54 protein-coding genes (1 of these 54 only partly in view) are annotated in these 57,324 nt (G+C 57.1%); 34 read left to right on the top strand and 20 right to left on the bottom strand.

Translation table 11 applies throughout. From position 1 onward, the window contains the following. Positions 1-347 precede the first annotated feature (347 nt). Positions 348-1,301, top strand: coding sequence for a nickel/cobalt transporter (locus AC2T6E_RS21350; RefSeq protein ID WP_120159837.1), 954 nt, complete (start codon positions 348-350; stop codon positions 1,299-1,301). A 33-nt stretch (positions 1,302-1,334) separates the two neighbouring features. Here the strand turns inward: AC2T6E_RS21350 and proP are convergent, their stop codons facing one another. Continuing rightward, positions 1,335-2,837: a glycine betaine/L-proline transporter ProP gene (gene proP, locus AC2T6E_RS21355; protein WP_089598654.1), complete on the bottom strand. Its 1,503-nt coding sequence runs from the start codon at positions 2,835-2,837 to the stop codon at positions 1,335-1,337. A gap of 647 nt (positions 2,838-3,484) precedes the next feature. On the opposite strand from proP, the gene kdgT reads away from it, so the two are divergent. Then, positions 3,485-4,477 (top strand): 2-keto-3-deoxygluconate transporter, encoded by a 993-nt coding sequence (gene kdgT, locus AC2T6E_RS21360; protein ID WP_042719120.1) that lies wholly within the window; start codon positions 3,485-3,487, stop codon positions 4,475-4,477. A gap of 59 nt (positions 4,478-4,536) precedes the next feature. On the opposite strand, the gene AC2T6E_RS21365 is transcribed toward kdgT, so the two are convergent. Together AC2T6E_RS21365 and crfC are read right to left on the bottom strand one after the other, a co-directional pair. Further along, complete coding sequence (locus AC2T6E_RS21365) at positions 4,537-5,412, bottom strand: diguanylate cyclase regulator RdcB family protein (RefSeq protein WP_182401809.1); 876 nt, start codon at positions 5,410-5,412, stop codon at positions 4,537-4,539. Next, positions 5,409-7,763 carry a clamp-binding protein CrfC gene (crfC, locus tag AC2T6E_RS21370; RefSeq protein ID WP_212474683.1) on the bottom strand — a complete coding sequence of 785 codons (2,355 nt, stop codon included), beginning with the start codon at positions 7,761-7,763 and terminating at the stop codon, positions 5,409-5,411. The genes AC2T6E_RS21365 and crfC overlap by 4 nt, the downstream gene beginning before the upstream one ends. 595 nt (positions 7,764-8,358) lie before the next feature. Here crfC and AC2T6E_RS21375 point away from each other — a divergent pair. The 16 genes from AC2T6E_RS21375 to phnP all read left to right on the top strand — a co-directional run bounded on the left by AC2T6E_RS21375 (position 8,359) and on the right by phnP (position 20,168). Continuing rightward, complete coding sequence (locus tag AC2T6E_RS21375; protein WP_042719123.1) at positions 8,359-8,694, top strand: zinc ribbon domain-containing protein YjdM; 336 nt, start codon at positions 8,359-8,361, stop codon at positions 8,692-8,694. Between the two features lie 80 nt (positions 8,695-8,774). Then, positions 8,775-9,206, top strand: a complete 432-nt coding sequence (gene yjdN / locus AC2T6E_RS21380) for a VOC family metalloprotein YjdN (RefSeq protein WP_089598651.1) — start codon at positions 8,775-8,777, stop codon at positions 9,204-9,206. 173 nt (positions 9,207-9,379) lie between these two features. Further along, positions 9,380-10,168, top strand: coding sequence for a phosphonate ABC transporter ATP-binding protein (gene phnC, locus AC2T6E_RS21385; RefSeq protein WP_089598650.1), 789 nt, complete (start codon positions 9,380-9,382; stop codon positions 10,166-10,168). 23 nt (positions 10,169-10,191) lie between these two features. Continuing rightward, a complete protein-coding gene (gene phnD / locus AC2T6E_RS21390) occupies positions 10,192-11,208 on the top strand; it encodes a phosphonate ABC transporter substrate-binding protein (protein WP_278435236.1) in 1,017 nt (338 codons plus the stop codon). A gap of 102 nt (positions 11,209-11,310) precedes the next feature. After that, on the top strand, positions 11,311-12,090 hold the full coding sequence (phnE, locus tag AC2T6E_RS21395; RefSeq protein WP_120159832.1) for a phosphonate ABC transporter, permease protein PhnE: 780 nt from the start codon (positions 11,311-11,313) through the stop codon (positions 12,088-12,090). 20 nt (positions 12,091-12,110) lie between these two features. Beyond that, positions 12,111-12,836: a phosphonate metabolism transcriptional regulator PhnF gene (phnF, locus tag AC2T6E_RS21400; RefSeq protein WP_042719130.1), complete on the top strand. Its 726-nt coding sequence runs from the start codon at positions 12,111-12,113 to the stop codon at positions 12,834-12,836. After that, on the top strand, positions 12,837-13,289 hold the full coding sequence (gene phnG, locus AC2T6E_RS21405; RefSeq protein ID WP_278435238.1) for a phosphonate C-P lyase system protein PhnG: 453 nt from the start codon (positions 12,837-12,839) through the stop codon (positions 13,287-13,289). Next, positions 13,286-13,870 (top strand): phosphonate C-P lyase system protein PhnH, encoded by a 585-nt coding sequence (gene phnH / locus AC2T6E_RS21410; RefSeq protein ID WP_108418068.1) that lies wholly within the window; start codon positions 13,286-13,288, stop codon positions 13,868-13,870. The genes phnG and phnH overlap by 4 nt, the downstream gene beginning before the upstream one ends. Then, on the top strand, positions 13,870-14,934 hold the full coding sequence (locus AC2T6E_RS21415) for a carbon-phosphorus lyase complex subunit (RefSeq protein ID WP_278435239.1): 1,065 nt from the start codon (positions 13,870-13,872) through the stop codon (positions 14,932-14,934). The genes phnH and AC2T6E_RS21415 overlap by 1 nt, the downstream gene beginning before the upstream one ends. Beyond that, positions 14,927-15,772 carry an alpha-D-ribose 1-methylphosphonate 5-phosphate C-P-lyase PhnJ gene (gene phnJ, locus AC2T6E_RS21420; protein WP_023334208.1) on the top strand — a complete coding sequence of 282 codons (846 nt, stop codon included), beginning with the start codon at positions 14,927-14,929 and terminating at the stop codon, positions 15,770-15,772. Before AC2T6E_RS21415 ends, phnJ begins: the two co-directional genes overlap by 8 nt. After that, positions 15,769-16,524, top strand: a complete 756-nt coding sequence (gene phnK / locus AC2T6E_RS21425; protein ID WP_023334207.1) for a phosphonate C-P lyase system protein PhnK — start codon at positions 15,769-15,771, stop codon at positions 16,522-16,524. Before phnJ ends, phnK begins: the two co-directional genes overlap by 4 nt. Positions 16,525-16,611: 87 nt before the next feature. Beyond that, positions 16,612-17,292, top strand: a complete 681-nt coding sequence (gene phnL, locus AC2T6E_RS21430) for a phosphonate C-P lyase system protein PhnL (RefSeq protein WP_330754799.1) — start codon at positions 16,612-16,614, stop codon at positions 17,290-17,292. After that, positions 17,289-18,425: an alpha-D-ribose 1-methylphosphonate 5-triphosphate diphosphatase gene (gene phnM, locus AC2T6E_RS21435; RefSeq protein ID WP_486693191.1), complete on the top strand. Its 1,137-nt coding sequence runs from the start codon at positions 17,289-17,291 to the stop codon at positions 18,423-18,425. The genes phnL and phnM overlap by 4 nt, the downstream gene beginning before the upstream one ends. Then, entirely contained in the window at positions 18,422-18,973 is a 552-nt protein-coding gene (phnN, locus tag AC2T6E_RS21440) for a ribose 1,5-bisphosphokinase (RefSeq protein ID WP_174340423.1), read from the top strand. Before phnM ends, phnN begins: the two co-directional genes overlap by 4 nt. Then, a complete protein-coding gene (phnO, locus tag AC2T6E_RS21445) occupies positions 18,966-19,400 on the top strand; it encodes an aminoalkylphosphonate N-acetyltransferase (protein ID WP_100167231.1) in 435 nt (144 codons plus the stop codon). The genes phnN and phnO overlap by 8 nt, the downstream gene beginning before the upstream one ends. A 9-nt stretch (positions 19,401-19,409) precedes the next feature. After that, positions 19,410-20,168, top strand: coding sequence for a phosphonate metabolism protein PhnP (phnP, locus tag AC2T6E_RS21450; RefSeq protein ID WP_212474677.1), 759 nt, complete (start codon positions 19,410-19,412; stop codon positions 20,166-20,168). An 82-nt stretch (positions 20,169-20,250) separates the two neighbouring features. On the opposite strand, the gene yjdP is transcribed toward phnP, so the two are convergent. Further along, on the bottom strand, positions 20,251-20,577 hold the full coding sequence (yjdP, locus tag AC2T6E_RS21455; RefSeq protein WP_312961754.1) for a DDRRRQL repeat protein YjdP: 327 nt from the start codon (positions 20,575-20,577) through the stop codon (positions 20,251-20,253). Positions 20,578-20,646: 69 nt separating this feature from the next. Then, the gene (locus AC2T6E_RS21460; protein WP_262186951.1) at positions 20,647-22,926 is read right to left on the bottom strand and encodes an ATP-binding protein; all 2,280 of its coding nucleotides are present in this window, start codon (positions 22,924-22,926) and stop codon (positions 20,647-20,649) included. A 171-nt stretch (positions 22,927-23,097) separates the two neighbouring features. Between AC2T6E_RS21460 and AC2T6E_RS21465 the strand changes: the two genes are divergently transcribed. The 6 genes from AC2T6E_RS21465 (at position 23,098) to AC2T6E_RS21490 (ending at position 29,267) form a co-directional block, all read left to right on the top strand. Beyond that, positions 23,098-24,618, top strand: coding sequence for a sugar ABC transporter ATP-binding protein (locus tag AC2T6E_RS21465; RefSeq protein WP_486693195.1), 1,521 nt, complete (start codon positions 23,098-23,100; stop codon positions 24,616-24,618). Then, on the top strand, positions 24,615-25,610 hold the full coding sequence (locus tag AC2T6E_RS21470) for an ABC transporter permease subunit (protein ID WP_120159823.1): 996 nt from the start codon (positions 24,615-24,617) through the stop codon (positions 25,608-25,610). The genes AC2T6E_RS21465 and AC2T6E_RS21470 overlap by 4 nt, the downstream gene beginning before the upstream one ends. Before the next feature lie 32 nt (positions 25,611-25,642). Beyond that, the gene (locus tag AC2T6E_RS21475; protein WP_341494926.1) at positions 25,643-26,584 is read left to right on the top strand and encodes an ABC transporter substrate-binding protein; all 942 of its coding nucleotides are present in this window, start codon (positions 25,643-25,645) and stop codon (positions 26,582-26,584) included. Between the two features lie 121 nt (positions 26,585-26,705). Then, entirely contained in the window at positions 26,706-27,392 is a 687-nt protein-coding gene (locus AC2T6E_RS21480; protein ID WP_172701658.1) for a D-lyxose/D-mannose isomerase, read from the top strand. 10 nt (positions 27,393-27,402) lie between these two features. After that, entirely contained in the window at positions 27,403-28,263 is an 861-nt protein-coding gene (locus AC2T6E_RS21485; RefSeq protein ID WP_063624399.1) for a ketose 1,6-bisphosphate aldolase, read from the top strand. Then, on the top strand, positions 28,263-29,267 hold the full coding sequence (locus AC2T6E_RS21490; RefSeq protein WP_486693198.1) for a carbohydrate kinase family protein: 1,005 nt from the start codon (positions 28,263-28,265) through the stop codon (positions 29,265-29,267). Before AC2T6E_RS21485 ends, AC2T6E_RS21490 begins: the two co-directional genes overlap by 1 nt. Here AC2T6E_RS21490 and AC2T6E_RS21495 read toward each other — a convergent pair. Further along, the gene (locus AC2T6E_RS21495; protein WP_042719155.1) at positions 29,264-29,995 is read right to left on the bottom strand and encodes a response regulator; all 732 of its coding nucleotides are present in this window, start codon (positions 29,993-29,995) and stop codon (positions 29,264-29,266) included. The genes AC2T6E_RS21490 and AC2T6E_RS21495 overlap by 4 nt on opposite strands. Before the next feature lie 256 nt (positions 29,996-30,251). Between AC2T6E_RS21495 and fdhF the strand changes: the two genes are divergently transcribed. From fdhF to AC2T6E_RS21510, 3 genes are all read left to right on the top strand, one after another. Then, positions 30,252-32,399 (top strand): formate dehydrogenase subunit alpha, encoded by a 2,148-nt coding sequence (gene fdhF, locus AC2T6E_RS21500; protein WP_108418082.1) that lies wholly within the window; start codon positions 30,252-30,254, stop codon positions 32,397-32,399. A 322-nt stretch (positions 32,400-32,721) separates the two neighbouring features. Continuing rightward, positions 32,722-32,874: a Hok/Gef family protein gene (locus AC2T6E_RS21505; RefSeq protein WP_063429890.1), complete on the top strand. Its 153-nt coding sequence runs from the start codon at positions 32,722-32,724 to the stop codon at positions 32,872-32,874. A gap of 121 nt (positions 32,875-32,995) precedes the next feature. Further along, entirely contained in the window at positions 32,996-33,670 is a 675-nt protein-coding gene (locus tag AC2T6E_RS21510; protein WP_100167226.1) for a tetratricopeptide repeat protein, read from the top strand. Positions 33,671-33,750: 80 nt separating this feature from the next. On the opposite strand, the gene gltP is transcribed toward AC2T6E_RS21510, so the two are convergent. Further along, positions 33,751-35,064, bottom strand: a complete 1,314-nt coding sequence (gene gltP, locus AC2T6E_RS21515) for a glutamate/aspartate:proton symporter GltP (protein WP_089598629.1) — start codon at positions 35,062-35,064, stop codon at positions 33,751-33,753. Between the two features lie 423 nt (positions 35,065-35,487). On the opposite strand from gltP, the gene acs reads away from it, so the two are divergent. The 3 genes from acs to actP all read left to right on the top strand — a co-directional run bounded on the left by acs (position 35,488) and on the right by actP (position 39,598). Further along, a complete protein-coding gene (acs, locus tag AC2T6E_RS21520) occupies positions 35,488-37,446 on the top strand; it encodes an acetate--CoA ligase (RefSeq protein WP_214595069.1) in 1,959 nt (652 codons plus the stop codon). 191 nt (positions 37,447-37,637) lie between these two features. Beyond that, a complete protein-coding gene (locus tag AC2T6E_RS21525) occupies positions 37,638-37,952 on the top strand; it encodes a DUF485 domain-containing protein (protein ID WP_108418084.1) in 315 nt (104 codons plus the stop codon). Next, a complete protein-coding gene (actP, locus tag AC2T6E_RS21530) occupies positions 37,949-39,598 on the top strand; it encodes a cation/acetate symporter ActP (protein WP_063624406.1) in 1,650 nt (549 codons plus the stop codon). The genes AC2T6E_RS21525 and actP overlap by 4 nt, the downstream gene beginning before the upstream one ends. 32 nt (positions 39,599-39,630) lie before the next feature. On the opposite strand, the gene AC2T6E_RS21535 is transcribed toward actP, so the two are convergent. Then, positions 39,631-40,320 (bottom strand): LrgB family protein, encoded by a 690-nt coding sequence (locus AC2T6E_RS21535; protein ID WP_089598627.1) that lies wholly within the window; start codon positions 40,318-40,320, stop codon positions 39,631-39,633. Beyond that, entirely contained in the window at positions 40,313-40,723 is a 411-nt protein-coding gene (locus tag AC2T6E_RS21540; RefSeq protein WP_059312929.1) for a CidA/LrgA family protein, read from the bottom strand. Before AC2T6E_RS21540 ends, AC2T6E_RS21535 begins: the two co-directional genes overlap by 8 nt. A gap of 102 nt (positions 40,724-40,825) precedes the next feature. On the opposite strand from AC2T6E_RS21540, the gene AC2T6E_RS21545 reads away from it, so the two are divergent. Beyond that, positions 40,826-41,713 carry a LysR family transcriptional regulator gene (locus tag AC2T6E_RS21545; RefSeq protein WP_063624408.1) on the top strand — a complete coding sequence of 296 codons (888 nt, stop codon included), beginning with the start codon at positions 40,826-40,828 and terminating at the stop codon, positions 41,711-41,713. A gap of 75 nt (positions 41,714-41,788) precedes the next feature. Here AC2T6E_RS21545 and AC2T6E_RS21550 read toward each other — a convergent pair whose 3' ends face one another. From AC2T6E_RS21550 to soxR, 4 genes are all read right to left on the bottom strand, one after another. Further along, entirely contained in the window at positions 41,789-43,435 is a 1,647-nt protein-coding gene (locus tag AC2T6E_RS21550; protein WP_042719168.1) for a Na+/H+ antiporter, read from the bottom strand. A gap of 152 nt (positions 43,436-43,587) precedes the next feature. Continuing rightward, a complete protein-coding gene (gene ghxP, locus AC2T6E_RS21555) occupies positions 43,588-44,937 on the bottom strand; it encodes a guanine/hypoxanthine transporter GhxP (RefSeq protein ID WP_042719170.1) in 1,350 nt (449 codons plus the stop codon). 298 nt (positions 44,938-45,235) lie between these two features. Next, entirely contained in the window at positions 45,236-45,907 is a 672-nt protein-coding gene (locus AC2T6E_RS21560) for a glutathione S-transferase family protein (protein WP_109492559.1), read from the bottom strand. Between the two features lie 367 nt (positions 45,908-46,274). Beyond that, on the bottom strand, positions 46,275-46,733 hold the full coding sequence (soxR, locus tag AC2T6E_RS21565) for a redox-sensitive transcriptional activator SoxR (RefSeq protein WP_089598624.1): 459 nt from the start codon (positions 46,731-46,733) through the stop codon (positions 46,275-46,277). A 98-nt stretch (positions 46,734-46,831) separates the two neighbouring features. Between soxR and soxS the strand changes: the two genes are divergently transcribed. Further along, positions 46,832-47,158, top strand: a complete 327-nt coding sequence (soxS, locus tag AC2T6E_RS21570; protein WP_013095071.1) for a superoxide response transcriptional regulator SoxS — start codon at positions 46,832-46,834, stop codon at positions 47,156-47,158. Positions 47,159-47,164: 6 nt separating this feature from the next. On the opposite strand, the gene AC2T6E_RS21575 is transcribed toward soxS, so the two are convergent. Then, positions 47,165-48,730 carry an EAL domain-containing protein gene (locus tag AC2T6E_RS21575; RefSeq protein ID WP_100167220.1) on the bottom strand — a complete coding sequence of 522 codons (1,566 nt, stop codon included), beginning with the start codon at positions 48,728-48,730 and terminating at the stop codon, positions 47,165-47,167. Between the two features lie 648 nt (positions 48,731-49,378). Between AC2T6E_RS21575 and AC2T6E_RS21580 the strand changes: the two genes are divergently transcribed. Continuing rightward, a complete protein-coding gene (locus AC2T6E_RS21580; protein ID WP_003860282.1) occupies positions 49,379-49,660 on the top strand; it encodes a YjcB family protein in 282 nt (93 codons plus the stop codon). 60 nt (positions 49,661-49,720) lie between these two features. Here the strand turns inward: AC2T6E_RS21580 and ssb1 are convergent, their stop codons facing one another. Next, positions 49,721-50,251 carry a single-stranded DNA-binding protein SSB1 gene (ssb1, locus tag AC2T6E_RS21585; RefSeq protein ID WP_023310055.1) on the bottom strand — a complete coding sequence of 177 codons (531 nt, stop codon included), beginning with the start codon at positions 50,249-50,251 and terminating at the stop codon, positions 49,721-49,723. A 250-nt stretch (positions 50,252-50,501) separates the two neighbouring features. On the opposite strand from ssb1, the gene uvrA reads away from it, so the two are divergent. Beyond that, on the top strand, positions 50,502-53,324 hold the full coding sequence (uvrA, locus tag AC2T6E_RS21590) for an excinuclease ABC subunit UvrA (RefSeq protein ID WP_108418088.1): 2,823 nt from the start codon (positions 50,502-50,504) through the stop codon (positions 53,322-53,324). Between the two features lie 3 nt (positions 53,325-53,327). On the opposite strand, the gene AC2T6E_RS21595 is transcribed toward uvrA, so the two are convergent. The 5 genes from AC2T6E_RS21595 to dnaB form a co-directional block, all read right to left on the bottom strand. Next, on the bottom strand, positions 53,328-53,681 hold the full coding sequence (locus tag AC2T6E_RS21595) for an MmcQ/YjbR family DNA-binding protein (RefSeq protein WP_023310053.1): 354 nt from the start codon (positions 53,679-53,681) through the stop codon (positions 53,328-53,330). 116 nt (positions 53,682-53,797) lie between these two features. Then, on the bottom strand, positions 53,798-54,511 hold the full coding sequence (gene aphA / locus AC2T6E_RS21600) for an acid phosphatase AphA (protein WP_174340400.1): 714 nt from the start codon (positions 54,509-54,511) through the stop codon (positions 53,798-53,800). 307 nt (positions 54,512-54,818) lie between these two features. Next, positions 54,819-56,012 (bottom strand): aromatic amino acid transaminase, encoded by a 1,194-nt coding sequence (tyrB, locus tag AC2T6E_RS21605; protein WP_108418090.1) that lies wholly within the window; start codon positions 56,010-56,012, stop codon positions 54,819-54,821. A 119-nt stretch (positions 56,013-56,131) separates the two neighbouring features. Next, positions 56,132-57,211: an alanine racemase gene (gene alr, locus AC2T6E_RS21610; RefSeq protein ID WP_108418091.1), complete on the bottom strand. Its 1,080-nt coding sequence runs from the start codon at positions 57,209-57,211 to the stop codon at positions 56,132-56,134. Between the two features lie 9 nt (positions 57,212-57,220). After that, positions 57,221-57,324: the 3' end of a replicative DNA helicase gene (gene dnaB / locus AC2T6E_RS21615; protein ID WP_042718383.1), read on the bottom strand. 1,309 nt of this gene lie beyond the right edge of the window; the window shows 104 of its 1,413 coding nt (coding positions 1,310-1,413); the start codon falls outside the window, past its right edge — the gene reads right to left on this strand; its stop codon occupies positions 57,221-57,223.

Raw genomic sequence — 57,324 nt, forward strand, 5'->3', positions numbered from 1 at the left:
CACAGATTGTCTGATAAATTGTTAAAGAGCAGTGCAACGCGGCTTTCGCTCACCGTTGCGAGGTGGCGTATATTACGCTTTCCTCTTTCAGAGTCAACCCGTTATTTCAGGATTTTTTCTCTTCAACCGACCCGGTTGTTTGTGAAGTGATTCACATGTTCCGTGTCGATGGAGGCGCATTATAGGGAGTTCTCCGCAGGCCGCAACCGCTAAATGACAGAAAAATGACTGACTGCTGCATTACACAGCAAAACCCCGTCTTATACCTTTTTACACACAGACTTATCCACAGTCGTCCCTTAAATCCACTATACTAGCGACAAATATTCCCCCTGCAGGCTCCTCCCATGACCACACAACGTCTCACCCGTGACTGGCGCATCCCCACAGCAGGGCTGATGGTGCTGGTACTTCTTTTTGCAGGTTTTACGCTCCATACGCACTGGAATGCCTTTATTCAGTGGTGCCTCGCCACCCAGATCACCTTACATCGCTATCTGGTGATGTACTTGCTCCAGCTGAATAACCATCAGTACAGCGGCGGTCTGTGGCTACTCACCGGTGCCTTCCTTTATGGCGTACTTCACGCCATCGGACCGGGGCATGGCAAATTCATTGTCACCACCTATCTCAGTACAAATAAAGAAAGCGAATTGGCCGCCCGGGTTGTGCCGTTTCTCGGCAGCCTGATGCAGGGCGTCAGCGCCATACTCTTTGTCTTTATACTGGCGATAGGGTTTAACCTCGCCTCGGGGGATATCAGCACCAGCCGATGGTATGTAGAGAAGGTCAGCGCCGTCCTTATTGGCGCATTCGGCGCATATATGATTTATCAGGCACTGAAAAGCCTGCGTCCGCGTCGAATGACAATCTCCTCGATCAAGCCCTTCCACCAGCATGATGAGCATTGCGGTTGTGGTCATCATGGCGTAGGAAGCGATCTGACAAAAGGCGACTGGAAAACGCGTCTGGGCGTGGTGATGGCGATTGGCGCGCGACCGTGCAGCGGCGCGATCATGATCCTGATGTTCTCGAATGCGCTCGGCATTGTCACCTGGGGGATCGCCGCGGTGATGACCATGTCACTGGGTACAGCGCTTTCTATTATGGGTCTCTCGCTGGCGGTACGTTATGCCCGTGAACGCACGGTGGCGTATTTCGGCGGCGGGTCAACGCTGAGCTGGCTGGTCCCTATAGTGAAAATCGCGGGAGGGATCGTGCTGATTCTGTTCGCCACCGTCCTGTTCCTGACGGTGATCCCCATCAGCGCCAACGGCGACTACATTGCCGCAGGATGCTAATAAAAGAAAACCCGCCAGCGGCGGGTTTCATTATTACTCGTTAATCCGTGGATGTTGATCAACAAGGCGAGAGCGTTTCTTCTGCAGCTCTTCAATCTCTGCGTCAATATCCTCTATCTTCTGCTCTACGTTATCGTAGTGCTCACGCAGGATCTCTTTTGCTTCCTGAATATCGGATGCCGCAGGCGTCGCCCCTTTCAGAGGACGGTTCGCCGTCTCCTTCATGGTAAGACCGGTTGCCAGGCCAATGACTGCAATAACCATCAGATAATAAGCAGGCATCATCAGGTTCTGCGTGCTTTCCACCAGAGAGGCGGCAAGCGTCGGCGTCAGGCCCGCAATCAGAACCGAGATGTTGAACGCCGCCGCCAGCGCACTATAACGAATGTGCGTCGGGAACATCGCAGGCAATGTTGACGCCATCACCCCGATAAAGCAGTTCAGGATCACCGCCAGCATCAACAGGCCCGCGAAAATCAGACCCAGCACATTACTGTTAATCAGAATAAAGGCCGGGATCGCCAGCGCAAACAGCGCCACACTGCCGAGGATGATGAACGGTCGGCGGCCAAAGCGGTCGCTCAGCAGCCCCATAATCGGCTGCACAAACAGCATACCCACCATGATGGCGATAATAATCAGCACACCGTGATCTTCCGAGTAGTGCAGGTTATGCGACAAGTAGCTCGGCATGTAGGTCAGCAGCATGTAGTAGGTCACGTTGGTGGAAATCACCAGACCGATACAGGTCAGCAGGCTACGCCAGTGTTTGGTGGCAATCTCTTTGAACGAGACTTTCGGGCCTTCCTGCAGCCCTTCGCGGTCTCCCTGCTCCAGCTTTTCAACGTGCTGCTGGAACGCTGGCGTCTCTTCCAGCGCATGACGCAGGTAAAGACCGATGATGCCCAGCGGCAGCGCGATAAAGAACGGAATACGCCAGCCCCATTCGAGGAAGTTCTCTTCACCCACCACGGTTGAAATCAGCACCACGACGCCTGCGCCCATCACAAACCCGGCAATCGAACCGAAGTCCAGCCAGCTGCCCATAAAGCCACGCTTACGGTCAGGTGAATACTCCGCAACGAAGATCGACGCACCGGTATACTCGCCCCCGACGGAGAAGCCCTGCGCCATTTTACAGAGCAGCAGCAAAATCGGTGCCCAGATGCCTATGGTGGCGTAGGACGGTATCAGGCCGATACAGAATGTACTGATCGACATAATAACAATGGTGATAGCGAGTATTTTCTGGCGACCGTATTTGTCACCGAGCATACCGAAGAACAGACCACCCAGAGGGCGAATCAGGAAGGGAACGGAGAACGTACCCAGCGCGGCAATCATCTGCAGGCTTGGGTCGGCACCGGGGAAGAACACTTTACCTAATGCATAGGCAACAAAACCGTAGACACCAAAATCGAACCATTCCATCGCATTACCGAGCGAGGCGGCGGTGATCGCTTTACGCAGTTTTGCGTCATCGATAATCGTGACATCACGAAGCGTAATGGGTTTAACCTTTTTCCTTCTTAGCATAGCTTTCCTCGTAGACTCAGCCCTGTCCGTTCCACAGCTAACTCGCGTTCTGTGAACCTGGGATTCGCTCCATGCGAATCGCCTTATTCAAGCGTAGCAGGTTTACTTACATTGACGTTTCACGTCGATACAACCGAACCTGTTGACGCCTGCCTGGGCAGTTAATGACCTTTTTACCCTACCAGTGTTTATATATGTGATCAACTTCACATATCTTTTTCCTGTTCGTCAAATGACGTCAGACTTTGTCAATTCCTGCGAATGCGTACTTACTCAAGCGGCCGAAAAAATATGCTTACGTACGTTATTATTCGGGTCTCAGCAAAAGATTAAGCCACAATCCTTCACATCAGATTTACATAAATTTTAATAATAAAATGCCGCATCCTTTGTTTACATTCATTATGTGATCGAGATAACTAAAACACTGTTTTATTTTCATTGAATCGCAATTCCAAAGATCGCATCATAAATCCGCAAACATCATCTTCAGTGCTTTCGAACAAAAGAAACGGAAGACACTCATTTAATTTTATTGCATGGATACCGAGTTAGCCCCTCAAAAAGGCCGGTAATCCATTGAATTTGTTTATTTATTTTTTTGAAGCTTTCCGCCAGATACGCGGGGCGAGATGCGAGGGTTAAACATGAAGATTAAAGCCACAATAGAACGTATCCCCGGCGGAATGATGTTGGTTCCGCTGGTACTTGGTGCGATCTTAAATACACTGGCACCGAATACCGGTGCTTATTTTGGTGGATTCACAAAAGGCATGATTAGCGGAACGGTACCGATTCTGGCGGTATGGTTCTTTTGTATCGGCGCATCCATTAATTTACGTGCCACGGGGACGGTATTACGCAAATCAGGAACACTGGTTATCACAAAAATTGCCGTCGCCTGGGTTGTTGCAATGATCTGTGCGATGTTCATTCCGGAGAACGGCATTCAGACCGGATTCTTTGCCGGATTATCCGTGCTGGCCATCGTGTCAGCGATGGATATGACCAACGGTGGCCTGTATGCCAGCCTGATGAATCAGTACGGCACCAAGGAAGAATCCGGTGCGTTCGTGCTGATGTCGCTGGAGTCCGGCCCGCTGATGACCATGTTGATCCTGGGCTCTGCCGGTCTTGCCTCCTTTGAACCTCACCACTTTGTCGGTGCGATCCTGCCATTCCTGATCGGTTTTGCGCTGGGTAATCTGGATCACGATTTACGCGACTTCTTCAGCAAAGCTACGCCGGTGCTGATCCCGTTCTTTGGCTTCGCACTGGGTAACACGATCAACCTGAACGTGATCCTGGATACCGGCCTGCTGGGTATTGTGCTGGGTGTTGCCGTCATCATCATCACCGGTATTCCGCTGATTATTGCTGACCGCGTGATTGGGGGCGGAAATGGAACCGCGGGTGTCGCCGCGTCTTCGGCCGCCGGGGCTGCCGTCGCAAACCCGGTGATTATTGCCCAAATTAACCCAGCCTTCGAACCGGTCGCCGCGTCAGCCACAGCGCTGGTTGCCGCCAGCGTGATCGTCACCGCGATTCTGGTCCCCATCATCACGGCGCTGTATGCGAAACGCTACGGGAATGTGCAAGAGACTCAGCCTGAACCGAAACCAGTAGAAATGAATCATTAAACCGCACCAAACCATCCCCTCTCCCCTGCGGGGAGAGGATTAGGGTGAGGGGGAAGGGATCAGCCAAAAATCTCTTCCACCATCCCCTCCACCAGCCGTTTTGCCGAACAGAGCCTTGGCATGCCCAGCGCGACAGTCTGCCAGCTCTGCGTCACCGACCAGCACACCGGATGTTTATCCGCCAGGCACCAGTCCCCCAACCAGCCCAGCATATCCTTGTAATCCATCAGACCGGGGGAGGCGGATGTTGTCAGCCATTGAGGGTAAAAGTGTCGGGTGGTGGGAGAGGCATTAATACCCTGAGCAAGATAATTCGCCGCCATGCTGCGCAGGTTATCCTTGAGCATGGCCGCCACATCGTCATTTGCCAGGCGGCACGCATCACCAAACGGCCCCCAGCGCAACTCTTCCAGAACAACGTAACAGCGGCCAGCCAAAGACCAACTGTCGTATTGACCGGCACGCCAGCGGGTAAAAATCTGCTCGCTATGCTCACCCGCCTGAACCGTGAGCCCACGCTGCGTCAGCGCTTTCTCTTTATAAGCCGCACGCTGGCTAAAGTGAGCGGTGAGTTCTTCATACTGCTGTATCAGACCAGGAGGCTGAACGGTGCGCGGGTTCGTCTGCTGCCGAAGCGCCAGCAATTTATCGGACATACGGGTCAGTGCCAGATGGCCGGGATCGAGCATTCCGGCCAGCTTCTCCGCCAGCCCCAGCCGCAATGCCGTATTTTCGGTGAACATTCCCGACATCGCCCACGGCCGTAGCCGGGTGTGCGTCATGATTTCCTGCGTCAAACGTTCACGAAACTGCAGCTGCTGCGGCCCCAGATGGGGGTGACGCGCAGCGTCCACGCCCTGAACCAGATCGACCATAAATTTGGGATGAATACACTCCAGCGTCCGCCCGGGACCGTCCAGTAGCTGTGTTGTCATGGTTGCTCTGCCGCGAATAGGGTTTGAATATCATCGCGTAACAGTCGGGTATCTTCCTGAATCCACGTTGCAGTCGTAAGACTTTGCTTCAGCATCTGGCTGAGCGCTCGTGTCGAATGCTCATTTTGCTGACGCACTGCGAGGCTATCACGCAAGCTTTCCTGTAACCCGGTCAGGCATAATGAAAATTCCGCAAAGAATGTCGCCATGCCTGCCGTAACAGAAACATCGACCTGCGCGGCCAAAGCTTTACCTATTTGTTCACAAAACTGGTCGATATGTTGCTTAAATTTGTCATGAAGCTGCGCGATATCGATGACGTATCGTGTACGCGTCGCGACAGCGTCCTCCCAGCCCCAGCCCGGATTGTTCAACCAGCGCGAGACGGTTTCACGCATGCTGCCCGTCCCCGAGGTTCGCCCTGCCGGACGGCTATCCATCGCAATGGCATCGTTAAACAGCGCACGCGTGTTGAAGTTCAGCTGATTAGGCTGAAACGCAGGGAAACTGATCCGCGCCCGAAAACCCGCATGGCTCAGCTGCGCTTTAATCCGCGTCTCTATGGGGCGCATGGCCTCATTCAACGAGCGTGCCAGCGTGGATTCCAGCTGATCGAAGCGCAACGCCAGCTCTCGACAGATCTTATCCTGCGCATCCAGCATAATCAGTTCACAAGAGGAGCTGATCTTACTCAGTACAACCTGCGCCTGTCCTTCGTCGTCCAGCACCAGATGATGTGCCTCTTCCACTGCGTCGTTTCGCACATTCAGCGGATCGATACCGGCGACCCCCATGATATTGCCGTGACTAAAGACCTGCCCAATCGCCTGTTGCAGCGCGTGCTTTTGCCGCGCCATGAACTCATCTGTTGCGCTAAGCGCCTCTTCAACTTCGTGTTGCACTTCATCGCTGACCACGCTCTGACGCGTTTTTATTAGCGCCATGTCGTCCTCAAGCCGGGCAATATTCAACTCCAGCTCGTCGAAGGCCACGGTCAGCCCCTGATAGCGAAAATCGAGATACTCGCGGGCATTCTGCGCATAGTTGAGCAGCTTGTGGGACGCCGAACGCAGGGCAAACAGCGAGGCGTTGGCATACGCGGCGTAAATCAGCTTACGGATGGGTTGTTCAAACAACGAGTCTTCCCACAGCAGGTCCGCGGCGTGACGGATATGGTCGATATCGTCCAGATCGGCTGTTCGCCAGCGACGTCCCAGCGCCGCCTCGGCAAAATCCTGCACCCAGCGCTGCGCCTGATGGTCAGGGAGCCGTCCGTTAGCAGCCATCTCATAGCGGGCACGATTGGCCAGGTAGGCCCACATCGAGGAAACCGGGTAAATCTGCCCAGGCGAAATATTCCCCTTCATTAATGTGCCGGAAATCAACGCCCGGACCTGTTCCTCGTCATCGCTGTTACGGTCTTTCTGATCGAACTTATTGACCAGCGCATACAGGGGGACCGATTTACCCGCCACCGAGATCGCCTGACGGACCTCTTCATCGGAAATCGATTTGAGCTGGGTGTAGTCCATCACCGCCAGGACAGCCGAGGCGCGAGCCAACTGCTCGCTGAGCATTTTTTGCAGATGCGGCTGTCCGGCTTCATTTGGCCCCGGTGTGTCGAGTAACGTCAGTTGACCCAGATGGGCATCCAGCCCTGCGAGATGGACAAACTCCACCTCAATGACCGGAATATGTTCAATTGCCGTGTATTCGGAAAACGGAAAATCCACGCCCAGCGCCAGAGAAAGGCGTACCAGGTCGTTAAGGCTTTTCAGACAATGGAATATCGGCTCTGCGCCCAGATGATGCTTTTCAAATGGCTCACCTTTTTCGATACGCTCCAGCAGGGTATTCATGTCTTTATCTATTTCCAGACGCTGGGCCAGCTTACCGCGATCGTCATCGCAGAGCTTTTTCTGCAATTGCAGAATCAACGCATCAATAGGAGAGACATGCGAGAAATGAAGTACAGGCTCCTTTTGACCCGGCGTATGGCGGATCAGCGTCGGGAGCGCGGTCATTGGCCGGTTGCGGTTCGGCAATACCTCGGTACCCACAATCGCATTAATGGTGGTTGATTTACCCGCCTTCATGGTCCCGACAATGGCCAATACCATTTCGAGACGGGTTATTTTGCGCAATTCATTATTTAGCATCGCCTGCTGAGCATCGACGCCACGGGCGCTGAAATGTAAAGGCAATACATTATTATTACCGCCTCTCAATGCGGCCGTCGCGCTATCCAGCATCGTACCTGGCATTGATTTCAACGTCTCAAGATTCTGTAGCGCGAGCTGTAACAGACGCTCAGCTTCCTGGCTTAATTCAAAAATGGTCTGTGTGTGCATGATAAAAGCCTTTCCTTAACGCAAATTTATTACTTTTATTAAGCCACTTTGTTTTGATTATGCTGTTTCGGCTTATATGATCACGTATGGAAAACATGTTCGCAAAATATAACCAATTGATGGCAATAAGAAATAAATAACCATCCTTGCAAGGCGCGTAAAACGGCCCCCTTGGCGGAAAGCCAAAAGATAAAAAGCGTAGCTCATTTTCAGGAAACATCAGGATATATCATTGCTATTTACCCACCTAAAAAGAGAGGTAATTCCCCGCCACCATGGGATGAATGGCGTTGGTGAACGTGGATAAATAACAACTTGTTGCTTAACCTTATCCGAAATGGAAGAGCGTAGCAATTTGATGCAATAAAATATTCGATATATTTAGCATCATTTCTTTCCATCGTCTTAATGCGTCAAGCATCGCTTAACTGACTGACAGCAAGTGTCACTCGCCACACAATTTTTGCCTTTTTTTTATTATGCAATAGCACCGACAAAAGTGTGGATTTGCGTTATACTTGCCGCCTTTTTCGGCACTCTGCCGTCATTTAGCTGGCACTTTCCAGCGTGTTAACACTTTTTTGAGGATACCGACATGCAACTCCCACACTGCCCGAAATGCAATTCTGAATACACTTACGAAGATAATGGCATGTTCATCTGCCCGGAATGCGCACATGAATGGAATGACGCAGAGCCGTCGCAGGACAGCGATACCCTCATCGTAAAAGATGCGAACGGCAACCTTCTGGCCGACGGCGACAGCGTCACCGTGGTGAAAGATCTGAAGGTGAAAGGCAGCTCTTCCATGCTGAAGATCGGCACCAAAGTGAAGAATATCCGTCTGGTTGAAGGCGATCACAACATCGATTGCAAAATTGACGGTTTCGGTCCAATGAAACTGAAATCTGAGTTCGTTAAAAAGAACTGATTTATCCGCCCGGTGGCGCTTCGCTTACCGGGCCTACAATAACTAAACTTAATGGGCTTCTCTTACCTGAGGTAATGATTATGCCGTTAAGTCCCTACATCTCTTTCGCCGGTAACTGTGCTGAGGCCACCGCCTTCTATCAGCAGGCCGTCGGCGCAGAACTCCTCTATAAAATCACCTTCGGCGAAATGCCAAAAGACGAAAACAGCGAAGAAGGCTGTCCGTCCGGCATGCAGTTTCCGGATTCCGCCATCGCTCACTCCAACGTTCGCATTGCGGGCAGCGATATCATGATGAGCGACGGGTTGCCGCCCGGCAGCAGCGCGCAATACGCCGGGTTCACGCTGGTGCTCGACACCCAGGACGTGGCAGAAGGTAAGCGCTGGTTCGACAGTCTTGCCGCGGGCGGAAATGTCGAAATGGCCTGGCAGGAAACCTTCTGGGCGCACGGCTTCGGTAAGGTCACCGATAAATACGGTGTGCCGTGGATGATTAACGTCGTTAAATCGTAGGTCGGATAAGCGCAGCGCATCCGGCAACAGCGCCCGGTGGCGCTGCGCTGACCGGGCCTACGGTGATTGTCATCAAACTCCCCTCAACTCTTCAAATTCCCGCAACCCAGACTTAACCCAAATGTCATATTGATGCGCCAGCATGAGGCCACATTTATTGTGAGGCCCAGCCCATGCAAACCGTCATCCGCGTCGAGAAACTGAGCAAGACCTTCCATCACAACAAGGCGCTGCATGCCGTTGATCTGACCGTCCAGCAGGGCGACATGGTGGCGCTTCTCGGGCCTTCTGGCTCAGGCAAATCCACTCTTCTGCGCCATTTAAGCGGCCTCATTACCTGCGATAAAACCCCGGAAAGTCACGTCGAACTGCTGGGTAACACCGTGCAGCGTGCAGGCCGTCTGGCGAGCGATATTCGCAAAAGCCGCGCCCAGACGGGCTACATCTTCCAGCAGTTCAACCTGGTGAACCGCCTGACGGTGCTGGAGAACGTGCTGATTGGCGCGCTCGGCAGCACCCCGTTCTGGCGCACCTGCCTGCGCTGGTTCTCCCCTTCTCAGAAGCAGGAAGCGTTGCAGGCGCTGACCCGCGTCGGTATGGCGCATTTTGCCCACCAGCGCGTCTCCACCCTGTCCGGTGGACAACAACAGCGCGTCGCCATCGCCCGCGCGCTGATGCAGAAAGCAAAAATCATTCTTGCCGATGAACCCATCGCCTCGCTGGACCCGGAATCGGCGCGCATCGTGATGGAAACTCTGCGCGACATTAACCAGCACGACGGCATCACCGTGGTGGTGACGCTGCATCAGGTGGATTACGCACTGCGCTACTGCGAGCGCATCGTCGCCCTGCGTCAGGGGCACGTGTTCTTTGATGGCGCGAGCCATCAGTTTGATAACGAACGTTTTGACCATCTCTACCGCAGCATTAATCGCGTCGAAGAGAACGCGCAGGCTGCTTAACGTCCCCATAACGAGGAATGGAAATGAGCTATAAAACGGTTGCCGCGCTGGCCTTCACCAGCATGTTCAGCATCAGCACCCTGTTAAGCCCGGCCTACGCCGAGGAGCAGGAAAAAGCGTTGAACTTTGGCATCATTTCGACGGAATCACAGCAGAACCTGAAACCCCAGTGGGAACCGTTCCTGAAAGATATGGAAACCAAACTGGGGATCAAAGTGAACGCCTTCTTCGCCCCGGACTACGCGGGCATCATCCAGGGGATGCGCTTTAATAAAGTGGACATCGCCTGGTACGGCAACCTCTCCGCCATGGAGGCAGTAGACCGCGCGAACGGCCAGGTCTTTGCCCAGACCGTTGCGGCAGACGGTTCTCCGGGCTACTGGAGCGTGCTGATCGTGAACAAAGACAGCCCGATCAACAACCTCAACGACCTGCTCGCCAAACGCAAAGAGCTGACCTTCGGCAATGGCGATCCGAACTCCACCTCCGGCTTCCTCGTCCCGGGCTACTACGTCTTCGCCAAAAACAACGCCTCCGCCAGCGACTTCAAGCGCACCGTCAACGCCAGCCACGAAACAAACGCCCTGGCCGTGGCCAACAAGCAGGTGGACGTTGCCACTAACAACACCGAAAACCTCGACAAGCTGAAGACCTCCGCGCCGGACAAGCTGAAAGAGCTGAAGGTTATCTGGAAATCGCCGCTGATTCCGGGCGACCCGATCGTGTGGCGTAAAAACCTCACCGAAAGCACCAAGGAGAAGGTGTACGACTTCTTTATGAGCTACGGCAAAACGCCGGAAGAGAAAGCGGTTCTTGAACATCTGGGCTGGGCACCGTTCCGCGCGTCAAGCGACCTGCAGCTGGTTCCGATTCGCCAGCTGGCGCTGTTCAAACAGATGCAGGGCGTGAAGGACAACAAAGGCCTTAAGGAAGACGAGAAGACCAGCAAAGTCTCTGAAATTCAGGCCCAGCTGGACGATCTCGACCGCCTGACCGCCGCGCTCGGTGCAATGACCAGCGTGAATAAAGCGGTGCAGTAACGCTTTTCGCCCGGTGGCGCTGCGCTTACCGGGCCTACATTTTGGATCGTAGGCCGGATAAGCGTAGCGCCATCCGGCACACAAAGACCCGCGGGGTAACACATGCAAACCATCACCCTCCCACCGCCAAAGCGCAGCTGGTTCTCGCTCATCAGCTGGGCCATCCTGCTGGCGGTGCTGGTTATCTCCTGGAAGGGCGCGGAAATGGATCCGCTGCTGCTCTTCAAAGATTCCGGCAACATGGCCACCTTCGCCGCCGACTTCTTCCCACCGGACTTCAGCCAGTGGCAGGACTACCTTGGCGAAATGGCGACCACCCTGCAAATCGCCGTCTGGGGCACCGCCCTTGCCGTCGTTATCTCCATTCCGTTTGGCCTGATGAGCGCCGAAAACATCGTGCCGTGGTGGATATACCAGCCGATGCGTCGCCTGATGGATGCCTGCCGCGCCATTAACGAAATGGTGTTCGCCATGCTGTTCGTGGTCGCCGTCGGCCTGGGTCCGTTCGCGGGCGTGATGGCGCTGTTCATCCACACCACAGGCGTGCTCTCCAAGCTGCTCTCCGAAGCGGTCGAAGCCATCGAGCCCGGCCCGGTAGAAGGCATTCGCGCAACGGGCGCCAACAAAATCGAAGAGATCCTTTACGGCGTCCTGCCTCAGGTGATGCCGCTGCTGATCTCCTACTCCCTGTACCGATTTGAGTCCAACGTCCGCTCCGCCACCGTGGTCGGCATGGTGGGCGCAGGCGGGATTGGCGTCACCCTGTGGGAAGCCATTCGCGGTTTCCAGTTCCAGCAAACCTGCGCCCTGATGGTGCTCATCATCGTCACCGTCAGCCTGCTGGATTTCCTCTCTCAACGTTTGCGTAAGCACTTCATCTGAGAAGCGAGGCTTTGTTTTCTATGCACTTATCCAGACATCCGACCAGTTACCCCACCCGCTGGCAAGAGATTGCGGCAAAGCTCGAAGTGGAGTTGCGCACGCACTACCGCTGTGGAGACTACCTGCCCGCCGAGCAGCAGCTTGCCGACCGCTATGAGGTGAACCGACACACCCTGCGCCGCGCCATTGACCAGCTGGTCGAGCGCGGCTGGGTCCAGCGCCGCCAGGGCGTGGGCGTGCTGGTGCTGATGCGCCCCTTCGACTACCCGCTAAACGCCCAGGCGCGCTTTAGCCAGAACCTGCTGGATCAGGGCAGCCACCCTACCAGCGAAAAGCTGCTCTCGGTATTGCGCCCGGCCTCCAGCCACGTGGCAGACGCGCTGGGCATTCAGGAGGGCGATAACGTCATCCACCTGCGCACGTTGCGCCGGGTGAACGGCGTGGCGGTATGCCAGATAGACCACTACTTCGCGGACCTCGCCCTCTGGCCCGTGCTCCAGCGTTTCTCCAGCGGCTCGCTACATGATTTTCTTCAGGATGCGACAGGCATTGCGCTCAAGCGCACCCAGACGCGCATCAGCGCCCGTCGCGCGCAGGCGAAAGAGAGCAAGGTTCTCGAAATTCCCAACATGGCTCCGCTGCTCTGCGTACGCACCCTCAACCACCGTGACGGCGAGATCAACGCGACGGAATACTCCGTCAGCCTGACCCGCGCCGACATGATCGAATTCACCATGGAGCACTGAATGCACTTCGACATCTCCACCCGACAGCGCTGGATGCGCGTGCTGGCCCACAGCCAGCCTGCTGCGCTCTCTGCCCGCATGAGCGCTCTTAGCCTGGCACCTGATTACGACACCCTCCGCGCACCGGAGATTGGCCTCGTACAAATCCAGGCGCGGATGGGCGGCACCGGCGAGCGCTTCTTCGCCGGAGACGCCACCCTCACCCGCGCCGCAATCCGCCTGAACAGCGGCACGCTGGGCTACAGCTACGTGCTGGGGCGTGACAAATCGCACGCCGAGCGCTGCGCGGTGATCGACGCGCTTTTGCAGGAACAGCCGCATTTCCAGACGTTAATGGAAACCCTTATTGCCCCGCTGGAAGCCGACCGCGCCGCGCGCATTGCCGCACGTCAGGCCGAAGTGAACACCAGCCGGGTCGACTTCTTTACGCTCGTTCGCGGAGACAACGCATGACGCTTCAACCTGCTTTTACCCTGGCCGTCCAGGATGCCCAACACAGTTTTCGTCGCCTGCTGAAGGCGATGAGCGAGCCGGGCGTGATCGTCTCGCTGCACCAGCTTTCACAGGGCTGGCTGCCGCTGAACCTGGCGACCACCAGCGTGCTGCTGACCCTTGCCGACAACGACACGCCTGTTTGGCTTTCAGGCGCATTATCCAACGATATCGCCAGCCAGAATCTGCGTTTTCACACCGGCGCTCCGCTGGTCGATCAGCCCCAGCAGGCAATCTTTGCCGTGGCCGATGAGCAAATCAGCCATGAACAGCTTAACGCCCTGAGTGAAGGCAGCGCCGTCGCCCCGGAGACCAGCGCCACGCTGATCCTGCAGGTTTCCAGCCTGAGCGGCGGCCGCATGCTGCGCCTGACGGGCGCAGGCATCGCCGAAGAACGCATGGTCGCGCCGCAGCTGCCGGAGTGCATCATTCACGAGCTGACCGAACGCCCGCACCCGTTCCCGCTGGGCATTGACCTGATCCTGACCTGCGGCGAGCGCCTGCTGGCGATCCCGCGGACCACCCACGTGGAGGTGTGCTGATGTATGTTGCCGTCAAAGGGGGCGAAAAAGCGATCTCCGCCGCCCATGCGCTGCAGGCGCACAGACGACGGGGCGATGAACGGCTTCCCGAGCTGAGCGTCGCCCAGATTGAGCAGCAGTTAAACCTCGCCGTCGATCGGGTAATGACCGAAGGCGGCATCGCCGACCGCGAGCTGGCGGCGCTGGCCCTGAAGCAGGCCAGCGGCGATAACGTCGAAGCCATCTTCCTGCTGCGTGCCTACCGCACCACGCTTGCCAAACTGGCGGTGAGCGAGCCGGTCAACACGGCACAGATGCGCCTGGAGCGCCGCATTTCTGCCGTTTATAAAGACATTCCCGGCGGCCAGTTGCTTGGCCCCACCTACGACTACACCCATCGCCTGCTGGATTTTACCCTGCTGGCGAACGGCGAAGCACCGCAGTTCAGCACCTCTGACGCCGAACAAGAACCGTCTCCGCACGTCTTCAGCCTGCTGGCGAAACAGGGCCTGGCGAAGGCGGAAGAAGATTCTGGCGCGCAGCCGGATGACATCACCCGCACGCCGCCGGTTTACCCGTGCTCGCGCTCGTCCCGCCTGCAGCAGCTGATGCGCGGCGACGAAGGCTATCTGCTGGCGCTGGCCTACTCCACCCAGCGCGGCTACGGGCGCAACCACCCGTTTGCGGCCGAAATTCGCAGCGGCTATATCGACGTTGAAATCGTGCCGGAAGAGCTGGGTTTTGCGGTAAACATCGGCGAACTGCTGATGACCGAGTGTGAAATGGTGAATGGTTTTGTCGCGCCCGAAAATGAAGACCCTCACTTTACCCGCGGCTACGGGCTGGTGTTCGGCCTCGGCGAGCGCAAAGCCATGGCAATGGCGCTGGTCGACCGCGCACTCCAGGCACCGGACTACGGCGAGCACATTGCAGGCCCGGCGCAGGACGAAGAGTTCGTGCTGGCCCACGCGGATAACGTTGAGGCCGCCGGTTTTGTCTCGCACCTCAAGCTGCCGCACTACGTCGATTTCCAGGCTGAACTGGAACTGCTGAAACGCCTGCAACGGGAGCGCGCCAATGGCTAACTTAAGCGGCTACAACTTTGCCTATCTGGACGAGCAAACCAAACGCATGATCCGCCGCGCGATACTTAAAGCGGTGGCCATTCCGGGCTATCAGGTGCCATTCGGCGGCCGCGAAATGCCGATGCCCTACGGCTGGGGCACGGGCGGTATTCAGATCACCGCCAGCGTGATCGGCGAGTCTGACGTGCTGAAGGTCATCGACCAGGGCGCCGACGACACCACCAACGCCGTGTCGATCCGCAGCTTCTTCCAGCGCGTAACCGGCGTAAATACCACTGAAAAAACCGAAGACGCGACGCTGATCCAGACCCGTCACCGCATCCCCGAAACCCCGCTGACGGAAGATCAGATTTTGATTTTCCAGGTGCCGATCCCGGAGCCGCTGCGCTTTATCGAGCCGCGCGAAACGGAAACCCGCACCATGCACGCGCTGGAAGAGTACGGGGTGATGCAGGTGAAGCTGTATGAGGATATCGCCCGCTTCGGCCATATCGCCACCACCTACGCCTACCCGGTGAAGGTGAATGGGCGCTACGTGATGGATCCGTCGCCGATCCCGAAATTCGATAACCCGAAGATGGACATGATGCCCGCCCTGCAGCTGTTCGGCGCCGGGCGTGAAAAACGCATCTACGCCGTCCCGCCTTACACCCGCGTGGAAAGTCTCGATTTCGACGATCACCCGTTTACGGTGCAGGAGTGGGACGAACCGTGCGCCATCTGCGGCTCCAAACACAGCTATCTGGACGAAGTGGTGCTGGACGATACGGGCAAACGGATGTTTGTCTGCTCCGACACCGATTACTGCCGCCAACAGAGCGAGGCGAACAGCCAATGAAACCGCTGCTTTCGGTTAACAACCTGACCCACCTCTATGCGCCGGGCAAAGGCTTCAGCGATGTCTCCTTCGAGCTGTGGCCGGGCGAGGTGCTGGGGATCGTCGGCGAGTCCGGCTCCGGCAAAACCACCCTGCTGAAGTCCATCTCCGCGCGCCTGACGCCGCAGAACGGCGACATTCTGTATGAGGGCCACTCCCTTTACGGCATGAGTGAAGCCGAGCGCCGCCGCCTGCTGCGCACCGAGTGGGGCGTGGTGCATCAGCACCCGATGGACGGCCTGCGCCGTCAGGTCTCCGCCGGTGGCAACATCGGCGAACGCCTGATGGCCACCGGCGCGCGCCACTACGGCAACATCCGCGCCACCGCCCAGCACTGGCTGGAAGAGGTGGAAATCCCCGCTTCGCGCATCGACGACCTGCCGACAACCTTCTCCGGTGGGATGCAGCAGCGTCTGCAGATTGCCCGCAACCTGGTTACCCACCCGAAGCTGGTGTTTATGGATGAACCCACCGGCGGGCTGGACGTCTCCGTGCAGGCGCGCCTGCTCGACCTGCTGCGCGGTCTGGTGGTGGAGCTGAACCTTGCGGTGGTGATTGTCACCCACGATCTGGGCGTTGCGCGCCTGCTGGCGGACCGTCTGCTGGTGATGAAGCAGGGTCAGGTGGTGGAAAGTGGGCTAACCGACCGGGTGCTCGACGATCCGCACCATCCGTACACCCAGCTGCTGGTGTCGTCCGTATTGCAGAATTGAGGGCGCCACCCCGGCAAAACGCACACCGCACCTTGTAGGCCGGGTAAGGCGAAGCCGCCACCCGGCAAAACGAATCGCGAGGCCAACATGATCCACGTACAAAACGTCAGTAAAACCTTTGTGCTCCACCAGCAAAACGGCGTGCGCCTGCCGGTGCTGCAAAACGCCTCGTTAGAGGTCAGCAAGGGCGAATGCGTAGTGCTGCACGGCCACTCCGGCAGCGGAAAATCCACCCTGCTGCGCTCCCTGTACGCCAACTACCTGCCGGACGAAGGCCACATACGCATTCGCCACAACGATGAGTGGGTCGATCTGGTTCAGGCTCCGGCGCGCAAGGTGCTGGACGTGCGCCGCACGACGATCGGCTGGGTTAGCCAGTTTCTGCGGGTGATCCCGCGGATCTCCGCCCTGGACGTGGTCATGCAGCCGCTGCTGGATCTCGGCGTGCCGCGCGAAACCTGCGCCGCCAAAGCCGCCAGCCTGCTGACGCGCCTCAACGTGCCGGAACGCCTGTGGCACCTTGCCCCGTCGACCTTTTCCGGCGGCGAGCAGCAGCGCGTTAACATCGCGCGCGGGTTTATCGTTGACTACCCGATTTTGCTGCTGGATGAACCCACCGCCTCGCTCGACGATAAAAACAGCGCCGCCGTGGTGGAGCTGATCGAACAGGCCAAAGCGCGCGGCGCGGCGATCGTCGGGATCTTCCACGACGAAACCGTTCGCAGCCGCGTCGCAGACAGATTGCACCCGATGGGGACAAACGCATGATTATCAATAACGTCAGGCTGGTGCTGGAAAATGAAGTCGTTGATGGCTCGGTTGAAGTTCATGACGGCGTTATTCGCGCCTTTGCCGAAACCCAGAGCCGTAACCCTGAAGCGATGGACGGCGAAGGCGGCTGGCTGCTGCCGGGGCTGATTGAGCTGCATACCGATAATCTGGACAAATTCTTCACCCCGCGCCCGAAGGTGGACTGGCCCGCCCATTCGGCGATGAGCAGCCACGACGCGCTGATGGTCGCCAGCGGCATCACCACCGTGCTCGACGCGGTGGCCATTGGCGACGTGCGCGACGGCGGCGATCGCCTGGAGAATCTGGAGAAGATGATCAACGCCGTGGAGGAGACGCAAAAACGCGGCCTCAACCGCGCCGAGCACCGTCTGCACCTGCGCTGCGAGCTGCCGCACCACACGACCCTGCCGCTGTTTGAAAAGCTGGTCGGGCGCGAGCCGGTCTCGCTGGTCTCCCTGATGGACCACTCGCCGGGGCAGCGCCAGTTCGCCAACATTGAAAAGTATCGCGAATACTATCAGGGCAAATATTCTCTCAACGATGCGGAGATGGCGCGCTACGAGGAAGAGCAGCTGGCACTTGCGGCACGGTGGTCGCAGCCTAACCGCCTTAAGATTGCCGCGATGTGCCGTGACCGCAACATCGCGCTGGCCAGCCATGACGACGCCACGCACGATCACGTGCGCGAATCCCACCAGCTTGGCAGCGTGATCGCCGAATTTCCCACCACGTTCGAAGCCGCGGAAGCCTCACGCAGGCACGGCATGAACGTGCTGATGGGCGCACCGAACATCGTGCGCGGCGGATCGCACTCCGGTAACGTGGCAGCAAGCAGGCTCGCCTCCCTCGGCCTGCTGGATATTCTCTCGTCCGACTACTACCCCGCCAGCCTGCTGGATGCGGCGTTCCGGGTGGCGGACGACGAGGGCAACACCTTTACGCTGCCGCAGGCGATTCGCCTGGTGACGAAAAACCCGGCCACCGCGCTCAATCTTCACGATCGCGGGGAAATCGCGGAAGGTAAACGCGCGGATCTGGTGCTCGCCCACCGCAAGGGCGAACACGTTCATATCGACCACGTCTGGCGTCAGGGAAAAAGGGTGTTCTGATGGGAAGACTCATCTGGTTAATGGGGCCGTCCGGCTCCGGGAAAGACAGCCTGCTGTCGGCGCTGCGGCAGCAGGAACACGCGCGACTGTTGGTCGCGCACAGATACATCACCCGCGCGGCCAACGCCGGAAGCGAAAACCATATCGCCCTGAGCGAGCAGGAATTTTTTACCCGCGCCGGGCAAAATCTGCTGGCGCTGAGCTGGCACGCCAACGGCTTTTACTATGGCGTGGGCATCGAAATCGACCTCTGGCTGCACGCGGGTTTTGACGTGCTGGTTAACGGCTCGCGCGCGCATCTACCGCAGGCGCGTTCCCGATATGAAGCGGCCCTGCTGCCGGTCTGTTTAGAGGTGTCGCCGGAGATCCTGCGTAACCGCCTGCAAAATCGTGGCCGCGAAAGCGCAAAAGAGATAGACCAGCGCCTGGAGCGTGCGGCGCGCTACACCCCGTCGGGCTGTTACGTCCTCAATAACGACGGAAGTTTGCTACAGTCAGTCGAGACCTTTTTAACGCTGATCCGCCAGAAGGAGAAACAGCATGCCTGACTGCCAGCTTCGCCCCGCCACCGCCGACGATGCGCAGAGTGTTTACGCCCTCATCTGCGAACTTAAGCAGGCAGAATTCGATCATCAGGCGTTTCACGCGGGCTACCTTGCCAACCTGCAGGATCACAACATGCGCTACCAGCTTGCCGAATTGGACGGGCAGGTCATCGGCATGATCGGTCTGCACATGCAGTTTCACCTGCACCATGCGCGTTGGATCGGCGAGATCCAGGAGCTGGTGGTGATGCCGCAGGCGCGTGGGCACAAAGTGGGCAGCCAGCTTCTGGCATGGGCGGAAGCGATCGCTCGCCAGGCGGGTGCTGAGCTAACGGAGCTCTCCACCAGCGTAAAGCGCACTGATGCCCACCGTTTTTACGTGCGTGAAGGGTATACGCAGAGCCATTTCCGATTCACTAAACCGCTGTAGAGGTGCGTTATGAGTCTGACCATCACGTTGACGGGGACGGGTGGCGCCCAGCTGGTGCCGGTCTTTGGCTGCGACTGTGCGGCCTGCCGCCGGGCGCGCCTGCAGGACAACTATCGCCGTCGCCCCTGCAGCGCGGTAGTCAAATTCAACGATGCGGTGACGCTGCTGGACGCGGGCATTCCGCACCTGATGGACGACTGGCCCGCGGGCAGCTTTCAGCAATTTTTGCTCACGCACTACCATATGGATCACGTTCAGGGGCTGTTTCCCCTGCGCTGGGGCGTGGGCGCGACGATTCCGGTTTACGGTCCGCCGGACGAAGCGGGGTGCGACGACCTGTTTAAACATCCGGGGATTCTGGATTTCAGCCACACGCTGGAGCCGTTTGTGATGTTTGAACTTCAGGGGCTGCGGGTCACGCCGCTGCCGCTCAACCATTCAAAACTGACCTTCGGGTATTTGCTGGAATCGGCTCACAGCCGCGTGGCCTGGCTTTCCGACACCGCCGGGCTGCCGGAGAAAACGGTGAAGTTCCTGCTCAACAACCCGCCGCAGGCGATGATTATCGACTGCAGCCATGAACCGCGCGAGGAAACGCCGCGCAACCATTGCGACTTAACTACCGTGATTGCGCTGAACGAGGTCATTGGCTGCCCGCAGGTGATCCTGACGCACATCAGCCATCAGTTTGACGTGTGGATGATGGATAACCCGCTGCCGGAGGGAATTGAGGCGGGGTATGACGGGATGGTGCTGGTGCTCGACTGAGTTTTGCCGGGTGGCGGCTGCGCCTTACCCGGCCTACGGCCCAGGGTTTTGTAGGCCTGCGTAAGCGAAGCGCCACCAGGCTTTATCCTCGATCGTAATCGTCTTCTAACCTGCGTTCATCTTCTTCTAACCGACGGCGATCGTCATCCAACTGGCGCTGGCGCTCATCTAAGCGCTGGCGTCTGTCCTCAAGCTGCCGACGGCGATCGTCGTACTGGCGGCTGTCGGTCTGGCGGCTGCGATCGTAACGATCGTCGTCGTCATCGCTGCCGCGACTGCTGCTGGGGTTATAAGCATCGTTGATCGCCTGTTGAATGTTGCCAATAGCATCATCAACAATATCGGCATGAGCCAGCTGGCTGGTGAGTGACAGCAGACCAAATAACAGAGCAGTTGAGTAACGTTTCATAAGGCCAGACTCGCAGGTGAACTGGCCTTACGATAATGAACGGCAGAGAACCGGGGTAGCGGAGGAATCTCAAATTACCATGACCTTCCGCAGCGCCTGTGCCAGCTGCACACGCGTAAACGGCTTACGCAGTAACTGAACGTCGGGCAGCTGTGGATTATGCGTGGGTCGCAAATCCTGACCGCTGATCAGCAGAACCGGAAGCTGCGGATACTGGCTGCGCACCTGGTTTATCACCTCAGCGCCGCTCAGGCTTCCCGGCAACATCAGGTCGCTGATAAACATGCCAATATCCGGTGACGCCGCCAGCATGTTCAGCGCCTGCTCGCCGTTGTCCGCTTCGAGCGTCAGATAGCCGAGCTGATGCAGCTGCTCGCACAGGGTCTGGCGGACATCGGCTTCGTCCTCCAGCACCAGTACCAGCCGCTCGTTCTCAACGGTAGCGGTGGTTGAGAGCGCTTCATCCTCGGAAGCGGCGGGAAGCGTCGATCGCGGAAGGTGAAGCCGTACGGTGGTGCCCTGTCCCGGCGCGCTTTCAATCTCCACGCGACCGCCGGACTGACGCACAAATCCATAGACCATCGACAGGCCTAACCCGCTCCCGCTTCCGGTCTGCTTGGTGGTGAAGAACGGTTCAAAGACCCGGGATTTCACCTCCTGCGACATGCCGCTGCCGTGGTCAATGACCTCCAGCGCCACCATGTCCTGCCTGCGTCCGTCGCTGCGGGTCACGCGCTGGTTCCAGGTGCGAATTTTTATCACCCCGCTTTGCCCTTCCATCGCATCACGCGCGTTCATCACCAGGTTGATAATGGCGTTTTCAAGCTGGCTGACGTCTATCCACGCGGGCCACGCCGGGGTTTGTGCTTCAATCTCCAGGGTCAGGGTGGCAGGCAGTGAGTGACGCATCAGTTCCCGGAGGTTCTCCAGCAGCGGCAGCATCTCTACCCCATGCGGCGTCAGGGATTGCTTGCGGGAAAACGCCAGCAGGCGCTGGGTCAGCAGCGCGCCGCGTTCGGCCGCCTTCAGCGCCCGGGTAATGCGCGGCGCGTCTTTTGATTCGGTGTCGGTGAGCTCAAGGCTGCCGATGATCACCGCCAGCAGGTTGTTAAAATCATGCGCCAGCCCGCCGGTCAGCTGCCCGACCGCCTTCATCTTCTGGCTGTGCAGCAGCGCCTCTTCCAGCCCCTGACGCTCGATGCGGTCAATCTCCATCTGCGTGGTTTTCTCTTTCAGCAGGCGCGTGGTGTGCTCAAGCGAGGCGGTGTTGCGGGCAAAAACGTTAAACGCGCGCGCCAGCTCGCCCAGCTCATCGCGCCGCTGCAGCGCGGGCACCGATACGTCCTGCTCGCCATGCGCAAGGCGCGACATCGCTCTGGAGATAGCCGTCAGGTTAGAGCCCAGATTGCGGTAGATATACCAGCAGGCGCACCCGGTGATGATCAGCGCCAGCACGGCGAAAATGCTGATAAACACGCTGATCGAGCGCAGCTCCTGATGGCTCTGAGCGGTACGAAGCGTGGAGGCGTTCGCCACCTGCTCGACGTACTGATTGATGTCGCTGTTGAGGATCGCCACCAGCGCCTTGATGTGGAACATATACCAGCTGATCGCCAGATCGCTCTCTTCCAGCTGCTTCGACAGAGGGGCGAGTTTATGCAGCTCGACGTTAAAATCAGGCAGAACCCTGTTCACGACAGGCTGGATGGCGCGCCGGGGAAGGGTTGCCGTCACGGCGTCAAGCTGCTGAACGGTCGCGCGCGGCGAAGGGGTGTCGATGGCGGCAGCGATCAGCCTGTCCATTTCCATCAGCTGCTGCGCCTCCGGTACGTTGCTGCTGTAGCGGCGGTTGATGTCCTGCAGATGACGCAGATAGCTCTGGCTTTGATATAGCGAGCTGAGCAGCGCGTTACGCTCCAGATGGCGTCGCTGCCCGCGCTCAAGCATCTCCGTCACGCTCTGCTGTAATTCATTGCTTCTTTGAATAATGCGCGCCACCAGCGCCGGTTCCTGCTGCGCCAGAGGCGCTTCCGCAAGCTGTTCCAGCGAGTGTCGCAGCGCCATCTGGGTTTGCTTCAGCCGCTCGGCTTCGCCTTTGTACTCCAGCGCCCCGACGACCTGGGAGAGCCGCACCGCCGCCGTCGCCACGTTAGCGGTATCACGGGCCAGGTTCATGCTGCCGGTCATGTCATCCAGCGTTTGCTGCTGCACCTGCTCCTGGATCTGGCTGGCGTGACGAAAGCCAAGCACCGCCACGCCGCTCACCATCAGCGTAACGGCGACCACCAGCAGATTGAAAATCAGCAGGCGTCCGCGGGCGCTGGCAAAAAACGGGGGGCGTGATGGCATGGATTTGGGCTCCTCTGCGATTTGGTGTCCCCTCACCCACAGGGAAAGGGAAAAGAGAAATGTGACGGCGATTAGCTATTCATAACTATGACAAATATGAACAGCTTCTGACATTTTGCATTTACGCACCTGTGATGAAGTGCAGATATCGACATTCGCAGGAGATCCGCCATGAGCAGAACCCCGGTTTTAGAGATGCGCAATATTGCCAAGACGTTTGGTAATTTCCACGCGCTCAAGGGTGTAGATTTGACGGTTTTCCCTGGTGAGATCCACGCGCTGATGGGTGAAAACGGCGCGGGAAAAAGCACGCTGATGAAAATCCTCGCGGGCGCCTATACCGCCACCAGCGGCGAAATCCTGATCGACGGCCAACCGTTTCATATCAAAGGCCCAAAAGATGCGCTGGCCGCAGGCATTACCCTGATTTATCAGGAGATGCAGCTCGCGCCCAATCTGACCGTTGCCGAAAATATCTTTCTCGGCAGCGAGCTGTCGCGCGGCGGGATGGTGCAGCGCAAAGAGATGGCCGCCCAGGCGCAGGCGGTGATTGACCGTCTCGGCGCGCAGTTCAGCGCCACCGACCTGGTGATGAAGCTGACCATCGCCGAGCAGCAGCAGGTGGAAATCGCCCGCGCGCTGCACCGCAACAGCCGCATTCTGGTGATGGACGAACCCACCGCCGCCCTCTCCTCGCGGGAAACGCACCGCCTGTTCGAACTGATTTTGCGCCTGCGCGACGAAGGGATGGCGATTATCTACATCAGCCACCGCATGGCGGAAGTGTATGAACTCTCTGACCGCGTCAGCGTCCTGCGCGACGGGCAGTACGTCGGCAGCCTGACGCGCGACAAGCTGAATGCCTCTGAGCTGGTGCGCATGATGGTCGGTCGCCCGTTAAGCGATCTGTTTAACAAAGAGCGCGACATCCCGTTAGGCAGCCCGCGTCTCAACGTCCACCACCTCACCGACGGCAAAAAAGTACAGCCGTGCAGTTTGCAGGTACGTTCCGGCGAAATCGTCGGGCTGGCGGGACTGGTCGGGGCCGGACGCTCCGAACTGGCGCAGCTCATCTTCGGCGTGCGCAAAGCCACGGGCGGGATGATTGAGGTGGACGGCGAGCCGGTGGTGATCCACTCCCCGCGCGCGGCCATTGATAACGGCATCGGTTTTCTCACCGAAAACCGCAAGGAGCAGGGGCTGTTTCTGGAGCTGGCGGCCCAGGAAAACATCACCATGGCGACGCTGGAGCGCGACGCCACCTTCGGCATGCTAAACCGCAAAAAAGCCCAGTCCATTTCCGATGACGCGATTGCCCTGCTCAACATCCGCGTACCGCATGCTCAGGTTCGCGCGGGCGGGCTCTCCGGCGGCAACCAGCAAAAGCTGCTGATCTCTCGCTGGGTGGCCATCGGCCCGCGCATTCTGATTCTGGACGAACCCACGCGCGGCGTGGACGTCGGCGCGAAAAGCGAGATCTACCGCATCATGAACCAGATGGCGCGCAAAGGGGTGGCGATTTTGATGATCTCCAGCGAGCTGCCGGAAGTGGTGGGCATGAGCGACCGGGTGTACGTGATGCGCGAAGGCAGCATCGCGGGTGAACTGCACGGGCGCGACATCTCTCAGGAAAACATTATGACGCTGGCAACCGGCGTGAACGACACTCATCATCAGGCGGTGCAATCATGACAACTCCTACCCATCCGCAGCAGGTGGCGAAATCCGCCTCCGCCAAAAAAATGCTGATGAGCGATCTGATGCAAACGGTCGGTATCCTGCCGATTCTTATCCTGATTGTGGCGGTATTTGGCTTTATCGCCCCTAACTTCTTCACCGAGAGCAACCTGCTCAATATTACCCGCCAGGCGTCGATCAACATCGTGCTGGCGGCGGGAATGACCTTCATCATTTTAACCGGCGGGATTGACCTCTCCGTGGGCTCGATTCTGGGTACTACGGCGGTTGCAGCGATGGTGGTCTCGCTTATTCCTGAATTTGCGATGCTCTCCATTCCGGCCGCGCTGATGCTCGGCATGCTGTTGGGCCTGTTCAACGGCGCGCTGGTGGCCTTTGCCGGGCTGCCGCCGTTTATCGTTACGCTCGGGACCTATACGGCGCTGCGCGGCGCGGCGTATCTGCTGGCCGACGGCACGACGGTGATTAACTCCAACATCAGCTTCGAGTGGATCGGCAATAACTACCTCGGCCCGATTCCGTGGCTGGTGGTGATCGCCCTGGCGGTCATTGCTATTTGCTGGTTCATCCTGCGCCGCACCACGCTGGGCGTCCACATCTACGCGGTGGGCGGCAACATGCAGGCGGCGCGCCTGACCGGCATCAAGGTCTGGCTGGTGCTGCTGTTTGTTTACGGCATGAGCGGCCTGCTCTCCGGGCTTGGCGGGGTGATGAGCGCCTCGCGCCTCTACAGCGCCAACGGCAACCTCGGTATGGGCTATGAGCTTGACGCGATTGCGGCAGTGATCCTCGGCGGGACCAGCTTCGTCGGCGGGATCGGCACGATCACCGGCACGCTGGTGGGTGCATTGATCATCGCCACCCTCAATAACGGCATGACGCTAATGGGCGTCTCCTACTTCTGGCAGCTGGTGATCAAAGGGGCGGTGATCATCATAGCGGTGCTGATCGACAAATACCGTACCCGACACCATCAAAGTGCATAACAACAACACCCTACAGCTTCGAGGAAAACCATATGCGTTTTAAACCCTTAGTGACCGCGCTCTGTGCTGGCGCACTGCTTGCCGCAACGCCGTTTGCGCAGGCAAAAGATCTGAAGTCCATCGGCGTGACGGTGGGCGACCTGGCTAACCCGTTCTTCGTGCAGATCACCAAAGGTGCCGAGCTGGAAGCGCGCAAGCTGGCTGGCGATAACGTCAAGGTGACGCTGGTCTCCAGCGGGTACGATCTGGGCCAGCAGGTGGCGCAGATCGACAACTTCATCGCCGCGAAGGTGGACATGATCATTCTCAACGCCGCGGATTCCAAAGGGATTGGCCCGGCGGTGAAGCGCGCGAAGGACGCCGGGATCGTGGTCGTGGCGGTTGACGTGGCGGCGGAAGGGGCTGATGCCACCATCACCTCCGATAACACCCAGGCGGGCGAAATGGCCTGTAAGTACATTAGCGACCGCCTGAAAGGCAAAGGCAATGTGGTGATCATCAACGGGCCACCGGTCTCTGCGGTGCAGAACCGCGTGGAAGGTTGCCAGACGGAATTCAAAAAACATCCGGATATCAAGGTGCTCTCGGATAACCAGAACGCCAAGGGCAGTCGTGAAGGCGGTCTGGAGGTCATGACCTCTTTGCTGGCGGCCAATCCGAAGATCGACGGCGTATTCGCCATTAACGATCCGACCGCGATCGGTGCCGATCTGGCGGCGAAACAGGCGCAGCGCAACGAGTTCTTTATCGTCGGCGTGGATGGTTCCCCGGACGGTGAGGAAGCGCTGAAGCGCGAAAACTCCCTGTTTGTGGCGACCCCAGCGCAGGATCCGCAGGTGATGGCGGCAAAAGCGGTGGAGATCGGCTATGACATTCTACAGGGCAAACCTGCGCCGAAAGCGCCTGTGCTGATCCCGGTGACGATGATCGATAAAAAGAACGTCGGGACCTATAAGGGGTGGACGGTTAAGTAAACCCGGTGCGGCCTGATGCCCTCACCCTAACCCTCTCCCACAGGGAGAGGGAACTTACTCCCCCTCTCCCTTGAGGGAGAGGGCCGGGGTGAGGGGGTGGCATAAAACTCAAGGAGTCACCATGAAACGCTCCGACATCAACGAAATCCTCGGCCACACGCGACAGTTTTTTTCCATGCACGACGTGCATCTCCCGCCTTTTGCCAGCTTTCCACCGACAAAATGGCAGCAGCTTGACCAGGCCGCATGGCAGGAAGTGTTCGATCTCAAGCTCGGCTGGGACGTGACGGCGTTCGGCAGCAACAGCTTTGCCGCACAGGGGTTAACGCTGTTTACCCTGCGCAACGGCTCGCCCAACGGCGTGCCTTATGAAAAAGGCTATGCCGAAAAAATCATGCACGTGCGCGACGGCCAGGTCACGCCGATGCATTTTCACTGGCGCAAGCGGGAGGACATCATCAACCGCGGCGGCGGGAATCTGATTATTGAGTTATGGAATGCGGGCGCGCATGAAGAAACCGAAAACACGGATGTGACCGTCACGATAGACGGCTGCCGTCAGACCCACGCGCCCGGCAGCCAGCTGCGCCTGCTGCCCGGGGAAAGCATCTGTCTGACGCCCGGTCTGTACCACAGTTTCTGGGGCGAACGTGGCTTCGGAGACGTGCTGGTCGGCGAAGTGTCATCGGTAAACGACGACGAGCACGATAACCACTTTTTGCAGCCCGTTGCCCGCTATAACAACATCGAAGAAGACGAACCGGCAGTGCTGGTGCTATGCAACGAGTACAACCTGTTTCGGATATAAGGAGTGAATGATGCCATTGATTTCTCTTGCCGACGGTCTTGAGCACGCCAGGGCGCATCGCTACGCGCTGGGCGCGTTCAACGTGCTCGACTCCCACTTCCTGCGCGCGCTGTTCGCCGCCGCGAAGCAGGAACGCTCGCCGTTTATCATCAACATCGCCGAAGTGCATTTTAAGTACGTGTCTCTGGAGTCGCTTGTCGAGGCGGTTAAGTTCGAAGCCGCTCGTCACGACATTCCCGTGGTGCTTAACCTCGACCACGGGCTGCATTTTGAGGCCGTCGTACGCGCCCTGCGCTTAGGGTTCAGCTCGGTGATGTTCGACGGCTCAACGCTAAGCTATGAGGAAAACATTCGCCAGACGCGGGAAGTGGTGAAGATGTGCCATGCGGTGGGCGTGTCGGTGGAGGCGGAGCTGGGCGCGGTCGGTGGTGATGAAGGCGGCGCGCTTTACGGGCACGCGGACGAAGCGTTCTTTACCGACCCGCAGCTGGCGCGCGAATTTGTCGATTCAACCGGCATTGACGCGCTGGCGGTCGCCATCGGCAACGCGCACGGCAAATACAAAGGCGAGCCGAAACTCGATTTCCCGCGCCTGGACGCCATTCGCCAGCAGACGGGGCTGCCGCTGGTTTTACACGGCGGCTCCGGGATTAGCGATGCCGACTTCCGCCGCGCTATCGAGCTGGGCATTCATAAAATCAACTTCTATACCGGCATGTCGCAGGCCGCGCTTGCCGCCGTTGAGCAGCGCATGGCAAACCGCCAGCCGCTGTACGATGAATTTGCCGAGCTGCTGCTGGGGATAGAAGAGGCCATTACCGATACGGTCGCCGAACAGATGCGCATCTTCGGCAGCGCGGGGAAAGCCTGATGGAACGTAAAGGGATCATTGCCGCAGGCAACATGCTGGTGGATCACGTCCACCAGATCGTGCAGTGGCCGGAGCGCGGCTGGCTGGCGGAAATCACCCACAGCGAACGCTCAACCGGCGGCGCGCCGCTCAACGTGCTGCTGACGCTGGCGAAAATGCACGTTGGCCTGCCGCTGCAGGCGGTAGGGCTGATTGGCGAAGACGGCGACGGGGATTACATTCTGGCGATGCTCGACCAGTACCACGTCAACCGCCAGCGCGTGCAGCGCACCACCTTTGCCCCGACCTCCATGTCGCAGGTGATGACCGATCCCAGCGGACAGCGCACCTTCTTCCACTCGCCGGGCGCCAACCGCCTGCTGGATCTTCCCGCCTTCGATCGCTTAGACGAATCGATGAAGATCTTCCATCTCGGCTACCTGCTACTGCTCGACAGCCTGGATATGCCCGATGACGAGTTCGGCACCCGCAGCGCGCGGCTGCTGGCGCAGATGCGCGACCAGGGGTATGAAACCTCGCTCGACCTGGTGTCCCGCAAGGGCGACCCGCGCTACCAGCCGCTGGTGCTCCCTGCCCTGCGCCATCTTGATTATCTGGTCATTAACGAGCTGGAAGCCGGAGAGTTTAGCGGGCTGGAGATGCGCGACGGCAGCGACGCGCTGAACACAGCCCATATTGCTGAAGCCGCCGCGCAGCTGCTGGCGGCAGGCGTTCGCCAGCGGGTGGTGATCCACTGCCCGGAAGGGGCATGGGGGGAAGCGCGGGGTGAGCAAGGCCGCTGGATCCCGTCGTGGATGCTGGAGCAGGAGGAGATTATCGGCAGCGTCGGTGCGGGCGATGCGTTTTGTGCGGGCTTTTTATACGGTTGCCATGAATCGCTGTCGCTTACCGAGAGTATTTATCTGGCGCACGCCTGCGCGCGGGCAAGCCTGCTGGCCGCCAATTCAATTGACGGCGCGAAAACGCTGGAGGAGCTGCAGCTGTTTATCAAAGAGAATACCTAGGCCGCTTTCTCGCTATGGGAAACATCGGTGGCAAACACGTAGCCCAGACCGCGAATGGTTTTAATCAGCGCAGGCTGATGCGGGTTAGCCTCGATCTTCCGGCGCAGGCGCATGATCAGCACGTCAATCGTACGGTCGAACACCTCGGTACTTTCACTGTGGGTGAGTTCAAGCAGCTGCTCGCGGCTGAGTACCCGGCGGGCATTTTGCGTGAGCGCCAGCAGCAGGCCGTACTCGCCCTGCGTTAAAGGGACGGTGTTACGCTGCGGATCGCTCAGCTCGCAGCGGGTGGTATCCAGCGTCCAGCCGTTGAAAGCAACGCCCGCCGCACGCGGCGCGGGGGCTTCTGCTGCCAGCACGCCCGTCCGGCGCAGTACCGCTTTCACGCGGGCAACTACCACGCGCGGGTTAAACGGCTTGCCGATGTAATCGTCGGCGCCCATCTCCAGACCCACGACCACGTCTGATTCACTCCCCAGCCCCGTCAACATGACCACCGGTAGTTCTGGCCGCTGCTTTTGCAACTGGAGTAAGACCTGCAGGCCGTTGATATCCGGCAGCATCATGTCCAGCAGCACGAGTGCGATACCCGGTTCCTGATGTACCCGGTTCAGCGCGTCCTGTCCGTTATGGCAGACGAGCACGGTAAAGACGTGCTCGCTGAGCACGTCCTGCAGCAATTCACACACTGCCGTATCGTCATCAACCACCAGAATCGCCGGTTTCATCGTATGCTTCCGTCAGGGGATTATGTTAAGTCTGAACCATTCTGCCGTCGGCTCCAGCCAAATTGTTTTTTACGTGACGGAATTTCAACCCATGTCACATCCGTAACCCTTTCGACACGTCAATTTTGACGATTGCCTGTTTTTCGTCAGGGTTTTGCGCGCATATCAGCCGTACAGTCTGAATATACCCACATTAAAAACATGGCATAGAAGCTGCATAGTGGGTGCGAAAGATTCGATTAACTGGAGCAGACTGATGAAAAAAGTCGTCACGGTTTGCCCTTATTGTGCCTCAGGTTGCAAGATCCACCTGGTGGTCGATAACGGCAAAATCGTCCGGGCAGAGGCCGCACAGGGGAAAACCAACCAGGGCACGCTGTGCCTGAAAGGTTACTACGGCTGGGATTTTATTAACGATACCCAAATCCTCACCCCGCGCCTGAAAACCCCTATGATCCGCCGCGAGCGCGGCGGCAAGCTGGAAGCCGTCACCTGGAGCGAGGCGCTCGATTACGTCGCCACGCGCCTCAGCGCCATCAAGGCCAAGTATGGCCCGGATGCGATTCAGACCACCGGCTCCTCACGCGGAACGGGGAATGAAACCAACTATGTGATGCAAAAATTCGCGCGCGCCGTTATTGGTACCAATAACGTCGACTGCTGCGCTCGCGTCTGACACGGCCCATCGGTTGCAGGTCTGCACCAGTCGGTCGGTAACGGCGCAATGAGTAATGCCATCAACGAGATAGATAATACCGATCTCGTGTTCATTTTCGGCTATAACCCGGCGGATTCTCACCCTATCGTCGCGAACCACGTTATTCGCGCTAAACAGAATGGGGCGAAAATCATCGTCTGCGATCCGCGCAAAATTGAAACCGCGCGCATTGCGGATATGCACATCGCGTTAAAAAACGGCTCGAACATCGCGCTGCTGAACGCAATGGGGCACGTCATTATTGAGGAGAACCTGTACGACCAGGCGTTTGTCGCAAGCCGTACGGAAGGCTTTGAAGAGTATCGGAAAATTGTCGAAGGCTATACGCCAGAGTCGGTTGAAACGATAACCGGCGTCAGCGCGCAGGAGATCCGCCAGGCGGCACGCATGTACGCGGCAGCGAAAACCGCGGCCATTCTGTGGGGCATGGGCGTCACCCAGTTCTACCAGGGCGTAGAAACCGTGCGTTCCCTGACCAGCCTCGCGATGCTGACGGGCAATCTGGGCAAGGCGCACGTCGGCGTGAACCCGGTGCGCGGTCAGAATAACGTCCAGGGTGCCTGCGATATGGGCGCGCTGCCGGACACCTATCCGGGCTATCAGTACGTCAAGTTCCCGGAAAATCGCGAGAAATTCGCGAAGGCCTGGGGCGTGGAAAGTCTGCCTGAGCACACCGGGTATCGCATCAGCGAGCTGCCGCACCGCGCGGCGCACGGCGAAGTACGTGCGGCCTACATCATGGGTGAAGATCCGCTCCAGACCGACGCCGAGCTGTCTGCGGTGCGCAAAGGGTTTGAGGATCTGGAGCTGGTGATTGTCCAGGATATCTTTATGACCAAAACCGCAGCAGCGGCGGATGTGATTTTACCGTCGACCTCCTGGGGCGAGCATGAAGGTGTCTACACGGCGGCAGACCGCGGCTTCCAGCGCTTCTTTAAGGCGGTCGAGCCGAAGTGGGATCTGAAAACCGACTGGCAGATTATCAGTGAAATTGCCACCCGCATGGGCTACCCGATGCACTACAACAACACTCAGGAGATCTGGGACGAGTTGCGCAGTCTGTGTCCGGATTTTTATGGGGCAACCTATGAAAAAATGGGTGAGCTGGGCTACATCCAGTGGCCGTGTCGCGATGAGTCCGAAGCTGACCAGGGAACGTCGTACCTCTTCAAAGAGAAATTCGACACCCCGAACGGGCTGGCGCAGTTCTTCACCTGCGACTGGGTCGCGCCAATCGATAAACTCACCGATGAGTATCCGATGGTGCTCTCCACCGTGCGTGAAGTGGGTCACTACTCCTGCCGTTCGATGACCGGCAACTGCGCCGCGCTGGCGGCGCTGGCGGACGAACCAGGATACGCACAAATCAACACCGCCGACGCAGAGCGCCTCGGCATTGAGGATGAAGCGCTGGTGTGGGTGAACTCGCGTAAGGGCCGCATCATCACCCGTGCGCAGGTCAGCGACCGTCCGAATAAAGGGGCGGTGTACATGACCTACCAGTGGTGGATTGGCGCCTGCAACGAGCTGGTGACGGAGAACTTAAGCCCGATAACCAAAACGCCGGAGTATAAATACTGCGCCGTAAACGTGGAGCCGATTGCGGATCAGCACGCTGCGGAACAGTATGTGATCGACGAATATAACAAGCTGAAAGCCCGACTGCGCGAAAGCGCAATGGGTTGATGCCGTTAATTAAACGATGAATAAAGGGAGTGAGATATTCACTCCCTTTTTATTTCCGCTTAACCCATTAAAAATATCAATTATTATTCTGGAAAGCGGCTCGCAGAAATAATGTAATTCGTGCGAAAAAGAATTACATCTTTGCATTTTAATTCAGAGGGATAAGATGTGCGGCGAGTGCTTAAGACTTTCCGTCTTGAGCATTGTTGAGGGACAGAAAGTAGGAAGCCCCGGGAAATTTTCATTTACCCGAGGCTACTCCCTCAACTCCCAACAAGTTGAGAGTAGCCTCTTATTCTTTTTTACACAAGGAGTAAAAGGCATGACGCCATTAAAAACTGCGTTAGGCATCGTCTTTATTATCTGCCTGACAATAGTGATCTTTACCTTTATTACTCGCGGCAGGCTCTGCGAGTTTTCAATAAAGGGTGAGCATCAGGAGGTGGCGGCGAAATTAGCCTGCAACGCAGGCTAACCTCTACGGGCGGAACGACGGTTCCGCCCGGCTTGTAGGATGCTGAGGTCTTAATGCACCCATTTTTTTCTTCTGTCGCCGCGATTATACTGCGCGGCATGTACCCAGATGATAAGAACCCATGAAACCTATTTTTCTGTTGTTGTTACTTTTTACATCGCTTGTCCGTGCCGATGAGATTGGCAGCCAGTACAAGGAACAGGCTGAAGCGGGTGACGCCCGTGCCCAGTATTATTTGGCCGATACGTACTTTAGCTCCGGCGACAGCAAGCAAGCGGCGCTGTGGGCCGAGAAAGCCGCAAAAGGTGGCGATGTCGACGCCATGGGGCTGCTCTCGCAAATCCTCTTTACCCAGGGAAATTATGCGCAAGCTAAGGCACTGGCGCAGCAGGCAACCATCGCGGGCAGCAAACGTGGCGCAATCATGCTGGCGCGCGTGCTGGTGAACACCCAGGCGGGGAAAACTGACTATCCGCAGGCGATCAAACTGCTGCAAACGGCTACCGAGGATATCGACAACGACTCCGCGGTTGATGCGCAACTGCTGCTGGGGCTGATTTATGCCAACGGCGTGGAAGTGGCGCAGGATGACGCTCAGGCAGCAGCGTGGTTTAAGCGCAGTTCGTCTCTTTCACGTACGGGCTACGCAGAATACTGGGCTGGGATGCTGTTCCAGCAGGGCGAGAAAGGCTTTATCACGCCAAATAAACAGAAAGCGCTCTACTGGTTGAACCTGAGCTGTACGGAAGGATTTGATACGGGATGTGAAGAGTTTGATGCGTTGAGCGGAGAATAAAGTGCCGGGTGGCGGCTTCGCCTTACCCGGCCTACAAAAACCGTAGGCCCGGTAAGCGCAGCGCCACCGGGCTTAACACATTACTGATCAGCCGTCTTATCAAAACGACCCAGCACCTCGCGTTCATACGCCAGCGCTTTTTTGCGGTCGAATTTGTGTTCCCACTTGGCGATAACCAGAACCGCCAGGGCATTCCCCACCACGTTCAGCGCGGTACGCGCCATGTCGAGGATACGGTCAACACCGGCGATAAACGCCAGACCTTCCAGCGGAATACCGACGCTGCCAAGCGTTGCCAGCAGCACCACGAAGGAGACGCCCGGAACGCCTGCAATACCTTTGGACGTCACCATCAGCGTCAGCACCAGTACGATCTCCTGCCACAGCGACAGGTCAATGCCGTACAGCTGCGCAATAAAGATAGCGGCGATACTCTGGTACAACGTTGAACCGTCCAGGTTAAAGGAGTAGCCGGTCGGTACCACGAAGCTGGTAATAGAGGCAGGCGCGCCGTAGGCTTCCATCTTCTCAATGATACGCGGCAGCACGCTCTCAGAGCTTGCCGTGGAGTACGCCAGAATCAATTCATCCTTCAGGATACGGATCAGGATCCAGATGCTCAGCCCGCACAGGCGCGCCACAATGCCTAACACCACCAGCGCGAAGAACAGGATGGCGAAGTGCACCAGGATCACCAGCTTCGCCAGCGGCCACAGGGAGGCAAAACCGAAGTTCGCCACGGTGACGGCAATAAGTGCGAACACCCCTACCGGCGCGTAACGCATCACCATGTGGGTCACTTTAAACATGGTTTCAGAGATAGAACGGAACACGGTAACCAGCGGCTCACGGTGCGTCGCCGGCAGGGAAGAAAGCCCCAGACCAAACAGCACTGAGAAGAAGATGATCGGCAGCATCTCGCCCTTCGCCATTGATGCCACGATGTTGGTCGGCACCAGCGAAAGAATAGTCCCCATCAGGCCGTGCGCGTGGCTCTGGACGTCAGCGGTCGTGCTTTGATATTTCGAAATATCCACCGTCGCCAGCTGCGACATATCGATCCCGGAACCCGGCTGGAACACGTTCGCCAGCGTAATACCCAGGATAATCGCAACCGTAGTGATCACTTCGAAATAAAGAATGGTCTTCGCACCGATGCGGCCTAACTGCTTCGCATCACCGACACCCGCAATACCGACCACCAGCGTCGAGATCACAATCGGTACCACAATCATCTTAATCAGATGAATAAAGATATCCCCTGCAGGTGAAAGCAGGTTCGCAATCAGCCATTCGCGGCTGTCGCTATGATAATGCAGGTAACTGCCCAGCAAGATGCCCAGCACAAGGGCGATTAAGATCTGCCAGGCAAGGCTGACTTTAACGTTTTTCATAGAAACTGACTTCCTCAATGAAGCGCCTTATTCACTCAAACTGCATGAATATGGGGACATACTGAAAGGGTATGAATTGTGTTGCGTTGGTTTATGGGATTTTTTAACGCGGCGTATGAGTATCATTTGCGCGGCCTGTTGCGCAAGCCTTAAAGAACGACGCATTTCACTCGAAAAAGCGGGGATGACGGGAGTTTGTCCTAATTCTGATAAATAACCTTTTGTTATAAAAAAGCTTTTTTAAACATAAATGTGAATAATCGTTAGCGTAAATTATTTCCCTTCAAAGTTTCATTCGCTCATTTTTCAGCCTATTCAAACAATGCGTGATCTGCCGCCCAAATACTAAACAAAGCTTGTAAAGCCCCTACAATTAACGTTTTTGCGACATATTATTAACATCTTACACGGAGAAAAAAAGCCATGAGCCAAATCCATAAACACGACATTCCCGCAAATATTGCGGACCGTTGCCTGATAAACCCGGAGCAGTACCACGAGAAGTATCAGCAATCCCTCTCCAGCCCTGACCTCTTCTGGGGTGAGCAGGGCCATATCCTTGACTGGATCAAACCGTATCAGAAGGTGAAGAACACCTCCTTTGCACCGGGTAACGTCTCCATTAAATGGTATGAAGACGGCACGCTGAACCTGGCGGCGAACTGCCTTGACCGCCACCTCGCCGAGCGCGGCAACGAAACGGCCATTATCTGGGAAGGCGATGATGCCTCGCAGAGTAAACATATCACCTATAACGAACTCCATCGCGATGTCTGCCGCTTCGCCAACGTATTGCTGGAACAGGGTATTAAAAAAGGCGACGTTGTTGCTATTTATATGCCGATGGTACCGGAAGCGGCGGTTGCCATGCTGGCCTGCGCGCGCATCGGTGCGATCCACTCCGTTATCTTCGGCGGCTTCTCACCGGAGGCGGTTGCCGGGCGTATCGTTGACTCTAACTCGAAGCTGGTGATCACCGCTGACGAAGGCGTGCGCGCCGGTCGCGGTATCCCCCTGAAGAAAAACGTCGACGAAGCGCTGAAAAACCCCAATGTGAAAACCATCAGCAACGTCATCGTGCTCAAGCGTACCGGCGGCAAGATCGACTGGAATGAAGGGCGCGACCTCTGGTGGAGCGACCTGATTGAAAAAGCGAGCGACCAGCATCAGCCTGAAGAGATGAATGCGGAAGACCCGCTGTTTATCCTTTACACCTCCGGCTCAACCGGCAAACCGAAAGGCGTGCTGCACACCACCGGCGGCTATCTGGTCTATGCGGCCACCACCTTCAAATACGTCTTCGACTACCATCCGGGCGACATCTACTGGTGTACCGCCGACGTGGGCTGGGTCACCGGCCATAGCTACCTGCTTTACGGCCCGCTGGCCTGCGGCGCAACGACGCTGATGTTTGAAGGCGTACCAAACTGGCCGACCCCGGCGCGTATGTGTCAGGTGGTCGACAAGCATCAGGTCAACATTCTCTACACCGCGCCAACGGCGATCCGCGCGTTAATGGCGGAAGGCGACAAAGCCATCGAGGGCACCGACCGCTCATCATTGCGCATCCTCGGTTCCGTGGGTGAGCCCATCAACCCGGAAGCCTGGGAGTGGTACTGGAAGAAAATCGGCAACGAGAAATGCCCGGTGATGGACACCTGGTGGCAGACCGAAACCGGCGGTTTTATGATCACCCCGATGCCGGGCGCCACCCAGCTGAAAGCGGGTTCCGCAACCCGTCCGTTCTTCGGCGTGCAGCCTGCGCTGGTGGATAACGAAGGCAATCCGCAGGAAGGGGCCACCGAAGGCAACCTGGTGATCGTCGACTCCTGGCCGGGTCAGGCGCGCACGCTGTTTGGCGACCACGAGCGCTTCGAGCAGACCTACTTCTCGACCTTTAAAAACATGTACTTCAGCGGCGACGGCGCGCGTCGTGATGAAGACGGCTATTACTGGATAACCGGACGCGTGGACGACGTGCTGAACGTCTCCGGCCACCGTCTCGGCACCGCGGAGATTGAGTCGGCGCTGGTGTCGCATCCGAAAATTGCCGAAGCCGCCGTTGTCGGTATTCCGCACAACATCAAAGGCCAGGCGATTTACGCGTACGTCACCCTGAACCACGGCGAAGAGCCGTCGCCAGAGCTTTACGCTGAGGTGCGCAACTGGGTACGTAAAGAGATTGGCCCGCTGGCGACGCCGGACGTGCTGCACTGGACCGACTCGCTGCCGAAAACTCGCTCCGGCAAGATTATGCGCCGTATTTTGCGCAAAATCGCCGCAGGGGACACCAGCAACCTCGGTGATACCTCAACGCTCGCGGATCCTGGCGTGGTGGACAAACTGCTCGAAGAGAAGCAGGCCATCGCAATGCCATCGTAACCCCTCACCCTAGCCCTCTCCCCATAGGGGAGAGGGAATTAAAACAACCCTCCCCAAAGGATTTCGCGTTGCAGGAAGGCGGCAAGCGAGAACATCCCCAGGAGCATAGTTCACTATGTGACTGGGGTGGTCGAGTGCGGCCAACGCACCTGCAACGTGAAAGACGAAGGGGAACCTCTGGAGACTCTGTGATGAATGACCATATTTGTCAGCAGATAGAGAATAGTGCGCACTACAGGGAGCTCGTCGAAAAACGGCAACGGTTTGCCTTCATCCTTTCCATCATCATGCTGGTTATCTACGTCGGCTTTATTCTGCTCATCGCATTTGCTCCGCACTGGCTGGGCACCCCGCTGCACGCGGGTACCAGCGTCACGCGCGGTATTCCCATCGGCATCGGCGTGATTGTGATTTCGTTTGTGCTGACCGGCGTATACGTCTGGCGTGCGAACGGTGAATTCGATCGTCTTAATAAAGCGGTTCTGCATGAGGTAAAAGCATCATGAAGCGAGTCCTGACGGCGCTTGCCGCCACACTTCCCTTTGCTGCCCATGCGGCAGATGCCATTACCGGCGAGGTCCAGCGTCAGCCAACCAACTGGCAGGCGATTGTGATGTTCCTGATTTTCGTCCTGTTGACGCTGTATATCACCTACTGGGCGTCAAAACGCGTGCGTTCCCGTAACGATTACTACACGGCGGGCGGCAACATTACCGGCTTCCAGAACGGGCTGGCGATTGCGGGTGACTTTATGTCGGCCGCCTCGTTCCTAGGGATCTCCGCGCTGGTATACACCTCCGGCTATGACGGCCTAATCTACTCCCTCGGCTTCCTCGTTGGCTGGCCGATCATTCTGTTCCTGATTGCCGAACGCTTGCGCAACCTGGGCCGTTACACCTTCGCTGACGTGGCATCCTATCGCCTGAAGCAGGGGCCGATTCGCACCCTCTCCGCCTGCGGCTCGCTGGTGGTGGTGGCGCTGTATCTGATCGCCCAGATGGTGGGCGCGGGCAAGCTTATCGAACTGCTGTTTGGCCTGAACTACCACGTCGCGGTGGTGCTGGTCGGCGTGCTGATGGTGATGTACGTCCTGTTCGGCGGCATGCTGGCGACCACCTGGGTGCAGATCATCAAAGCCGTTCTGCTGCTGTTCGGGGCCAGCTTTATGGCCTTTATGGTGATGAAGCACGTCGGCTTCAGCTTCAATAACCTGTTTACCGAAGCGATGGCGGTTCACCCGAAAGGGGAAGCGATCATGAGTCCGGGCGGGCTGGTGAAAGATCCGATATCCGCGCTCTCACTCGGTCTCGGCCTGATGTTCGGCACCGCGGGTCTGCCGCATATCCTGATGCGCTTCTTTACCGTGAGCGATGCGCGTGAAGCACGTAAAAGCGTCTTCTATGCCACCGGCTTTATGGGTTACTTCTACATTCTGACCTTTATCATCGGCTTTGGCGCGATCATGCTGGTGGGGGCGAACCCGGCGTTTAAAGACGCGGCGGGTGCGCTGATTGGCGGTAACAACATGGCGGCGGTGCACCTGGCCGACGCGGTTGGCGGTAACCTGTTCCTCGGCTTTATCTCCGCCGTGGCCTTCGCCACCATCCTCGCGGTGGTTGCAGGGCTGACGCTGGCAGGCGCGTCTGCGGTGTCGCATGACCTCTACGCCAACGTCATCCGCAAAGGCGCGAGCGAGCGCGATGAGCTGAAGGTCTCGAAAATCACCGTGCTGGTGCTGGGCGTGGTGGCGATCCTGCTGGGTATCCTGTTCGAGAAGCAGAACATCGCCTTTATGGTGGGGCTGGCCTTCTCGATTGCGGCAAGCTGCAACTTCCCAATCATCCTGCTCTCCATGTACTGGTCAAAACTGACCACCCGTGGGGCGATGATTGGCGGCTGGCTGGGTCTGCTGACGGCGGTGATCCTGATGGTTCTCGGCCCAACCATCTGGGTGCAGATCCTCGGTCACGCAAGCGCTATCTTCCCGTATGAATACCCGGCGCTGTTCTCTATCGCCGTGGCCTTTATCGGGATCTGGTTCTTCTCCGCTACTGACAACTCGCCGGAGGGTAACCTGGAGCGTGAGAAATTCCGCGCCCAGTTTATCCGCTCACAAACCGGTCTCGGCGTCGAGCAGGGCCGCGCGCACTAAGCCTTTCTCCCCGGTCATTCTGGCCGGGGAGTTTAAAACATCGCCCACGCCACCAGCGGCGCAATCAGTACCATTACCACGCCTGAGAGCATCATCACCAGGCTCGCGACCACGCCCTCCTGCTGACCCAGCTCATACGAACGCGCCGTTCCCGCGCCGTGCGACGCCGCGCCGAACCCTGCCCCTTTCGCCATGCCTTCGCGAATGGAAAGCCGAAGAAACAGTACATCGCCGACCGCCATACCGAACACGCCCGTCACCACCACAAACAGCGCCACCAGATCCGGCTGCCCGCCGAGCGGCTTGGCCGCCGCCAGCGCAAACGGCGTGGTCACCGAGCGCACGGCGAGGCTGCGCTGAATTTCATCGGACAAGGTAAACAGCCGCGCCAGCCAGACAGAGCTGCACACTGCGACCACCGTGGCGGTGATCACACCTGCGCTGAGCGACATCCAGTGACGTTTGATAATCGCCAGGTTGTCGTAAACGGGGACGGCAAAAGCGATGGTCGCCGGGCCAAGCAGCCACAACAGCCAGTGGGATTCACCAATGTAGTTCTGCCAGGAGATATGGCCGAAGACCAGCATCAGTACCAGCAGGATCGGCGTGAAGACCAGCGGCATCAGCGGCAGGGCGTGAAAGCGGCGGTACAGTCGCTTATTGGCAAAGTAGATAATTAGCGTGGCAACCAGGCACAGCACGCTAATCTGAAAGTTAGTCATGCTTCTGCCTGCTGATTTCAAAGCGATACACTTTATCCACCACCCAGGCGGTCGCCCCCAGCACCATCAGCGTGCTTAACGCGATGACCGCAAAGATGCGCCATCCGTCGACCATCAGCAGCTGCGCGTAGTTCACTACCGCTACTACGGCAGGGACAAAGAACAGCAACATCTCCGCCAGCAGCCAGCGCGCCCCGGCGCGTACCCAGTTAAGGGGGATCACGCGACAGAGAATAAGCGTCAGCATCAGCAGCATACCGACAAGATTCGCAGGCAGCGGCAGATGCAGCCAGCCGACGAGATATTCAGCGAAAACAAACAGTCCCGCGTAAAGCAGTACCTGAACCGGGACCTGGAGTCGTTGCACAACGGCAGGCGTAACACGGCTTAACGCCACGGCCATGGAGGGTTTCCTCAAAAATGAGACGAGGCGCCAGTATAGAGACCGCACGGTGTGGACTGAAATGAATTAAAATCATCGAAGGTATAGTTTCGAGGAATAATCATGGACATAAGAACGCTGCGCTATTTTGTCGAAGTGGTTCGCCAGCAAAGTTTTACCCGCGCAGCGGAGAAGTTGTTCGTTACCCAGCCTACCATCAGCAAGATGCTGAAAAACCTCGAAGACGAGCTGAACTGTACTCTGCTGATCCGCGACGGGCGCAAGCTGTTGCTGACCGACACCGGACGCGTGGTATTCGAGCGCGGGCTGGCAATTCTGGCTGAGTTCCGCCAGCTGGAGGCGGAGCTGGGCGACATCAACCACCTGACGAAAGGGGTGCTGCGCCTCGGCATTCCACCGATGGTGGGGATGATGATGGCCGGGCCGATTAGCCTGTTCCGCCAGCGTTATCCCGGCGTTGAGCTGAAAATTTCAGAATTTGGCGGCTTAACCGTTCAGCAGGCGGTCACCAACGGCGATTTGGACGTGGCGATGACCGCCCTTCCCGTTGAGGAGGAGAGCGGACTGGCGACGCTGCCGCTCTTTAGCCACCCGCTGTGCGTGCTGGTGCCACGATCCGGTGAATGGCTGAAGATAGACTCGGTAAAGCCCGAGTTGCTCGGCGAGCACCCTCTGCTGATTTACAACGAAGATTTCGCCCTCAGCCGCCAGCTGATGGCGCTGTTTACTCAACACAACGTCAAGCCCCGCATTGCGGTGCGCAGCGGCCAGTGGGATTTCCTGGCGGCGATGGTACAGGCAGGCGTGGGGATTGCCATTCTGCCGCAGCCTATCTGCGAGCGGCTGGATAAAAACACGCTACGCTGGATCCCGCTGGAGAGCGACCTGCACTGGCAGCTAGGGATGATCTGGCGTGAAGGGGTGTATTTGTCTCACAGCGCGCAGGCGTGGCTGCAGTGTTGTGAGGGGTTTTGGGTGCCCTCACCCTAACCCTCTCCCACAGGGAGAGGGAACCGATCGAGCACGTAGGCCCGGTAAGCGCAGCGCCACCGGGCAAAAACAGCGCTACTGATTCTCTATCAACAGCGCTTCCAGCAGGTCCAGATCGTGCAGCAGCTTTTGCAGCGTTTCGTTGCTGATCTGCCGCGTGGCGCGCAGGTGATAAAGCTCGGCACGCTCTGAGCGCAGCGCCGCCAGGCGGAACCGGCGCTCCAGGTTCTCCTCCTGCAGCGAGCTTTCCACGTCGTTACGCCCGTCGGCCCGACGACGCAGGTTACCAATCACGCGGGAACTCACTTCCGTCAGCAGCTGATTATCGATGTTCTCTTCCGCATCCGCGGCCAGGCGTTCTTCCATTTTCTGGATGGCGACAATTGCCACTTCAGCGGTAGCCGCCCGCGCAATACGTTCTTCTTTATGCTGCTGGGTCGAATCGCCGACATCAATATGCTGGAGTAAAATCGGCAGCATAATCACGCCGACAAACAGTGAGAACAGAATGACGCCTGCCGCCAGGAATACCAGCTCGTAACGTGCCGGGAAAACATCTCCCGTCGGTAACAGCAGTGGAATAGAGAGCACACCAGCAAGGGTGATCGCCCCGCGCACGCCCGCAAACGAGGCAATCAGCAGCTCACGCGTTGACCATGAACCGAACTCCATCGGCTTTTTGGTCAGGAAGCGCACGCTGAACTTCTTCATCGTCCACAGCCAGCCAAAACGCACCAGCATCAGCGCCATGTAGATCAGCACGATATCGGTGAACAGCAGCCAGGTTTCAACATTCGGATCGGCCTCAGCCGCCACCAGCGAGGTCTCCAGAATGCCGGGCAACTGCAGGCCCAACAGCAGAAATACCATGCCGTTAAACACGAATTCGAGCATCGCCCAGGTGCTGTTGGCGCGCAGGCGCATCGCCAGCGGCGCGCGGCGCATCACGCCGGAGCGGGTGATGGTCATCCCTGCCGCCACTGCCGCCAGAATGCCCGACACGCCGATGTGTTCAGCAATCAGGTAGGAAGCAAACGGCAGCAGGAACAGCAGAACGATTTGCGTTGCAGGTTCATCACCGCCCCAGCGGCTGAGGAAGCGCAAGGAGCGACCGTACAGCCAGCTCACCACGAAACCAGCCAGAATGCCGCCAATCGCCACCTTAAAGAACTCCAGGGTCGCACCGCCAACGGTAAAGACCATGGTGCCCATGGCTACCGCCACGGCAAACTTCAGGGCCACCAGGCCGGAGGCGTCGTTCATCAGCGCCTCGCCCTGCAAAATGCCCATGATTTTCTTCGGAATACGGCCTTCGCCCACAATGCCGGAAAGCGCCACGGCATCGGTTGGCGACAGCACGGCGGCCAGCGCAAAGGCAGGGATTAACGGAATGCCCGGCACCATCCAGTAGATCAGGAAACCAATCCCGACCACGGTAACGACCACCAGCGCCAGCGCCAGACCGAAGATCTCTCGCCCGTGTTCGAGGAATTCGCGCGTGGGGGTTTTCCAGCCATCGGCAAACAGCAGCGGCGGGATAAACAGCACGAGGAACAGTTCCGGATCGAACTCAACGTGCAGGCCAAACGTCGGCCACGCCAGCAGCGCACCGATGGCAATTTGCATTAATGGCAGGGGAATTTGAAAGGGCAGTACGCGTGTAACCACCCCGGATAGCGAGACCACAAGGGTCATGATGAGTATTGTGAAGAAGATTTCCATGCGTTCCCTGTTTGCTGTGTTGCTTATAAGCCAAACCTAAGGCGTCGTGCCTTTTATTCTATCTTCTCCAGAGTAACGCAAAAGGCAACGGGATGAGTCCTGAAAATAAAAACGGGCGGCCTGAGCCACCCGTTTTCGCATCAATGGACAACTTAGATTGCCCAGCCGCCCGCGTAGAACGCCACCAGTGCGATAGCGATAACGACGGTGCCGATGTTCAGCTTGCGCCATTCACCCGAGACCAGACGACCAATCACCAGCGAAGCGAAACCGATCATAATGCCGGTCACGATGTTGCAGGTCAGCACGATAAAGACCGCGGTGATCAGGCCGGACATCGCGTCCACGAAGTCCGCAAAATCGATTTTCGCCACGTTGCTCAGCATCAGCAGGCCGACGTACATCAGCGCAGGTGCGGTCGCATAAGCCGGGACCAGATAAGAGAGCGGAGAGAGGAACAGGATCAGCAGGAACAGCACGCCGACGGTGATTGCCGTCAGACCGGTTTTACCGCCTGCTGCCGTACCCGCTGCGGACTCGATGTACACCGCCGCAGGCGCCGCGCCCACCAGACCAGAGAAAACGCTGCTCAGGGAGTCGGTCGTCAGCGCTTTGCCACCGTCGATAATCTGACCGTCTTTATCCAGCAGGTTTGCCTGACCGGCCACCGCGCGGATGGTACCGGTCGCGTCAAACACGGCGGTCATCACCAGCGCCAGCACGCTTGGCAGGATCACCGGGTTCAGCGCGCCGACAATATCCAGGCTGCCAATCAGGGAGTTGCCTTTGTCATCGCTCAGGGACGGCATGGCGAAGATACCGGAGAAGTGCACGGTCGGGTCGAAGATCAGGCCAACAATAGAAACGCCGATAATGGTCAGCAGAATGCCGCCCGGCACTTTCAGTTTTTCCAGACCGATAATCACCGCCAGACCAATCAGGGACATGATCACCGGGAAGCTGGCGAAGTGACCCAGCGCCACCGGCAGGCCGTCCAGCGGGTTCTTGATCACCAGGCCCACGCCGTTCGCGGCGATCAGCAGCAGGAACAGGCCGATACCGATACCCGTACCGTGCGCCACGCCCTGCGGCAGGTTGCGCAAAATCCAGCTACGGATGCCGGTTGCGGAAATCACGGTAAACAGCACGCCCATCAGGAACACGGCACCGAGCGCAACGGGCACGCTGATGTGCTGACCCAGCACCAGGCTGAACGCGGTAAACGCGGTCAGAGAGATGGCACAGCCGATTGCCAGCGGCAGGTTCGCCCACAGGCCCATCACGATAGAGCCAACACCGGCCACGAGACAGGTGGCAACAAAGACAGCCGCAGGCGGGAAGCCCGCTTTGCCCAACATGCCCGGTACAACGATGACGGAGTACACCATCGCCAGAAACGTCGTCAGACCCGCAACGACTTCCTGGCGCACGGTGCTGCCGCGAGCAGAAATTTTAAAGATGGCGTCAAGCGAACCGCCGGTACGCGCAGATGGCGTAGACATAGAAAACATCCCCTGAGAGTTTTTATAGAACGTCCATAAGCGTGGTGGAGACGCCACTGCCAGCTATAACGTCAAATCCATATCTTGCGTTTGCGACAAAAGGGGCGTCACAAAAAAAGCAAACGTTTAGCTCCGCGCTTACGAAACGGGTGGTCAAATTAAGGCAAACGATTATCTAGCCTAATCCCCGCCCTTTTCAACTGAACTTTCTCGTTTTTCGCTAAAATTCCCTTATGACGATGAAGAAATAAACAGACGATGCGCAAACGTTATCGTCTATGCGCAATTTAGTTACATTTCACCCTTCGCCAGGGATAGTGAGCGGCCCGCCCTGTTCCAGTGTTTTTTGCCAGCCGGGACGATTTTCGACCTTTTTCTTCCAGGCATGGGTATGCGGGAGGTTGTCGACGCCACCGCGCGCCAGCAGGGCAAAGATCGGGAAACTCATCTGAATATCGGCCATGCTGAGCGTGTCACCGGCAAACCAACTGTTCTCTGAAAGGTGCGATTCGATATAACGCGCATGGGTTTCCAGCTGGCGGTTGAGGTAAGCTTTTTGTACTCCCTGCCCCAGCGCTTTCCCCAGCGTGCGCATCCCAAACGGCACGGGGGGTTTGCCCAGGCTGTTAAAAACCAGCTTCATTAACAGCAATGGCATAAGCGAACCTTCTGCGTAGTGCAGCCAGAAACGATATTGCACCTTGTGAGCAGGATCCCGCGGTTTAAGGTGCGATTCTGCGTCGTAGGTTTCCTGGAGATATTCCAGAATGGCACCGGACTCGGCAAGGATCAGCCCGTTGTCTTCAATGACCGGTGATTTGCCCAGCGGATGCACTTTTTTGAGAGACTCAGGCGCCAGCATGGTTTTTTCACGCTGGTAATGAACAATCTCATAAGGCAGGGCAAGTTCTTCCAGCGCCCAGATCACGCGGTGCGAGCGTGACTGGTTAAGGTGATGTACCGTGAGCATGATTGTCTCCTGTAATTCATACTTTCTAACTATAGAAAATCGAACAACATCGCGAAAAAATTTTGGCTAAAAAGAAACCCTCCACGCTGGCGAAAATCGGGGTCTTGCATAGAATTAAAGTGTCAGCACAAACCGGAACCTCCCCAACTTGCTCGACATGAGGGGTGCTGATGTCGGGGGAAACCCTCCCGTGAACCAGCGGGATAGAGAGAAAGACAAAGACCGGGAAAAACTAAAGCGCCCTTTGTGGCGCTTTAGTTCTTTATTATGCTTTTTGCCGGGTGACGCTTCGCTTACCCGGCCTACGTTCTCGGTTTTGTAGGCCGGGTAAGGCGCAGCCGCCACCCGGCAAACCGGCCGCACATACTCAATCCTCCTCCAGCAACCGCGCGCCCGTTCCCTGCTCGCCCAGCCTGTCGCCGGGGTTACGCAACGGGCAGTCGCTGCGAGATAAACACCCACAGCCAATACAGCCATCCAGTTCGTCACGCAGCACGACCAGTGTGTGAATGCGTCGGTCCAGCTCTTCACGCCACTGGGACGACAGCTCTTTCCACTCTTTCGGGCTAAGCGTGTGTCCTTCCGGCAGCACGCCGAACGCATCGCCGATGGTGGCCAGGGGGATTCCGATTCGTTGCGCAATTTTGATAATCGCCACATAGCGGAGCACGTCGCGGGTGTAACGCCGCTGGTTTCCGGCATTACGGATACTCTTAATTAACCCTTTGCTTTCATAGAAGTGGAGCGCCGACACCGCAACGCCGCTGCGCTTTGCCACTTCACCGGGGGTTAAGAGCGCTTTAATTCGCGGCAATCTCTTTTCCATAAAACCTCTTTACCTCAAGTTAACTTGAGGAATTATACTCCCCCGCAGAGAAAACGACGAATCCACCAGGATAGATGTATCTACAGAGGGGCAACCTTATGTCGCATCAGCAAATTATTCAGACGCTTATTGAATGGATTGATGAACATATCGACCAACCGTTGAACATTGATGTGGTCGCTAAAAAATCGGGCTATTCGAAATGGTATTTACAGAGAATGTTCCGCACCGTCATGCATCAGACGCTGGGTGAGTACATTCGCCAGCGCAGACTGCTGCTGGCAGCGCAGGCGCTACGTTCGACGCAGCGGCCTATTTTTGATATCGCGATGGATCTGGGTTATGTCTCGCAACAAACCTTTTCCCGCGTGTTTCGCCGTGAATTTGACCGCACGCCGAGCGATTACCGCCACCAGTTGAATTAATGTGTATCAGTGCAAAGGTTGCTGCTGCCAGGCCATAAATTCCTGGGGCGGCATCGCTTTCGCGAAGTGCCATCCCTGACAATACTGCACGCCACGCTTCAACAGCCAGCTGACCTGCTCTGCCGTTTCCACACCTTCCGCAATCGTTTTAAGACGCAAACTTTGCGCCATCTCGATGATGTGCTCGGCAATCAGGTGGCTGGTGCTGTTGGTGGTTAAGGTATCGATAAAGGATTTATCGATTTTCAGGATATCGACGTTCAGCGAATAAAGGTTATGCAGGTTGGAGTAACCGGTCCCGAAATCATCGATGGCCACTTCATAGCCCGCCTGACGGAAAGCCTGAATAACGGGTGTGGTTTTAGGAACATCGATAAACCCGCGTTCCGTCACTTCAATCTTTATCTGCTGCGCGCGCACCGCATAGTGTCTGGCCTTGTCTGAGATCATCGCAATCAGGCGCGAAGAGTGGAAATCAGTCGCCGACAGATTAATGGAAATATAGAGATCGGGATGCGTCGCCAGGAAATGCCCCAGATCGCTGAACACCTCTTCGACGACGTAATCCGTAATACGTTCGCTCATGCCCTCTTTTTCCGCCAGCGGGATAAATTCCACCGGACTCATCACCTGTCCGTTAAAGCCAGGCCAGCGCAGTAACGCTTCTGCCCCCACGCACCGATTATTTTTAATATCAATAATTGGCTGATAATGGACGCAAAGCTGGCGCTTATTCAGCGCACGATGCAGCAAACGGCCTGGGGAGTTGAGTTCACGGTGGGTGCGTGACCACACCAGCAGAATAATAATGCTGCAGATCATCCCCAGCGGCAGCGTCAGTGTGGCCTGATGATAAAGCGTTTCATAAAAGCGTGTATTCGATGTGGAAACGATGGCTGCGATAGGACGTTTATCGGATTTAACGATGGTATAAAAACGGTCATCTTTTTGAAATGTCGATTCCTTATCCCGGATTAGCGCATTCAATAATGTAATATTGGCCTGCTGGCTGACGGAAAAGAATGCATTAGTTACCGTGTCGTATACCCCCCACGACAGAGAATGATCGGCTGACATCACTTCACTGTAAGAAAGCGGATTGACCACCACAACATAATTTCCGCGCTGCATGTATGTCATTTTATAGCCAGTAAAAAATGGCGTATCGCGATAATAATAGATGGCAATGTCGGGTTTACGTTTGTAATTGGCGACAGAAATCAGATAGGGCTGGTCGGGGGTAAAAACGGTTGAACAAAGAAAACGTTGGCCTTGTGCATAAATTAAATCGGCGACGAAAAGACGACCACGAACCACATTCAACATATATTGCCGGTGCTCAGGTGTACACAGTTTACCCTGATATTGTTCAGCGCCATCGCGTGCTAAATCAACCTGTTGAATGACAAGTTCTGTTTTGTCTAACGCAAGTCCAGCAAATGTGCGTAGTTGGGCGCTTGTTTCCGACACGGCTCTGAGCTGGGCAAACCATAGCGCAAGCATCACCGGTAGCATAACTACCATGATGATCCCTACCACCCTGAGCATCTTGCGCCGCGCGCTACGATTCATTTCCCGCCCTATATCCCTGCATGTTGTACGCCTGTAGTAATGAAGGCCGGATGCTTTGATAAACAGATGATTACGTTGCATGAATCATGCGAAGTTAGCAACCGACTTTTAGTATTAAAAATCTTAAAATTGCTTATGACGATAATATTTTCCCGTAAGCTAAACTGAAAGTATTCGTTCCGTTTCAATTAAGGAAAATAATTATCCAGTACAGGCGGGTGGTTTTAGATAGCACAACAGCGGATCGTTGATTAAACCAAAATTCTGGCCGCATGAAAAAAGAACAAGATGAACATGAAATTTCGTGATAATTGTTCCCCTCTGCTTTGTCGTTTGATTTATTAATAATCAAACGCAACCAGCATATTTTTATGACGGGCGTAAAAATAACGCTTCACTTCGCCAGTAAAATGGCTGACCAGACATGTCTCTTGCCCGAGCTACGCGCTCGCCGCACTTGCCCAGGCAGGCGTTGCGTTGAGGCGTCAGCCTCGCTGACAGAGATATATTCTCCATGGTGATAAATCGCCCATTTTTCCACGTCGTGAGACTGGCGAATAAAACAGCAAATGTGATATAGTTCACACATCTTGTGTAACGAGAAACATTGTTTCATTTCAGTTCGTCTGTTTTGTCGAGGATGGGTTTATGGCGACCATTACCACCAGCATGGTTCTCCTTCGCTGGCCATTGTTAAGTGCGGTTTTGATGTTTTTAGCCAGCACGCTGAACATTCAGTTTCGTAAATCTGACTACGCCGGCCTTGCGGTGATCAGCACCCTGCTGGGGCTGGGCGCAGCCTGCTGGTTTGCAACGGGCCTGCTTGGCATTACCCTGGTGGATATCGCTGCCGTTTGGGAAAATATAAAAGTGGTGATGGTGGAAGCCATGAGCCACACGCCGCCAGACTGGCCGATGGTGATTACCTGATCCCTTCATCAATAAAAAAACCCAGACGATGTCTGGGTTTTTTGTTTTCGCATCCGTTGATCAGAACGGAATGTCGTCGTCGAAATCCATTGGCGGTTCGTTAGACGGGGCCGGAGCAGACTGCTGCTGCGGACGAGACTGCGCGCCGCCGCTGAACTGGTTGCCGCCCTGCGGCTGCTGAGGCTGACCCCAACCGCCCTGCTGCTGGCTCTGTCCGCCACCTGCCGGTGCGCCACCGCCCTGACGGCCACCCAGCATCTGCATGGTGCCGCCCACGTTCACCACGACTTCCGTGGTGTACTTCTCAGCGCCGGACTGATCGGTCCATTTGCGGGTACGCAGCTGGCCTTCGATATAGACCTGAGAACCTTTACGCAGATACTCACCGGCCACTTCGGCCAGTTTGCCAAACAGCACAACGCGGTGCCATTCGGTCTGCTCTTTCATCTCACCGGTCGCTTTATCACGCCAGGATTCGGAAGTAGCCAGCGTAATGTTGGCAACTGCGCCACCACTCGGCATGTAGCGTACTTCCGGGTCCTGGCCCAGATTACCGACGAGAATCACCTTGTTTACGCCTCTGCTGGCCATGTTCGTGTCTCCTGAATACGTTTCTTAATAGTGTAAACGCGCGAGTGTACCATTTCCATGCTGCACTTTGATAGTTGCGTAGCACGTTCCAGAGTTCTCTCGCAACTCGACATTGTTACACAGCCAATCAGAAAATGCATTCCAATACTGTATATTCAAACAGGTTAAATTGTGTCATAATTAGCCGTTTCTGACAGCCGTTTGTCCTTCAAACAAATCAGGCAATCCGTGTTCCAACCGGGAAAGGTGAATGGATAAGATCGAAGTTCGGGGCGCCCGCACCCACAATCTCAAGAATATCAACCTCATAATCCCTCGCGACAAACTCATCGTCGTGACCGGGCTTTCGGGGTCTGGCAAATCCTCACTGGCTTTCGACACTTTGTATGCCGAAGGACAGCGTCGTTACGTTGAATCACTCTCCGCGTACGCGCGTCAGTTCCTGTCGCTGATGGAAAAACCGGATGTCGACCATATTGAAGGGTTGTCCCCTGCTATCTCTATTGAGCAGAAGTCCACCTCGCACAACCCGCGTTCTACGGTCGGTACCATTACCGAAATTCACGACTACCTGCGTCTGCTGTATGCCCGCGTAGGCGAGCCGCGCTGCCCGGACCACGACGTCCCGCTGGCGGCCCAGACCGTGAGCCAGATGGTGGATAACGTGCTGTCGCAGCCGGAAGGCAAACGCCTGATGCTGCTGGCACCGATCATTAAAGAGCGTAAGGGCGAGCACACCAAAACGCTGGAAAACCTGGCAAGCCAGGGCTATATCCGCGCCCGTATCGACGGCGAGGTGTGTGACCTGTCCGATCCGCCAAAGCTTGAGCTGCAGAAGAAGCACACCATCGAAGTGGTCATTGATCGCTTTAAGGTGCGTGACGATCTCGCCACGCGTCTCGCGGAGTCCTTTGAAACGGCGCTGGAACTCTCTGGCGGCACAGCCGTGGTCTCCGACATGGACGACCCGAAAGCGGAAGAGCTGCTCTTCTCCGCCAACTTTGCCTGCCCGATTTGCGGCTACAGCATGCGCGAGCTGGAACCGCGTCTGTTCTCCTTCAACAACCCGGCCGGTGCCTGCCCGACGTGTGACGGTCTGGGCGTTCAACAATATTTCGACCCGGACCGCGTGATCCAAAACCCGGAGCTGTCGCTGGCGGGCGGTGCCATTCGCGGCTGGGACAAGCGTAACTTCTACTATTTCCAGATGCTGAAATCGCTGGCAGAGCACTACAAGTTCGACGTTGAAGCGCCGTGGGCGAGCCTGAGCCCGAACGTGCACAAAGTGATCCTGTTCGGTTCCGGTAAAGAGAACATCGAGTTCAAGTACATGAACGATCGCGGCGATACCTCCGTGCGTCGCCACCCGTTCGAAGGGGTGCTGCACAATATGGAGCGCCGCTACAAAGAGACCGAATCCAGCGCGGTACGTGAAGAGCTGGCGAAGTTCATCAGCAACCGCTCCTGCGCCACCTGTGAGGGCACGCGTCTGCGCCGCGAAGCGCGCCACGTGTTTGTGGAAAACACCGCGCTGCCGACCATCTCAGACATGAGCATCGGCCACGCGATGGACTTCTTCAATAACCTGAAGCTCTCCGGCCAGCGTGCGAAAATTGCCGAAAAAGTGCTGAAAGAGATTGGCGATCGCCTGAAGTTCCTCGTGAACGTCGGCCTGAACTACCTGACGCTTTCCCGCTCGGCAGAAACGCTCTCCGGCGGGGAAGCCCAGCGTATCCGTCTGGCTAGCCAGATTGGCGCCGGTCTGGTAGGCGTGATGTACGTGCTGGATGAGCCGTCCATCGGCCTTCACCAGCGCGACAACGAGCGTCTGCTCGGCACGCTGGTTCACCTGCGCAACCTCGGCAACACGGTCATCGTGGTCGAGCACGACGAAGATGCGATCCGCGCGGCTGATCACGTCATCGACATCGGCCCAGGCGCTGGCGTGCACGGCGGCCAGGTCGTTGCAGAAGGGACGCTGAAAGACATTATGGCGGTGCCCGAGTCGCTGACTGGCCAGTTCATGAGCGGCAAGCGCAAAATTGAAGTGCCGAAACAGCGCGTAGCGGCAGATCCGGAAAAAGTGCTGAAGCTGACCGGCGCGCGCGGTAACAACCTGAAAGACGTCACCCTGACGCTGCCGGTTGGCCTGTTTACCTGTATCACCGGCGTGTCCGGTTCCGGTAAATCGACGCTGATCAACGATACGCTGTTCCCGATTGCGCAGACGGCGCTGAACGGCGCGACGCTGGCCGAGCCTGCGCCGTACCGCGACATTCAGGGTCTGGAGCATTTCGATAAGGTTATCGACATCGACCAGAGCCCGATTGGCCGTACCCCGCGCTCTAACCCGGCGACCTATACCGGCGTCTTTACGCCCGTACGTGAACTCTTCGCGGGCGTACCGGAATCACGTTCGCGCGGGTATACGCCAGGACGTTTCAGCTTTAACGTGCGCGGCGGTCGCTGTGAAGCGTGCCAGGGCGATGGCGTGATCAAGGTTGAGATGCACTTCCTGCCGGATATCTACGTGCCGTGCGACCAGTGCAAAGGCAAACGCTATAACCGCGAAACGCTGGAGATTAAGTACAAAGGCAAGACCATTCACGAAGTGCTGGACATGACCATCGAAGAGGCGCGCGAGTTCTTTGACGCCGTCCCTGCGCTGGCGCGTAAGCTGCAAACGCTGATGGACGTAGGCCTGACCTACATTCGTCTGGGACAGTCGGCGACAACGCTTTCCGGTGGTGAAGCGCAGCGCGTGAAGTTGGCGCGTGAGCTGTCAAAACGCGGCACCGGTCAGACGCTGTACATTCTTGATGAGCCGACGACCGGTCTGCACTTTGCCGACATCCAGCAGCTGCTCGAGGTGCTGCATCAGTTGCGCGATCAGGGCAACACTATCGTGGTGATTGAGCACAACCTGGACGTGATTAAAACCGCGGACTGGATTGTCGATCTCGGCCCGGAAGGCGGCAGCGGCGGCGGTGAAATTCTCGTCTCCGGCACGCCAGAGACCGTTGCAGAGTGCGAAGCCTCGCACACCGCACGCTTCCTTAAACCGTTGCTGTAATCGTCACACGGAGAGTTGCTGTCGGGTCGTTTCCGGCAGCAGCTCAACCGCCTGCTGATAGGACGCGTCCACCAGATAGTAAATTTGCGACCCGGGAATGGAACCGTCGAGATACACCGTGCTCCAGTGCGCTTTATTCAGATGCTTGCTCGGCCTCACGTCATCGTGCTGCTGACGCAATAAATCGGCCAGCTCCGGGCTGGTTTTCAGCGACGCCGCCGGACGGCCTTCCACCTCTTTCACCATCGCAAACAGCACATCACCCACCTTAATCTGCGTGGCTTTCCAGTCGCTGTGGACGCTTTGCTCCGCGCCCGGCTTGCTCATGCAGTACTGAAGTATCTCCGAAATTGTCATCTTTGCTCCCCTGTGAATGGGTTAAACGCGAATTGAGTATCTGCCTCTTTAAGTGTGTAGCAAGACGACAAAAGGTAAACCCGGCAGGCCTGATTTGTTCAAAAAACCAGCATAACTCAGTATTCGGAATTAACAATCACCTCTTCGCCAAATTTCCCGGCCATCGGCAGCGGTCGATAGGTCGAGTTAGAGGCGCGTAATACCCTGATCCCTCTGGCTCCTGCATCGTGCGCGGCGGTGATGTCGTTATCAGAATCACCATAAAACACTTTGATATTTTTCTGTTCCAGCCACTGGGTTTTGGTGTTTTGCCCTTCTTTATCACCCGCAAAAATGACCGGGTTCATGCTGGCAGCCGGGATCATGAAATCATCCTGGAGCGTCTTTGAAACGGTTTCCGTTTTGGTCTGGCTCCGTCCGGTGACAAAGTAAATGCTGTCGCCGCGCTTAACGTGCATGGCGATCAGCGAGCGAGCCACCTCTTTCGGGATGCTGAATTCGTCCCAGCCGTTGTTCATTTTTTCCCAGAACTCCGGGTTCTTCAGATACGCTTCGCTGTCTGGCGACCAGGTTTTTTTGCCTCGCCAGAAGCCCGGACTCGAGAAGAGAACGGTATCGTCAATGTCGAAGCCAACGGCCATCGGCGGACGGCCTACCAGACTGTTTTCGATTTGTGCCACAGAGACCCAGTGAATGGGTGCCTGCTCGGCAAGAATGGCGGCGGTGGTACCGGTGTAAAGTGGCGTCGGTGCAGAAGCACGCGCGACGACGGCGCTATTAAGCGAGAACAATAAGCAGGCGGCGCTGAGCGCCAGTGTGATCTTGCGCATATTTTCCCCTGAATATTCAGTTTGTTATCGTTTTAATTTGAGCGGATGGTCAAAAAACTATCCGACCATAACCCCAGCGGGAAGTGAAGGGAAGGAGTTTTTGCTTATGAGGCTGAATAAAAAGAAGACGATCACAAAGCGAGACATCGACCTGAGCAGCCTGATGCCCTCACCCCAACCCTCTCCCACGGGGAGAGGGGGAACACCCAGCCCGTAGGCCCGGTAAGCAAAGCGCCACCGGGCGATTAGGCTGCACGGCGGCCTGCTCCACCCCTCGCCCACAGGGAGAGGGGTGGTAAGTGAGCACTTACATTACAGCGGCAAACGCCTGCGCTACGCGCTGGACGTTGCTGGCATTCAGACCCGCCACGCACATACGACCGCTGGCGATCAGGTAGACGCCGAACTCTTCGCGCAGGCGATCGACCTGCGCCGCGCTCAGTCCGGTGTAGCTGAACATTCCGCGCTGCTTGAGCAGGTAGTCGAAGTTATGCCCAGGCACGGCCTCTTTCAGGACGTTAACCAGCTCCTGACGCATCGACAGAATGCGCTTACGCATTGCTTCCACTTCAGCAAGCCAGGACGCTTTCAGCTTTTCGTCACTGAGAACCGTCGCCACCACCTGCGCACCAAAGTTTGGCGGGCTGGAGTAGATGCGGCGCACCGTTGCTTTGAGCTGACCCAGCACGCGACCCGCCGCTTCGGCGTCTTCACACACCACGGACAGACCGCCCACGCGCTCGCCGTAAAGGGAGAAGATTTTGGAGAAGGAGTTGCTGACCAGCGCTGGCAGCCCGGCGCTGGCCACGGCGCGGATGGCGTAAGCATCGTCTTCCATGCCCGCACCAAAGCCCTGATAGGCAATGTCGAGGAACGGGATCAGGTTGCGGGCTTTCAGTACCTCAATGACCGCATCCCACTGGGCATGGGTGAGATCCGCCCCGGTCGGGTTATGGCAGCACGGATGCAGCAGCACAATACTGCGCTCAGGCAGCATGTTCAGTTTTTCCAGCAGCGCTTCAACGCGCACGCCATTGGTTTCGCTGTCGAACCATGGATAGGTTTCAACCTTGAAGCCTGCGCCCTCGAAGATCGCGACGTGGTTTTCCCACGTCGGGTCACTGACCCATACGCCTGAATCCGGGAAATATTTTTTCAGGAAGTCGGCCCCCACCTTCAGCGCACCCGAGCCGCCCAGCGTCTGGATGGTCGCCACGCGTTTTTGCGCGAGCACCGCGTGATCGGCACCAAACAGCAGCGGCGCGATGGTATTGCGGTAGGCATTTAGCCCTTCCATCGGCAGATAAAGAGAGGCACCGTGCGGAACAGCGTTCAGACGCGCTTCCGCTTCAGCAACGGCCTTCAACTGAGGAATGATGCCATCCTCGTTGTAATACAGACCAATACTGAGGTTCACTTTGTCGCTGCGAGGATCTTCTTTGAAACGCTCCATTAAGGAGAGAATAGGGTCGCCGGCATAGGCGTCAACTGTCTGAAACACGCGATGGTTCTCCGGAAATCGATGAGGCAGGAATTTCAACAATAAACCGGAAGTGGGAGAAGGTCGAGAGGATGTTAATAAAGTTGGAGTGAGGTTAAATCCCTCACTCCACTGGCGGTTCAATCAATGTACTTCATCGCTACCCTTGACGTCAGGCGCGTGATAAGTTCGTAAGCACTCACTTTCGTTAATTCAGCAATGCGTTCAACGGGCAAACCGTCCCCCCACATCACCACTGCATCGCCTGCTTTGTCCTGCGCTTCCGGTCCGAGGTCAACACAGATCATGTCCATCGCCACGCGACCGACAATTTTCACTTCACGACCATTGACCAGAACCGGCGTACCCGTCGGTGCGGCACGCGGATAACCGTCACCATACCCCATCGCCACTACGCCCAGGCGCGTATCGCGTTCACTGGTCCATGTGCCGCCGTAACCCACCGGCTCACCGGCTTTATGCTCGCGCACGGCGATCAGGTTAGAGACAAGGGACATCACCGGCTGGAAACCGAAATCTGGCCCCCAGGGTTTGCCCTCCAGCGGCGACACACCGTAAAGGATAATGCCCGGGCGAGCCCAGTCGAAGTGCGACTGCGGCCACAGCAGAATGCCGCCGGATGCCGCAATGGAACGCATCCCCGGTTTGCCTTCGCAGAAGGTGTTGAAGATATCGAGCTGCTTCTCTGTCGCACCACATTCTGGTTCATCGGCGCGAGCAAAATGGCTGACGATATTCACCGGCTGGCGCACGTTTTTGCACTGACACAGGCGATGATAAAACGCCTCTGCGTTTTCCGGGCGCACGCCCAGACGGTGCATGCCCGTGTCGAGCTTCATCCACACGGTCACCGGCTCGCTCAGCTCGGCGGTTTCGAGTGCCGCAAGCTGTTCTTCATTGTGTACCGCCGTGTGCAGATGCTGGTCGGCAATGGTTGGCAGGTCCGATGCTTCAAAAAAGCCTTCGAGGAGCAGAATCGGTTGGGTAATGCCGCCCGCGCGCAGGCGGAGAGCTTCTTCAAGACGGGCGACGCCAAAGGCGTCGGCATCGGGAAGCGTTCGCGCGGTCTCGAGAAGACCGTGTCCGTAAGCGTTCGCTTTCACGACTGCAACGAGCTTGCTGGCGGGTGCCAGTTCGCGCAGACGTTGCAGGTTGTGTCGCAGAGCGCGGCGGTTAATCACTACAGTTGCCGCTTGCATGTAAAATCCTTATTCGTCGTCGTACTGCGGTCCCGCATAGTTATCAAAGCGCGACCATTGTCCGTTAAAGGTCAGACGTACCGTACCGATGGGGCCGTTACGTTGCTTACCAA

This window comes from Enterobacter sp. B79-1, from assembly GCF_057444735.1.

Excerpts from the sequence above, each read along its gene's own strand:
- soxR (WP_089598624.1), bottom strand. The coding sequence starts at position 46,733 with ATGGAAAAGAGATTGCCGCGAATTAAAGCGCTCTTAACCCCCGGTGAA.
- yjdP (WP_312961754.1), bottom strand. The coding sequence starts at position 20,577 with ATGAAACGTTACTCAACTGCTCTGTTATTTGGTCTGCTGTCACTCACC.
- AC2T6E_RS21505 (WP_063429890.1), top strand. The coding sequence starts at position 32,722 with ATGACGCCATTAAAAACTGCGTTAGGCATCGTCTTTATTATCTGCCTG.
- uvrA (WP_108418088.1), top strand. The coding sequence starts at position 50,502 with ATGGATAAGATCGAAGTTCGGGGCGCCCGCACCCACAATCTCAAGAAT.
- phnG (WP_278435238.1), top strand. The coding sequence starts at position 12,837 with ATGCACTTCGACATCTCCACCCGACAGCGCTGGATGCGCGTGCTGGCC.
- kdgT (WP_042719120.1), top strand. The coding sequence starts at position 3,485 with ATGAAGATTAAAGCCACAATAGAACGTATCCCCGGCGGAATGATGTTG.
- AC2T6E_RS21480 (WP_172701658.1), top strand. The coding sequence starts at position 26,706 with ATGAAACGCTCCGACATCAACGAAATCCTCGGCCACACGCGACAGTTT.
- yjdN (WP_089598651.1), top strand. The coding sequence starts at position 8,775 with ATGCCGTTAAGTCCCTACATCTCTTTCGCCGGTAACTGTGCTGAGGCC.
- AC2T6E_RS21560 (WP_109492559.1), bottom strand. The coding sequence starts at position 45,907 with ATGCTCACGGTACATCACCTTAACCAGTCACGCTCGCACCGCGTGATC.
- AC2T6E_RS21475 (WP_341494926.1), top strand. The coding sequence starts at position 25,643 with ATGCGTTTTAAACCCTTAGTGACCGCGCTCTGTGCTGGCGCACTGCTT.
- phnM (WP_486693191.1), top strand. The coding sequence starts at position 17,289 with ATGATTATCAATAACGTCAGGCTGGTGCTGGAAAATGAAGTCGTTGAT.
- AC2T6E_RS21375 (WP_042719123.1), top strand. The coding sequence starts at position 8,359 with ATGCAACTCCCACACTGCCCGAAATGCAATTCTGAATACACTTACGAA.
- ssb1 (WP_023310055.1), bottom strand. The coding sequence starts at position 50,251 with ATGGCCAGCAGAGGCGTAAACAAGGTGATTCTCGTCGGTAATCTGGGC.
- phnK (WP_023334207.1), top strand. The coding sequence starts at position 15,769 with ATGAAACCGCTGCTTTCGGTTAACAACCTGACCCACCTCTATGCGCCG.
- AC2T6E_RS21525 (WP_108418084.1), top strand. The coding sequence starts at position 37,638 with ATGAATGACCATATTTGTCAGCAGATAGAGAATAGTGCGCACTACAGG.
- AC2T6E_RS21495 (WP_042719155.1), bottom strand. The coding sequence starts at position 29,995 with ATGAAACCGGCGATTCTGGTGGTTGATGACGATACGGCAGTGTGTGAA.
- phnF (WP_042719130.1), top strand. The coding sequence starts at position 12,111 with ATGCACTTATCCAGACATCCGACCAGTTACCCCACCCGCTGGCAAGAG.
- AC2T6E_RS21595 (WP_023310053.1), bottom strand. The coding sequence starts at position 53,681 with ATGACAATTTCGGAGATACTTCAGTACTGCATGAGCAAGCCGGGCGCG.
- phnJ (WP_023334208.1), top strand. The coding sequence starts at position 14,927 with ATGGCTAACTTAAGCGGCTACAACTTTGCCTATCTGGACGAGCAAACC.
- phnL (WP_330754799.1), top strand. The coding sequence starts at position 16,612 with ATGATCCACGTACAAAACGTCAGTAAAACCTTTGTGCTCCACCAGCAA.
- AC2T6E_RS21365 (WP_182401809.1), bottom strand. The coding sequence starts at position 5,412 with ATGACAACACAGCTACTGGACGGTCCCGGGCGGACGCTGGAGTGTATT.
- phnP (WP_212474677.1), top strand. The coding sequence starts at position 19,410 with ATGAGTCTGACCATCACGTTGACGGGGACGGGTGGCGCCCAGCTGGTG.
- phnC (WP_089598650.1), top strand. The coding sequence starts at position 9,380 with ATGCAAACCGTCATCCGCGTCGAGAAACTGAGCAAGACCTTCCATCAC.
- AC2T6E_RS21465 (WP_486693195.1), top strand. The coding sequence starts at position 23,098 with ATGAGCAGAACCCCGGTTTTAGAGATGCGCAATATTGCCAAGACGTTT.
- AC2T6E_RS21490 (WP_486693198.1), top strand. The coding sequence starts at position 28,263 with ATGGAACGTAAAGGGATCATTGCCGCAGGCAACATGCTGGTGGATCAC.
- AC2T6E_RS21545 (WP_063624408.1), top strand. The coding sequence starts at position 40,826 with ATGGACATAAGAACGCTGCGCTATTTTGTCGAAGTGGTTCGCCAGCAA.
- AC2T6E_RS21415 (WP_278435239.1), top strand. The coding sequence starts at position 13,870 with ATGTATGTTGCCGTCAAAGGGGGCGAAAAAGCGATCTCCGCCGCCCAT.
- AC2T6E_RS21460 (WP_262186951.1), bottom strand. The coding sequence starts at position 22,926 with ATGCCATCACGCCCCCCGTTTTTTGCCAGCGCCCGCGGACGCCTGCTG.
- AC2T6E_RS21485 (WP_063624399.1), top strand. The coding sequence starts at position 27,403 with ATGCCATTGATTTCTCTTGCCGACGGTCTTGAGCACGCCAGGGCGCAT.
- actP (WP_063624406.1), top strand. The coding sequence starts at position 37,949 with ATGAAGCGAGTCCTGACGGCGCTTGCCGCCACACTTCCCTTTGCTGCC.
- AC2T6E_RS21580 (WP_003860282.1), top strand. The coding sequence starts at position 49,379 with ATGGCGACCATTACCACCAGCATGGTTCTCCTTCGCTGGCCATTGTTA.
- phnH (WP_108418068.1), top strand. The coding sequence starts at position 13,286 with ATGACGCTTCAACCTGCTTTTACCCTGGCCGTCCAGGATGCCCAACAC.
- phnD (WP_278435236.1), top strand. The coding sequence starts at position 10,192 with ATGAGCTATAAAACGGTTGCCGCGCTGGCCTTCACCAGCATGTTCAGC.
- phnO (WP_100167231.1), top strand. The coding sequence starts at position 18,966 with ATGCCTGACTGCCAGCTTCGCCCCGCCACCGCCGACGATGCGCAGAGT.
- AC2T6E_RS21510 (WP_100167226.1), top strand. The coding sequence starts at position 32,996 with ATGAAACCTATTTTTCTGTTGTTGTTACTTTTTACATCGCTTGTCCGT.
- soxS (WP_013095071.1), top strand. The coding sequence starts at position 46,832 with ATGTCGCATCAGCAAATTATTCAGACGCTTATTGAATGGATTGATGAA.
- alr (WP_108418091.1), bottom strand. The coding sequence starts at position 57,211 with ATGCAAGCGGCAACTGTAGTGATTAACCGCCGCGCTCTGCGACACAAC.
- proP (WP_089598654.1), bottom strand. The coding sequence starts at position 2,837 with ATGCTAAGAAGGAAAAAGGTTAAACCCATTACGCTTCGTGATGTCACG.
- ghxP (WP_042719170.1), bottom strand. The coding sequence starts at position 44,937 with ATGTCTACGCCATCTGCGCGTACCGGCGGTTCGCTTGACGCCATCTTT.
- AC2T6E_RS21540 (WP_059312929.1), bottom strand. The coding sequence starts at position 40,723 with ATGGCCGTGGCGTTAAGCCGTGTTACGCCTGCCGTTGTGCAACGACTC.
- AC2T6E_RS21470 (WP_120159823.1), top strand. The coding sequence starts at position 24,615 with ATGACAACTCCTACCCATCCGCAGCAGGTGGCGAAATCCGCCTCCGCC.
- AC2T6E_RS21350 (WP_120159837.1), top strand. The coding sequence starts at position 348 with ATGACCACACAACGTCTCACCCGTGACTGGCGCATCCCCACAGCAGGG.
- aphA (WP_174340400.1), bottom strand. The coding sequence starts at position 54,511 with ATGCGCAAGATCACACTGGCGCTCAGCGCCGCCTGCTTATTGTTCTCG.
- AC2T6E_RS21535 (WP_089598627.1), bottom strand. The coding sequence starts at position 40,320 with ATGACTAACTTTCAGATTAGCGTGCTGTGCCTGGTTGCCACGCTAATT.
- acs (WP_214595069.1), top strand. The coding sequence starts at position 35,488 with ATGAGCCAAATCCATAAACACGACATTCCCGCAAATATTGCGGACCGT.
- crfC (WP_212474683.1), bottom strand. The coding sequence starts at position 7,763 with ATGCACACACAGACCATTTTTGAATTAAGCCAGGAAGCTGAGCGTCTG.
- AC2T6E_RS21550 (WP_042719168.1), bottom strand. The coding sequence starts at position 43,435 with ATGGAAATCTTCTTCACAATACTCATCATGACCCTTGTGGTCTCGCTA.
- phnE (WP_120159832.1), top strand. The coding sequence starts at position 11,311 with ATGCAAACCATCACCCTCCCACCGCCAAAGCGCAGCTGGTTCTCGCTC.
- AC2T6E_RS21575 (WP_100167220.1), bottom strand. The coding sequence starts at position 48,730 with ATGAATCGTAGCGCGCGGCGCAAGATGCTCAGGGTGGTAGGGATCATC.
- gltP (WP_089598629.1), bottom strand. The coding sequence starts at position 35,064 with ATGAAAAACGTTAAAGTCAGCCTTGCCTGGCAGATCTTAATCGCCCTT.